44 protein-coding genes and 2 tRNA genes are annotated in these 52,442 nt (G+C 39.5%); 25 read left to right on the top strand and 21 right to left on the bottom strand.

The window, feature by feature from the left end:
* Together AC1M9A_RS09275 and AC1M9A_RS09270 are read right to left on the bottom strand one after the other, a co-directional pair.
* Positions 1 to 250, bottom strand: a 250-nt coding sequence (locus AC1M9A_RS09275) for a hypothetical protein (protein ID WP_481593411.1), incomplete at its 3' end; no start/stop codon positions are given.
* A gap of 371 nt (positions 251 to 621) precedes the next feature.
* Positions 622 to 1,746 (bottom strand): endonuclease/exonuclease/phosphatase family protein, encoded by a 1,125-nt coding sequence (locus tag AC1M9A_RS09270; RefSeq protein ID WP_035264120.1) that lies wholly within the window; start codon positions 1,744 to 1,746, stop codon positions 622 to 624.
* 186 nt (positions 1,747 to 1,932) lie between these two features.
* On the opposite strand from AC1M9A_RS09270, the gene asd reads away from it, so the two are divergent.
* From asd to truA, 4 genes are all read left to right on the top strand, one after another.
* Positions 1,933 to 3,051: an aspartate-semialdehyde dehydrogenase gene (gene asd, locus AC1M9A_RS09265; RefSeq protein WP_035264122.1), complete on the top strand. Its 1,119-nt coding sequence runs from the start codon at positions 1,933 to 1,935 to the stop codon at positions 3,049 to 3,051.
* Positions 3,052 to 3,335: 284 nt separating this feature from the next.
* Complete coding sequence (locus AC1M9A_RS09260; RefSeq protein ID WP_481594849.1) at positions 3,336 to 5,258, top strand: hypothetical protein; 1,923 nt, start codon at positions 3,336 to 3,338, stop codon at positions 5,256 to 5,258.
* A gap of 36 nt (positions 5,259 to 5,294) precedes the next feature.
* The gene (locus AC1M9A_RS09255) at positions 5,295 to 6,272 is read left to right on the top strand and encodes an asparaginase domain-containing protein (RefSeq protein ID WP_481588650.1); all 978 of its coding nucleotides are present in this window, start codon (positions 5,295 to 5,297) and stop codon (positions 6,270 to 6,272) included.
* Between the two features lie 8 nt (positions 6,273 to 6,280).
* Positions 6,281 to 7,078, top strand: a complete 798-nt coding sequence (gene truA / locus AC1M9A_RS09250; protein WP_092766713.1) for a tRNA pseudouridine(38-40) synthase TruA — start codon at positions 6,281 to 6,283, stop codon at positions 7,076 to 7,078.
* Positions 7,079 to 7,125: 47 nt separating this feature from the next.
* On the opposite strand, the gene AC1M9A_RS09245 is transcribed toward truA, so the two are convergent.
* On the bottom strand, positions 7,126 to 8,133 hold the full coding sequence (locus AC1M9A_RS09245) for an AraC family transcriptional regulator (protein ID WP_035264130.1): 1,008 nt from the start codon (positions 8,131 to 8,133) through the stop codon (positions 7,126 to 7,128).
* 228 nt (positions 8,134 to 8,361) lie between these two features.
* On the opposite strand from AC1M9A_RS09245, the gene infA reads away from it, so the two are divergent.
* Both infA and AC1M9A_RS09235 read left to right on the top strand, forming a co-directional pair.
* Positions 8,362 to 8,583: a translation initiation factor IF-1 gene (infA, locus tag AC1M9A_RS09240; protein WP_004692529.1), complete on the top strand. Its 222-nt coding sequence runs from the start codon at positions 8,362 to 8,364 to the stop codon at positions 8,581 to 8,583.
* Positions 8,584 to 8,914: 331 nt separating this feature from the next.
* Entirely contained in the window at positions 8,915 to 9,232 is a 318-nt protein-coding gene (locus tag AC1M9A_RS09235) for a hypothetical protein (protein ID WP_143047400.1), read from the top strand.
* Positions 9,233 to 9,259: 27 nt separating this feature from the next.
* Here the strand turns inward: AC1M9A_RS09235 and leuB are convergent, their stop codons facing one another.
* From leuB to leuC, 4 genes are all read right to left on the bottom strand, one after another.
* Positions 9,260 to 10,339, bottom strand: coding sequence for a 3-isopropylmalate dehydrogenase (leuB, locus tag AC1M9A_RS09230; RefSeq protein ID WP_481596213.1), 1,080 nt, complete (start codon positions 10,337 to 10,339; stop codon positions 9,260 to 9,262).
* Positions 10,340 to 10,369: 30 nt separating this feature from the next.
* The gene (locus tag AC1M9A_RS09225) at positions 10,370 to 10,948 is read right to left on the bottom strand and encodes a hypothetical protein (protein WP_179998722.1); all 579 of its coding nucleotides are present in this window, start codon (positions 10,946 to 10,948) and stop codon (positions 10,370 to 10,372) included.
* 97 nt (positions 10,949 to 11,045) lie between these two features.
* Positions 11,046 to 11,696 (bottom strand): 3-isopropylmalate dehydratase small subunit, encoded by a 651-nt coding sequence (gene leuD, locus AC1M9A_RS09220; protein WP_481592412.1) that lies wholly within the window; start codon positions 11,694 to 11,696, stop codon positions 11,046 to 11,048.
* Between the two features lie 14 nt (positions 11,697 to 11,710).
* The gene (gene leuC / locus AC1M9A_RS09215; RefSeq protein WP_481607306.1) at positions 11,711 to 13,159 is read right to left on the bottom strand and encodes a 3-isopropylmalate dehydratase large subunit; all 1,449 of its coding nucleotides are present in this window, start codon (positions 13,157 to 13,159) and stop codon (positions 11,711 to 11,713) included.
* Between the two features lie 234 nt (positions 13,160 to 13,393).
* On the opposite strand from leuC, the gene AC1M9A_RS09210 reads away from it, so the two are divergent.
* Together AC1M9A_RS09210 and AC1M9A_RS09205 are read left to right on the top strand one after the other, a co-directional pair.
* Entirely contained in the window at positions 13,394 to 13,630 is a 237-nt protein-coding gene (locus AC1M9A_RS09210) for a DUF2061 domain-containing protein (protein WP_035264169.1), read from the top strand.
* Between the two features lie 131 nt (positions 13,631 to 13,761).
* Positions 13,762 to 14,619, top strand: coding sequence for a LysR family transcriptional regulator (locus AC1M9A_RS09205; RefSeq protein WP_481610082.1), 858 nt, complete (start codon positions 13,762 to 13,764; stop codon positions 14,617 to 14,619).
* A 68-nt stretch (positions 14,620 to 14,687) separates the two neighbouring features.
* Here AC1M9A_RS09205 and AC1M9A_RS09200 read toward each other — a convergent pair whose 3' ends face one another.
* Together AC1M9A_RS09200 and AC1M9A_RS09195 are read right to left on the bottom strand one after the other, a co-directional pair.
* On the bottom strand, positions 14,688 to 14,939 hold the full coding sequence (locus AC1M9A_RS09200) for a DUF2789 family protein (RefSeq protein ID WP_481610081.1): 252 nt from the start codon (positions 14,937 to 14,939) through the stop codon (positions 14,688 to 14,690).
* A gap of 185 nt (positions 14,940 to 15,124) precedes the next feature.
* Complete coding sequence (locus AC1M9A_RS09195; protein WP_481592416.1) at positions 15,125 to 15,775, bottom strand: HAD family hydrolase; 651 nt, start codon at positions 15,773 to 15,775, stop codon at positions 15,125 to 15,127.
* Between the two features lie 183 nt (positions 15,776 to 15,958).
* Between AC1M9A_RS09195 and AC1M9A_RS09190 the strand changes: the two genes are divergently transcribed.
* The 3 genes from AC1M9A_RS09190 to AC1M9A_RS09180 all read left to right on the top strand — a co-directional run bounded on the left by AC1M9A_RS09190 (position 15,959) and on the right by AC1M9A_RS09180 (position 19,085).
* The gene (locus AC1M9A_RS09190; protein ID WP_035264177.1) at positions 15,959 to 16,429 is read left to right on the top strand and encodes an RNA pyrophosphohydrolase; all 471 of its coding nucleotides are present in this window, start codon (positions 15,959 to 15,961) and stop codon (positions 16,427 to 16,429) included.
* Between the two features lie 98 nt (positions 16,430 to 16,527).
* Positions 16,528 to 18,822 (top strand): phosphoenolpyruvate--protein phosphotransferase, encoded by a 2,295-nt coding sequence (gene ptsP / locus AC1M9A_RS09185; protein WP_481587333.1) that lies wholly within the window; start codon positions 16,528 to 16,530, stop codon positions 18,820 to 18,822.
* Between the two features lie 68 nt (positions 18,823 to 18,890).
* A complete protein-coding gene (locus AC1M9A_RS09180; protein WP_481610080.1) occupies positions 18,891 to 19,085 on the top strand; it encodes a hypothetical protein in 195 nt (64 codons plus the stop codon).
* Positions 19,086 to 19,088: 3 nt separating this feature from the next.
* Here AC1M9A_RS09180 and AC1M9A_RS09175 read toward each other — a convergent pair whose 3' ends face one another.
* From AC1M9A_RS09175 to AC1M9A_RS09150, 6 genes are all read right to left on the bottom strand, one after another.
* Entirely contained in the window at positions 19,089 to 19,274 is a 186-nt protein-coding gene (locus tag AC1M9A_RS09175) for a DUF7230 family protein (protein ID WP_481610079.1), read from the bottom strand.
* A 217-nt stretch (positions 19,275 to 19,491) separates the two neighbouring features.
* A complete protein-coding gene (locus AC1M9A_RS09170) occupies positions 19,492 to 21,051 on the bottom strand; it encodes a MoaF-related domain-containing protein (RefSeq protein ID WP_481610078.1) in 1,560 nt (519 codons plus the stop codon).
* Between the two features lie 321 nt (positions 21,052 to 21,372).
* Positions 21,373 to 23,286, bottom strand: coding sequence for an ABC transporter permease (locus tag AC1M9A_RS09165; RefSeq protein WP_481610077.1), 1,914 nt, complete (start codon positions 23,284 to 23,286; stop codon positions 21,373 to 21,375).
* Entirely contained in the window at positions 23,286 to 24,455 is a 1,170-nt protein-coding gene (locus AC1M9A_RS09160; RefSeq protein ID WP_481610076.1) for an efflux RND transporter periplasmic adaptor subunit, read from the bottom strand. Before AC1M9A_RS09160 ends, AC1M9A_RS09165 begins: the two co-directional genes overlap by 1 nt.
* A 207-nt stretch (positions 24,456 to 24,662) precedes the next feature.
* A complete protein-coding gene (locus AC1M9A_RS09155) occupies positions 24,663 to 26,312 on the bottom strand; it encodes an acyl-CoA dehydrogenase family protein (RefSeq protein ID WP_481610075.1) in 1,650 nt (549 codons plus the stop codon).
* A 151-nt stretch (positions 26,313 to 26,463) separates the two neighbouring features.
* Entirely contained in the window at positions 26,464 to 27,480 is a 1,017-nt protein-coding gene (locus tag AC1M9A_RS09150; protein ID WP_481587338.1) for an AraC family transcriptional regulator, read from the bottom strand.
* 110 nt (positions 27,481 to 27,590) lie between these two features.
* On the opposite strand from AC1M9A_RS09150, the gene AC1M9A_RS09145 reads away from it, so the two are divergent.
* Positions 27,591 to 29,828: a fatty acid desaturase gene (locus AC1M9A_RS09145; RefSeq protein WP_481610074.1), complete on the top strand. Its 2,238-nt coding sequence runs from the start codon at positions 27,591 to 27,593 to the stop codon at positions 29,826 to 29,828.
* A gap of 426 nt (positions 29,829 to 30,254) precedes the next feature.
* Entirely contained in the window at positions 30,255 to 31,775 is a 1,521-nt protein-coding gene (locus AC1M9A_RS09140; RefSeq protein ID WP_035264193.1) for a catalase, read from the top strand.
* Positions 31,776 to 31,822: 47 nt separating this feature from the next.
* On the opposite strand, the gene AC1M9A_RS09135 is transcribed toward AC1M9A_RS09140, so the two are convergent.
* The gene (locus tag AC1M9A_RS09135; RefSeq protein WP_092766704.1) at positions 31,823 to 32,944 is read right to left on the bottom strand and encodes an MBL fold metallo-hydrolase; all 1,122 of its coding nucleotides are present in this window, start codon (positions 32,942 to 32,944) and stop codon (positions 31,823 to 31,825) included.
* Between the two features lie 681 nt (positions 32,945 to 33,625).
* On the opposite strand from AC1M9A_RS09135, the gene hcaR reads away from it, so the two are divergent.
* Entirely contained in the window at positions 33,626 to 34,531 is a 906-nt protein-coding gene (hcaR, locus tag AC1M9A_RS09130; RefSeq protein WP_092766703.1) for a DNA-binding transcriptional regulator HcaR, read from the top strand.
* 43 nt (positions 34,532 to 34,574) lie between these two features.
* On the opposite strand, the gene AC1M9A_RS09125 is transcribed toward hcaR, so the two are convergent.
* The 3 genes from AC1M9A_RS09125 to AC1M9A_RS09115 all read right to left on the bottom strand — a co-directional run bounded on the left by AC1M9A_RS09125 (position 34,575) and on the right by AC1M9A_RS09115 (position 37,026).
* A complete protein-coding gene (locus tag AC1M9A_RS09125) occupies positions 34,575 to 35,243 on the bottom strand; it encodes an HAD family hydrolase (RefSeq protein ID WP_092766702.1) in 669 nt (222 codons plus the stop codon).
* Positions 35,244 to 35,369: 126 nt separating this feature from the next.
* Positions 35,370 to 36,335 carry an RluA family pseudouridine synthase gene (locus tag AC1M9A_RS09120; RefSeq protein ID WP_035264199.1) on the bottom strand — a complete coding sequence of 322 codons (966 nt, stop codon included), beginning with the start codon at positions 36,333 to 36,335 and terminating at the stop codon, positions 35,370 to 35,372.
* Between the two features lie 553 nt (positions 36,336 to 36,888).
* On the bottom strand, positions 36,889 to 37,026 hold the full coding sequence (locus AC1M9A_RS09115; protein WP_179998737.1) for a hypothetical protein: 138 nt from the start codon (positions 37,024 to 37,026) through the stop codon (positions 36,889 to 36,891).
* A gap of 67 nt (positions 37,027 to 37,093) precedes the next feature.
* Between AC1M9A_RS09115 and AC1M9A_RS09110 the strand changes: the two genes are divergently transcribed.
* The 4 genes from AC1M9A_RS09110 (at position 37,094) to AC1M9A_RS09095 (ending at position 42,816) form a co-directional block, all read left to right on the top strand.
* On the top strand, positions 37,094 to 40,468 hold the full coding sequence (locus AC1M9A_RS09110) for an Rne/Rng family ribonuclease (protein ID WP_481610084.1): 3,375 nt from the start codon (positions 37,094 to 37,096) through the stop codon (positions 40,466 to 40,468).
* A gap of 205 nt (positions 40,469 to 40,673) precedes the next feature.
* A complete protein-coding gene (locus AC1M9A_RS09105; protein WP_481610073.1) occupies positions 40,674 to 42,515 on the top strand; it encodes a long-chain-acyl-CoA synthetase in 1,842 nt (613 codons plus the stop codon).
* A gap of 130 nt (positions 42,516 to 42,645) precedes the next feature.
* Positions 42,646 to 42,721, top strand: a tRNA-Lys gene (locus AC1M9A_RS09100).
* Between the two features lie 19 nt (positions 42,722 to 42,740).
* Positions 42,741 to 42,816: transfer RNA gene (locus tag AC1M9A_RS09095), tRNA-Lys, on the top strand.
* 91 nt (positions 42,817 to 42,907) lie between these two features.
* Here the strand turns inward: AC1M9A_RS09095 and AC1M9A_RS09090 are convergent.
* Complete coding sequence (locus AC1M9A_RS09090; protein WP_481610072.1) at positions 42,908 to 43,519, bottom strand: hypothetical protein; 612 nt, start codon at positions 43,517 to 43,519, stop codon at positions 42,908 to 42,910.
* A gap of 270 nt (positions 43,520 to 43,789) precedes the next feature.
* Here AC1M9A_RS09090 and AC1M9A_RS09085 point away from each other — a divergent pair, with 270 nt between their 5' ends.
* The 3 genes from AC1M9A_RS09085 to AC1M9A_RS09075 all read left to right on the top strand — a co-directional run bounded on the left by AC1M9A_RS09085 (position 43,790) and on the right by AC1M9A_RS09075 (position 46,490).
* A complete protein-coding gene (locus AC1M9A_RS09085) occupies positions 43,790 to 44,053 on the top strand; it encodes a PspC domain-containing protein (protein ID WP_179998741.1) in 264 nt (87 codons plus the stop codon).
* 147 nt (positions 44,054 to 44,200) lie between these two features.
* Positions 44,201 to 44,983: a sulfite exporter TauE/SafE family protein gene (locus AC1M9A_RS09080; protein ID WP_481610071.1), complete on the top strand. Its 783-nt coding sequence runs from the start codon at positions 44,201 to 44,203 to the stop codon at positions 44,981 to 44,983.
* A gap of 97 nt (positions 44,984 to 45,080) precedes the next feature.
* Positions 45,081 to 46,490 carry an SLC13 family permease gene (locus AC1M9A_RS09075; protein ID WP_481610070.1) on the top strand — a complete coding sequence of 470 codons (1,410 nt, stop codon included), beginning with the start codon at positions 45,081 to 45,083 and terminating at the stop codon, positions 46,488 to 46,490.
* A 74-nt stretch (positions 46,491 to 46,564) separates the two neighbouring features.
* Here AC1M9A_RS09075 and AC1M9A_RS09070 read toward each other — a convergent pair whose 3' ends face one another.
* Entirely contained in the window at positions 46,565 to 47,791 is a 1,227-nt protein-coding gene (locus AC1M9A_RS09070; RefSeq protein ID WP_481596196.1) for a hypothetical protein, read from the bottom strand.
* Positions 47,792 to 48,139: 348 nt separating this feature from the next.
* On the opposite strand from AC1M9A_RS09070, the gene glyQ reads away from it, so the two are divergent.
* Genes glyQ through AC1M9A_RS09050 form a run of 4 tightly spaced genes read left to right on the top strand, consistent with a single transcriptional unit; the run spans position 48,140 to position 52,172 of the window.
* The gene (gene glyQ, locus AC1M9A_RS09065) at positions 48,140 to 49,117 is read left to right on the top strand and encodes a glycine--tRNA ligase subunit alpha (RefSeq protein WP_035264216.1); all 978 of its coding nucleotides are present in this window, start codon (positions 48,140 to 48,142) and stop codon (positions 49,115 to 49,117) included.
* Complete coding sequence (gene glyS / locus AC1M9A_RS09060; RefSeq protein ID WP_481610069.1) at positions 49,117 to 51,186, top strand: glycine--tRNA ligase subunit beta; 2,070 nt, start codon at positions 49,117 to 49,119, stop codon at positions 51,184 to 51,186. Before glyQ ends, glyS begins: the two co-directional genes overlap by 1 nt.
* A 1-nt stretch (position 51,187) precedes the next feature.
* A complete protein-coding gene (locus AC1M9A_RS09055) occupies positions 51,188 to 51,781 on the top strand; it encodes a DUF6036 family nucleotidyltransferase (RefSeq protein WP_481610068.1) in 594 nt (197 codons plus the stop codon).
* 4 nt (positions 51,782 to 51,785) lie between these two features.
* Positions 51,786 to 52,172 carry a hypothetical protein gene (locus tag AC1M9A_RS09050; protein WP_481610067.1) on the top strand — a complete coding sequence of 129 codons (387 nt, stop codon included), beginning with the start codon at positions 51,786 to 51,788 and terminating at the stop codon, positions 52,170 to 52,172.
* Positions 52,173 to 52,442: the final 270 nt, after the last annotated feature.

Genomic DNA, 52,442 nt, shown 5'->3' with positions numbered 1-52,442 from the left:
CTTTAGCTTCTTTAGCTTCTTTAGCTTCTTTAGCTTCTTTAGCTTCTTTAGCTTCTTTAGCTTCTTTAGCTTCTTTAGCTTCTTTAGCTTCAGTGTTCGCGACCTGTTCTTGAGATGGAACCGCATCCATCATTTTTTCATCAGCTTCTTGTGCAAAAACATTGGTACTCATTAGTACATTTAACACAACGATCGAAGCGAAGGATTTGCTTGTAGTTATGTCTTTCATATTTTTAAGAAACAAACTCATACCCCATCTGCTCAATATTTTCATTTTGGCAAATCATAGCATTAATAAAAGATTAGAGCTGAATAACGAGATTTAATTCATTCGACCTGTATGCATATAAACGTTTAAATCCACCATAAACTAAACCCGAGTTCTACATCCTGTAAAACTCGGGTCGATGAGGTTGTGCTTTTCAAAAATCATATTATTGTTTTATTGGCTTTCCTTTCCTACATCATCTCCATGATGATTTTCCGTCGGCGTCGTCTTCCATATTGGGATCATTCCATTCCCACTCCCTGTGCCGATAAGCTTAGATTACGCTTAAGCTCGCTTCGTGACTATGGGTCAACAGACACATTCATTGTAAGCAATTTCTTACACGCATCCATTCACACTTGTTTGCCATCTTTATAATCTTGCGCAATTTCATCTGTCACTTGTTTCTCTTCTTTCTCAGCTTTCGCAATACCTTCTTGAATCGCCTCCTGAGCCTCTTGCTCATCAGCATCCGTCTGTTCTAATTCTTGCTGTACTTGCTCAAATTGTCGTCCAGTTTGTAAAACAACGTACACAGGAAAGTGATCCGAACCAATATGCGGTAATCGCTCCATTTTCACCAAAGCAAAATCAGTGCTGTGGAATACATGATCGAGTGACCATCGTAATAGCGGATAGTCCGCATGGAAGGTATTGACATAATGACGTCCAACACGCGGGTCTAACAAACCACTGATACGTTGAAATAGTCGTGTGGTACGAGACCATGCCACATCGTTTAGATCTCCCATGACAATGCAACTTTCATCCAAGTCTTTAATTTGATCACCGACAATCAACAATTCAGCATCACGTAATGTAGAGTCTTTGGCTTCAGTTGGACTCGGCGGTTTGGGATGTAAACAATATAATTGAACTGGCTGTCCAGAACGTAATTTCACTGTGGTATGAATAGAAGGAATCTCATTACTCAGTATGAATTTGACTTCGGTATCACTCAATTCCAACTTACTGTAGAGATGCATTCCATAGAGATTATCTAAAGGTACTGGAACACGATAAGGATAATCCGCTTCGATGACTGAAAGTTCATTCTGCCAGGTTTGGTCTGTTTCAAGCGTCAATACGATATCGGGTTGATGCTGATGAATCTGTTCAATCAAACGATGATATTCTGTATTTGGTGTTAAAACATTCGACACAATTAAAGAGATTTGCTTTGATGGATCAAGTTGATCTGGTTGGACCTGTTTCACCTGTTTTTTCCAAATTAAGGTATAAGGCAAAACCATCTTCAATTGATATGCTAATGCAGCAATTAATCCAACAAATATGACTTGGCGTCTTAAATCCCATTCCCCATCCCAAATCAACAGGAGGATAAATGCGATAAAGCCTAGGGCTAAAATTTGTAGTCTTGGAAAATCGGCACCTCGAAACCACCACTCATCACGCGGAATCAAAGACCAAAAACTTAACCAAATCACAACAACAGCCAGTATCTCAATCCATAGCATAGCGCTTCTCTTTATATATTCTTAATTTTTCGATGATTCATAAATTTATATTAGTTTTGCATGTAACATAAACAAGATATATTGCACAATATATTTGCTGTTTTGATTGTGTACCACTTGCAGTTATACACTCTTTTGATACACTCGAACCCCCTTTTTTATTTTAACGCACCGAGGCAAAGTGACATGAAAGTAGGTCTGGTCGGTTGGCGCGGGATGGTTGGTTCCGTCCTTATGCAACGTATGGTTGAAGAGAATGATTTCGCTCATTTTGAGCCATTCTACTTCTCTACCAGTAATGCAGGTGGTGAAGCCCCTGCGTTTGGTGGTAAAACTGCCCCAGCACTTATGGATGCGACAGACATTAATAGTCTGAAGCAAATGGATGTCATTATTACCTGCCAAGGTGGTGATTATACCACTGAAGTTTTCCCTAAGTTGAAAGCTGATGGTTGGAATGGTTACTGGATTGACGCTGCATCTACATTGCGTATGGACGATGAAGCAATCATCGTATTAGATCCAGTCAACATGAATGTGATCAAAGACGGTTTGGTAAAAGGTACGAAAACATTTGTAGGCGGTAACTGTACTGTTTCATTGATGTTAATGGGTCTTGGTGGTCTGTTCCAAAACAATCTTGTTGAATGGGCGACTTCAATGACTTACCAAGCTGCTTCTGGTGCGGGTGCGCAAAACATGCGTGAACTCATCACAGGTATGGGCTATTTGTATAACAATACAAAAGATCTATTAGACGATCCACGTTCTCCAATTTTAGATATCGACTCTAAAATTGCTGAATTACAACGTGGTGAAGGATTCCCTTCAGCAAACTTCGGTGTACCTTTAGCAGGTTCTTTAATTCCTTATATCGACAAACAGCTTGAAAGCGGTCAATCGAAAGAGGAATGGAAAGGTCAAGTTGAAACCAATAAGATTCTTGGTAATTCACAAATTGTACCTATTGATGGTCACTGTGTACGTATTGGTGCAATGCGCTGTCACTCACAAGCATTGACTTTAAAACTTCGTAAAGATGTTCCTTTAAATGAAATTGAAGACATCATTGCAAGTGCAAATGACTGGTCTAAAGTTGTGCCGAACACACGTGAAGCATCAATGACTGATCTTACACCTGTTGCAGTAACAGGCACGCTTACTGTTCCAGTAGGTCGTTTACGTAAACTTAATATGGGTAAAGAGTATTTAGGCGCGTTCACTGTTGGTGACCAATTACTTTGGGGTGCTGCTGAACCTTTACGCCGTATGCTACGCATCTTGATTGACTATAAAAATGCTTAATTTTTAATAGTCACTTCAATAAAAAGCCGGTCTGATTAGATCGGCTTTTTTTATGCAATTTGAATTGATTAGAGCTTGGAGTGCTATTTGAAAGGAAATATTATGACATCTATACAAAAAACAGTTAAATTACAATCTCATCACTTCTTATTTCGAACATCTTGATCGATGCATAATGATGAACTGAGAATATAAAAAATCGAGATTAAAAACAGTCCAATATTTCGAGCACTCAGGTATTAGATTTGCAATAAATTCATTGAATTCAATGAAGGGGAAAAATTATGTTGTATGTCATTCCATTTGTCGTCTTGCTGTTAATCGCACTGGTGCTCAAAAAACGTGAGGATAAACAAAAAAATGGTGACACAGGATCAACAAAATCTAAAAAAAATGTGAGTGTAAAACGCGCTAAGAAAAGCCCTAAAACTCGCTCCACCCCACAACAAGCCTATTCACAGCACGGTCATGGCGCACCACAAGACTTAAGTGCCGAACCAGTGGCTGATGAACTTAAAGCCAGCATTGAATACTTAATTCAATCAGAAAGCTATATGTCAGCCGAAGCAAAAATCAATCAAGCATTGAATCGTGATCCTAGACAACATGAGCTTTACTCGTATTTGATTGATATTCACATCCTACAGAATGATGAATTTGCTTTAAAACAATTAAGTAATTATTTACGCTCCACTGGATTACATTACATTGCGGATGAAGCTGAAGACAAACTTAAAGCTGCAAAAGAAGCGGAACAGAATAAAGAAATTGCGAAAGAATCACGGGATATATCGAACACCGAGAATCAGCCTCGTCATGCTGCACAGTTTCATAGCACCAGTTTTATAACTGAAATCCCTGCAGTGCAATCAGAACAAGCCTTTGATCATCTCATCAAATCACAGGATGAACAACATAGCACTCAGGAAAGCACACCCACTGAAACAAATGAGACCACAGAGCAATCTTCTCTTCCTTCTCAAAGCTCAACATTTGTGTTTGAAACAGAACAATACCCACATCCCTTACAAGCCAAAGAGAAGAAAAGCACTCCTGAGGAAGAAACTGAGCATGTCTCTGCTGAACCTACTGCTCATTTTGTATTTAGCTCAGAACAGCTCGATTTAGCAGAAGAGTTTACGCTCAATAAAACCAATGAAGAAATCATTGACCAGCTCCCTTCTGATCAGGCTGAAAATCAGCAGGCAACTGAACAACAGACTCCATCGCAAAACGAGCATTTTGAACTCGATTTTTTTATGGAAGATACACCGCAACCAACCTCACAACACCCATTCGAGCAAGATGATGAGAAGACTCCTGCATCAAAAGAGCAAACACCTTTAGAATTTATAACGACAGATTTAACTTTCGAGCCAAATGCTCAAACACAGACTGAATCTGAAACAACCAATCAATCGACTGAAGATCGCGCACCCTTAGAGTTTGATTTAGATTTCTCCAGTTTTCAGTCTGAAAATAAATCACAAACAGCATCAGTGCACTCAACTGATGCTGAGAACCTTGCTTCAGAAAATGAGTCCATCCAAAATCTCGACTTCACACTTGATTTAAGTCAAGAATGGGTTGAAAAAACAGATCTCTCTCATTCAGCACTGAGCTCTTCTCCATTAGAAAAAAATCCACAAGAACTGAATATTGAAATAGATCCATTGGAATTTAGCTTTTCAGATCAGTCGGAACAGCCTCATTCTCAAACAACATCTAAGGATGAACTCACTTTTGATCTTTCAGATGATTTTAACTTTGATGCTGAAATATCTAGCTCAGCAAAAGTTCCAGAACAAAGCGTGAATGATCAAAATTTAGATTTTGTAACTTTCGACTTTGAGGAAAATCTTGATTCAAAATCTACAATAGAAAGCTCAATTGAACCGATAAACGAGTTTAATTTTGACCTCAATTCATCAGATGAAAATGTAGAAGTGCAACAGAATCATTCGCATGAAACATCTGCGATAAAAATGAATCCGAATCGTCCTGATGATCCTCTTGTACAACGTTTTCCTGAATTACTCAACGTTGATGAAATTCAACTTAACTTAGATTTAGCGGATCAATACATTAAATTTGGCGCGTTTGATGAAGCAGAAAAATTAATTACGGAATATGAATCGCATTACAATGATGAACAAAAAATGCGTGCAGCAAAACTCCGAGAGAGCATGGAATCTGATTCCAATTAATCTTAATATGAAGCAGTCTAATTAGGCTGCTTTTTTATGAGTTCAAAAATAGCTTTAATCTATATGGGTGGTACATTTGGTTGCGTTGGTGAACCTTTAGCGCCTATGCCTGCTGCCGATTTTTTTCCGCAATTAAAAGAAATTTTGCCCGTTCAAAATCAAATCGAGCTTGTCCAGGCTCATGAGATTAAAGACAGTAGTGCATGTATGGCGCGTGATTGGTTGCTGTTAATCCAACAAATTCAACAATTACAAGCTAAACAATTTCAAAATTTTATTGTCATTCATGGTACCGATACCATGAGTTATGCTGCGGCTATTCTTTCTCGATTTCTCCATGATACGTGTCGAGTCATTATCACAGGTAGCCAATTTCCTCTGCTCAATCATGCAGCGACATCTTTGCATCCATCGAGCGATGCTTTAGATAATCTGAATCATGCCATCCAATATATGGAAAATGTGTCTGATGGTGTTTACTTATGCTTTAACCATCAAATTTTTCATGCCAGAACTGCAGTCAAGACTCATCGCACGGCACTAAATGCATTTTGTGGTGAAGCATTTACAAATGTCATCAAGCCCATATCAAGTTCTTTTGTCGACATTACTGAGCAACATATTGAACGCTCGACACAACTCAATATTGCGAATCTGAGTCTTCGCCCCATTGAAATCAAATTATTCAATCAGCATTTAACGCGTTTTATCGACAACTCGCCTCATGTACTCATACTTCAAGCATATGGAACCGGTAATTTAGCAATTAATGCGGATACCACAGATATTTTGAAGCAGCTTCGTGCCTTAGGCTGCCATATTGTATTAAGTAGTCAGGTCATGTTTGGAGAATTAGATCAACGCTATGCAATTAGCAGTTGGATTAAAGCATCTGATATTTTGATCGACGATACACTCAGTGATGCCGATCTTTATGCCAAAATTCTAAAAATGTATTTACAATACCCCTCCACAGATCAATGGTTACAGCATTGGTATGATTCATCAAATTAGAGGTTCAAATGCCACGTTTTGCAATCGGAATTGAGTTTAGTGGCGTTCGTTATCGAGGTTGGCAAACACAGCAACCAGGCGTGCCGAGCGTACAAGAAACCATGGAAAAAGTGTTGAGCAAAATTGCTGATGAACCCATCATTTTGCATGGTGCGGGTCGAACAGATGCAGGTGTTCATGCCACAAATATGGTGGCTCACTTTGACACAAATGCAATACGTCCAATTCGTGGCTGGCTTATGGGAGCTAACAGTACACTCCCGAAAGATATTGCCATCCAGTGGATTCAAGAAATGGGCAGTGATTTTCATGCACGCTTTAAAGCGCAGGCTCGCCGTTATCGTTATGTCGTTTATAACAGACCCATGCGTCCTGCCTTACTCCACAAACAAGTAACGCATGCTTATTACCCACTTGATGTGGATAAAATGATTGCTGCAGCCTCAAAATTTGAGGGTACTCATAACTTTGAAAGCTTTAGAGCTGCTGCGTGTCAATCCAACCAGCCTGTACGCCATGTGAGCCATTGCAAACTCATCAAACACGGTGCTTACCTCGTTCTAGACATCCAAGCAGATGGTTTTTTACACCACATGGTTCGCAATATTATGGGCTGTTTACTAGAAATTGGTCAGGGGATGTACGACATTGACCATATCGATGAAATATTCGCAGCAGAAGACCGTAAAGCAGCAGGAATCACAGCACCACCTGACGGCCTTTACTTTATCCAAGCACACTATCCTGAAGAGTTTAACTTGCCTAAAGTGCCGCTAGGCCCTCATTGGTTAAACATGCCTGAATAATTTTTTATTTTGAATTGAAAAAAATCCCTTCATAAGAAGGGATTTTTTTAGCGCTGTTTACGCTTACGATATTCAACAGGTGTCTCATTGGTCCATCGTTTAAAGGCACGATAGAACGTACTTGGTTCTGAGAAACCCGTCAGATAGACAATTCTCTCTACGCTTTCATTGGTGTTTGCCAAAAGTTTTTTAGCTAAACGACAACGATAGTCAGATAAAATTTGCTGGAAGCTTGTATTGGCTTCACTGAGCTGTGTTCTCAAACGACGTGGGGTGATATTCAACTGAGCTGCCACAGTTTCTAGCGTTGTTTCTCCACTCTCAAGTGTAGAACCAATGGCACGGCGCACCTCACCCACTAAATCGTATCGAGCCAACTCCTGTAATTTTTCAATCGCCAACTGCTCATGCAGTTGAAGTAATTCTGGCTCGGCTTGCCAAAGCACATAATCTAAAATTGCAGGATCAAAATAAAGTCGCGTTTCTTTTTGGCCTAAACTTACCGGGCACTCATATACACGGAAATACTCATCGTCTGAAGCACCCTCGCTAAAGTTAAAATCGATATATATAGGTTGAAATCGACCTTCAGTAATAAATTTGAAGAATCTTAAAATGCCTGAAATCGCGCACTCAGAAAAATGACGATTGACTAGGTTTTCAGAGAAAGGTTGTTCACCATTGGTTAGGTAGCAACGATCATCTTCAATAACTAATTTGGCATGAAATGCATCACTGATTAGACGTTGATACGCTAAAGCCCTTTTCAGGCCTTCGCCAAAATTTTCAGATGAAATAAAAAGATGTTCAATCACTTGACCACGATAAAGTGGTAAATGCTCACCTAAATGTAGACCAATGTCTGGATCTTTACTGACTTCTTCGGCAGCAACCCAGAAAGCGTACTGCGCGCTTAAAGGCGTACGCGCATTTTGATCTACTTGATTTAAGGCTACACCCGCTTTTGTTAAAATTTCTTCTGTGGGCAATCCAGCACGACGAATTGCTTGATAACCTAATCGTAGAACAACCGAAGCATCAGTTAGCTGACTCACGCAGTGCCCTTCCTTGTATGTTATTAATATTTACTTAAAACTTATGAATTAGATTACAGTCGATTGACCAAACTGACAACATAGTTAAGCATTTTTTTGTTTAAAAATTTTATTTGTTTGTTCGACAAGTTTGACCATAGAAACGCCGACTGAACTTGGTTTAACCTTGTTTTTTTCTAAAATTTTGCCTATAATTTGCGCCTTTCCAATTTGATCATCAGGTAGGCTATGGCCAATAAAGAGGAACTTATCGAGTTCGAAGGCGTTGTCACCGAAACGCTTCCTAATACTATGTTCCGTGTACGTTTAGAAAACGGTCACGAAGTAATTGCACACATTTCTGGTAAAATGCGTAAACACTATATTCGTATTTTGACTGGTGACAGTGTTAAAGTTGAAATGACACCTTATGACTTATCTAAGGGTCGCATTACTTACCGTGCACGCTAAGTGTTAGTAAGCGAAAAGCCACATTGAGTGGCTTTTTTTGTTTTTGTACTTTTATTTTATGAATCGCATAGAAAGTTCATTCAGCTAAATCAATCGCCTGTCTTTGTGATAAGAGACAAATTCAGATATATAGAATAATTAAACTCACTATTTATTCATTTACTATCCAATCATATATACCAACAAAGCCCATTTGCACATTCAATCTAAAAAATCGTCGTACTGCCCCACTATTTCGTGCACTAAATAAATTGTGTTTTTTGCCCATCTGCATATTTACACTTTTCCTGTTTACGGCATGCCAAACAGCAAATTTTCAGAACAAAAAAATATGAATACTTATGTTTCACAATTTGTAGGACAAGATATCCAACATATCCGAGAAACTACCGAGTTGAATTCTTTTAACATTAAGCTGAAGCCCAATCTTGAGATTCGAGATGATCGATCCATTTTCACCTTTGAACGTATAGTCAACACCTCGATTCCAATGGGAAATTCGATGAGAGATGAAAATAGTTTTATGATTCCTGTATGGACAGCTTCAGCAAGTCAGTCATACGGTAACGTAATGACTTGCTCAAGTGTTTTTAGCTTAAAAAAACAATATCGCTTTCAAAAGCTCGGCAATAAAAAACGCAGCTCATAGGCTGCGTTTTGAATGAATCAACTGAAATTAGTTAAGCGCTGCAACAACTGCTTCACCCATTTCAACTGTCCCGACCTTCTTCATGCCTTCAGACATAATGTCAGCTGTACGTAAACCTTGGTCTAAAACATTCCCTACTGCATCTTCAATCGCTTTTGCTGCAGCTTCTTGACGGAACGTATATCGAAGCATCATTGCAACAGATAAAATTGTTGCCAATGGGTTTGCGATATTTTGACCTGCGATATCTGGTGCTGAACCATGACAAGGCTCATACATCCCTTTACCATTTTCATCTAAAGAAGCTGATGGCAACATACCGATTGAACCAGTCAACATCGCTGCTTCATCAGACAAGATATCACCGAACAAGTTACCTGTTACGATCACATCAAATTGTTTAGGTGCACGAACCAATTGCATTGCTGCATTATCGACATACATATGTGACAAGTTAATGTCAGCATACTGTTCAGCATGTAACTGAGTTACTGTTTGTTTCCAAAGCTCAGTGACTTCAAGAACATTCGCTTTATCAACTGAACACACTTTACCACCGCGTAGTTTCGCCATTTCAAACGCCACTTTAGCAATACGTTTGATTTCTGACTCTGCATATACGTCGGTATTAAAGCCTTGCTTCTCACCATTCTCTAATTCACGAATACCCCGTGGTTGACCAAAGTAAATACCACCAGTTAATTCACGGACAATTAAAATATCTAAGCCTGAAACAATTTCAGGTTTCAAACTTGAAGCATCTGCCAATTGAGGATACAAGATCGCTGGACGCAAGTTAGCGAAAAGGTTAAGTTCACTACGTAATTTTAATAAACCACGCTCAGGACGAATTGAGCGCTCAATTGTATCCCACTTCGGACCACCCACAGCACCTAACAAAATCGCATCTGCTTTTTTTGCTTGTTCAGAGGTAACTTCTGGATAAGGTGAACCATGCGCATCAATTGCAGCGCCACCCAATAAACCTTGTTCCCATGTTAAATCTAGATTAAATTTTTCATTGACACGGGTGAGGACCTGTTCAGCTGCTTTTACAATTTCAGGACCAATGCCGTCACCAGCTAAAATCAAGATTTGTTTAGACATGAGATTTTCCATTTGTAAAGTTAGTATGAACTAACGTGTTTTTAAATTTTTTTGTTCCACAAACTCACCTAGTCCATTGAGAACATTATAGGGTTTGCAGAAACGGCGAATAGTTTGTTGCTCTTGCAACAAGTCAACACATAATGGCTCTGGTGCAGAAGCATCAAGTAAACTTTTCTTCCCACTGCTTCGATCTCTAAACATTACAAATCGGTAATCTTTTTTTGCTTCGAAGCGATGGATGACATTAATAGTTTCTGCTTTTTCCTCTGAAATCGGATAAAAGCGAACCACCACTTCATGCAGTCCAGCAGGAACTGAAAGATATAAGGCTTGCGGATCTTTCAAAGAGCCAGCATTTAATCGCACAATACCTTGCTTGATCGCACGCTGATCTAATCTTCGAGATTGAGCATCAACAATGGGATGCTCATCAAATCTTTCAAACTCACAATTCAGCGTTCCTGAGCAATAAATCAAAGCATGATTTCTGGTTTCAGGCGTTTCTTTAATCTTTTTCAGTTGTAATCGGTCTACGGTCTGACAAGCGGATAAAACGGCGACAGACAATCCGAAAAACGCATAGCGTAATAAAACTTTTGCCTTCATTTGTGCCCAACCTCACCAAACGGCGCAAAACTAAAAGAATAATTTTGCACCGATATTAGCAAGACTTGAATCAGAGCACTATAGCTTTAAGTATCAGTTACGCTTTGATTTCTTGGAATACCCATGGGCGAACAGCTTTAGTTCTTTCCTCATAAGCACGAATATCTTCTGCCGCTTGTAACGTTAAACCAATATCATCTAAACCATTCAACAAACAGTGCTTTCTGAATGGATCAACTTCAAATTTAAATGCTTCACCAGATGGTGTACGCACTTCTTGTGCTTCAAGATCAATCGTTAACTGATAACCTTCTTGAGCTGCACACTCTTTGAATAATTGATCCACAATCTCTTCAGACAAGATCACTGGTAACATGCCATTTTTAAAGCTGTTGTTGTAGAAAATGTCTGCATAGCTTGGTGCGATTACGGTACGGAAACCATATTCTTCTAAAGCCCATGGCGCGTGTTCACGGCTTGAACCACAACCAAAGTTGGCACGTGAAATCAAGATTGAAGCACCTTGATAACGTGGTTTGTTCAATTCGAAATCTGGATTCAAAGGACGCTTTGAGTTGTCTTGACCCAAGTAGCCTTCATCTAAATAACGTAACTCATCAAACAAATTCGCGCCGAAACCTGTACGCTTAATTGATTTCAAGAACTGTTTTGGAATAATTAAATCTGTATCGACATTGGCACGGTCTAAAGGTGCAACGATACCTTGTTCAACGGTATATTTTTTCATGTTGTTTGCTCCTCTTAGAATGAACGTACATCAACAAAGTGACCTGCAATTGCCGCTGCTGCTGCCATCGCTGGGCTCACTAAATGCGTACGACCACCATTACCTTGACGACCTTCGAAGTTACGGTTTGATGTTGATGCACAGTGCTCACCCGGTTGTAATTTGTCTGCATTCATTGCTAAACACATTGAGCAACCTGGCTCACGCCATTCAAAACCAGCTTCTATTAAGATTTTATCCAAACCTTCAGCTTCTGCTTGTGCTTTGACTAAGCCAGAACCCGGAACAACCATCGCTTGCTTAATCGTGCTTGCAACTTTTTTGCCTTTTGCAACTTCAGCTGCCGCACGGATATCTTCAATACGAGAGTTGGTGCAAGAACCGATAAATACGCGATCCAATTTAATATCAGACAATGCTTGACCCGCGGTTAAGCCCATATATTGATAAGCACGTGTCCAGTCGTTACGTTGCACGTCATCTTTGGCTTGTTCTAAAGTCGGTACTGCTTGAGAAACAGGAATCACCATCTCAGGAGATGTACCCCAAGACACTTGTGGTTCAATCTCTTCACCTTGTAATACAACCACTGTATCAAAGTGTGCACCCTCATCAGAATGTAAAGTATTCCAATAAGCTACAGCTTGATCCCACTGCTCGCCTTTCGGTGCATATGGACGACCTTTTACGTATTCAATGGTTTTTTCATCAACAGCCACCATACCGACACGGGCACCGCCTTCAATCGCCATGTTACATACCGTCATACGACCTTCGATCGACATATCACGGAAAACTTGACCACCAAATTCGATGGCATGACCTGTACCACCAGCTGTACCGATTTTACCAATAATCGCTAAAACCACATCTTTTGGTGTTACGCCTTGACCTAATTTGCCGTCAACACGTACCAACATGTTTTTCATTTTCTTTTGAACTAAACATTGCGTTGCCAATACATGTTCAACTTCTGATGTCCCAATACCGTGTGCCAAGCAACCAAACGCACCATGCGTCGCTGTATGAGAGTCACCACAAACAACCGTCATACCCGGTAAAGTTAAACCTTGCTCAGGTCCAACAACGTGTGCGATCCCTTGACGGACATCGTTGATATCAAACTGTGCAACATTAAATGTTTTACAGTTATCATCTAAAGTTTGCACTTGGATACGTGAAGTATCATCTTCGATCCCCGCAATCCCTTCAGAACGCTCTTTCGTAGACGTTGGTACGTTATGGTCAGGAGTTGCCACGTTTGCACTTAAACGCCAAGGTTTACGTCCTGCAAGTTGTAAGCCTTCAAAAGCTTGTGGAGAAGTCACTTCATGCAACAAGTGACGGTCGATATAAAGTAAAGAAGAACCATCATCGCGTTGTTTAACTAAATGATCGTCCCACAATTTATCGTACAACGTTTTTTTTGTTTGAGTTTCTGCTTTTTGGGTTTCGCCTGCCATGTCGATTTGCTCCACTGGACTGGGTAATTCTGTCATTAATTACGATTATAACGGCCTATTCACATAAATCTAATTTATCATTTTTATTAGTTTAAAAACTTTTTAGAATCAATTTAAACACAAAAACCATCTATAAAAACGATTAATTTAAAAATAATATTCGCTTTTACAGATTAAATAAGAATACTTATCATTTAAACATCTCCAAGATCACCACCAACTGAGGATGTTCACATGGCACATATTCAAAAATTTGTTGAAGATAATCAACGCATGTTCAAAAAAACATTAAGCTACTACATTATGCACATTACGGTAGCCATGATTGTAGGCTACCTTGTCACAGGCAGCATTTGGATGGCAATTACTTTGAGTTTACTTGAGCCTACTGTACAAGCCGTGGCTTATTTCATTCACGAACGCGTGTGGGAGAAAAAAACGATACAACAGGAAGAAAATATCGTCGCATAGTTTCACCTGTGATCCTCCTCATCTAAGCCGCACTATGCGGCTTTTTTTGCAACAGTTTATGAAGAATTACTTCGCAATAGATATAAATTTATTTTATAATTAAATAATATTTTCATAACCGAGTTTAAATTATGAATCTTGCTGCCTTTGAAGCTTTTATAAAAGTCATGGAAACGGGTTCGATTTCTATGGCAGCTGATCAACTATTTATCACTCAGCCCGCTGTTACCAAACGTATTCATAGTTTAGAAGATTATTTTGGTGTCAAATTATTTGAATCTGCTGGCCGAGGTGTACAAGCCACCCATGCGGCTCATTCCCTGCTTCCAAAAGTTAAAAATTGGTTAAATGAACTAGGTGATATTCATCACACCTTAAGCCACGACCAAAATCAGATTAAAGGAAAGCTTAAAGTTGGTACCAGCCATCACATTGGATTACATCATTTACCGCAACATTTAAAAAGGTATGTTCAGCAATATCCTGATGTGACATTAGATGTGCATTTTGTAGATTCAGAACAAGCTCATGAAAAAGTGTTAGCTGGTGATCTTGAACTGGCATTCTTAACCTTACCCCCTGTCCTAGATGAACGTTTAAAATATGTTCCTTTATGGAGTGATCCTTTGGTTTTCGTTGCTGCAGTTTTTCATCCATTGGCAAATATGAAAAATTTAAGCCTTGAAGATCTCATGCAGTATCCAAGTTTATTACCTGCAGCTCAAACATATACAGCGCAGATCACCCTTGCAGAATTTGAAAAAAATGGATTAAAACCTAAAGTGTCCATGAGCAATAATCCGCTTGAATCCATTCGCATGTTGGCTTCTATTGGGTTAGGTTGGTCTGTCTTGCCAAGTACTTTAGTCAATCAAGACCTGGTCAGACTGGATATTAATTTAGAAATGCAGCGTCAATTGGGTATGGTTTGGCATCCGGGACGCACCCAATCTAAGGCAGCCAAAGCATTGGTTGATTTAATGAAATAATTTCAGCACTCGATATTTAAAAGTCATCTAATCAGATGACTTTTTACTTTTTAAGACAAGTGAGCTACTTAAGCTTTTTTCTTCAATGAATCTTCATGTAAAGACTCATTGAGCTGATCGATAATTAATGCCCATGAACCATCTGAACATAATTTTTCTTTCAAAAATTGACGTTGACCTACAGACCAAAAACTTGCTTCAGTCAAAAAGGTTTCAGCTTCTAACTGATGTGTTTCAATAAATTCTGCAATAGCTTCCTCGCTAGAATCCAATCCTAATTGCTCAAATAAGTTGGTCATTCTTGGCTCTGCATTTATCATCGTATATTCCTTATGATTTTGATTAATTTTAAGTTAGTTGTTTGCGCATAAGGTATCACTAAGGGATGAAAGCGTCTGTAAATTTATGCTGAATTTCATCTCAAGTTATTTCAATGCTGATCAATGAAAAAAAGCCATTGATACAATGGCTTTAGCAATGATTTAATTTTGAGAATAAAACTGTCTTAAATGGACCAGTCTTGGATATCCCAACCCTGCTCTTTAGCCAATCCTTCAAGACGATCATCTGGATTGACTGCAATCGCATGATCCGCATATTCCAATAAGAATCGATCGTTAATGGAGTCTGAATATGCCCATGATTCAGTAACGTCTCGTCCCTCGAGCCATTGATCTAATCGTGCCAATTTACCTTTTTGATAACACGGAATATTAATGACTTTACCCGTATATTTACCATCAACCACTTCTGCATTGGTTGCAATAATTTCTGTAATACCAAATTCACGAAAAATAGGTGCAGTAATAAAATCTGATGTTGCGGTAATTCCTACTAATTGATGCCCAGCATCTTGATGACGTTGAATCGCTTTATAACCTTCAGGACGCATTTGAGGTCGAATCACTTTTTGCATAAAAAGCTGATGTAAGTCGGTCAAATACTCATTGTCATGTTGCGTTAAAAATTCAAATACAAATTCGTTGTAGGCAATTGGATCAAGTTGTCCTGCTTTGTAGTCTTCATAAAATTTGTCATTCATGGCGCGATGTCGAACTGGATCAACCAAGCCTTCATTGACTAAAAACTCGCCCCAAGAATGGTCAGAGTCGGTATTTAACAAGGTGTGATCTAAATCAAACAACGCCAATTTCATGAAATTACTCGTTCAAACTGAAATTTAAGAAAAAAAATGTAAATCTATCTCCGCTAGTCGATAGAAATTCGTTAAGATCATAGCAATTTTAAAACATTATTACTTTGAACTTTTCGAGTTGGGCATAGAGAGTGGATGCCCCCGAACCCAAAGTCAACGAATTTAATAAATTTTAGGTGCCAAATGATCGACTCAGAAGGTTTCCGACCGAATGTCGGGATCATTTTGGCAAATGATATTGGACAAGTTTTATGGGCAAAACGCATTGGTCACAATGCTTGGCAATTTCCTCAAGGAGGCATCCAATTTGGTGAAACTCCAGAACAGGCACTTTTCAGGGAACTCCGTGAAGAAGTCGGGTTATTGCCGGAGCACGTCCAAATAATTGCTCAGACCGAAGGTTGGTTACATTATCGTTTGCCACTTCGCTACATCAGATCAGATTCTGATCCTGTGTGTATCGGACAAAAGCAAAAATGGTTTTTATTGAAATTAGTCGCGTCAACGAATCATATTCAGTTGAACTTAAATGATCCGCCAGAGTTTGATCAATGGCAATGGGTCAGCTATTGGTATCCACTAGGCCAAGTGGTGAACTTCAAAAAAGATGTTTACCGTCGTGCCATGTTGGAATTGTGTATGCATCTGCCATAGCATGATTTATATTAAACATTGAATTTAAATGTTTGATTTTTATTTCGACTATTTGAATAATCACCATAATTACATCCCTTTAAGAGGAGCACCGCTACATGTCGAACATGCAATTAGACTCTTTACGGCGCATTGTCCAAGAAATCAATGCGTCTGTCAGTTTGCATGATTCGTTAGAAATTATGGTCAACCAAATTTCTGAAGCAATGCATGTAGATGTGTGCTCTATTTATTTACTTGATGAACGTAACCAACGTTACGTTCTGATGGCTTCCAAAGGCTTAAATGCTGAATCTATTGGCAATGTCTCACTGCAGCTGGGTGAGGGTTTGGTCGGACTCGTTGGGCAACGCGAGGAAATCGTCAATATCGAGAATGCGTTTAAGCATGAGCGTTTCGCGTATTTCCCAGAAACGGGTGAAGAGATTTATAACTCTTTCCTTGGCGTTCCTGTCATGTATCGTCGAAAAGTCATGGGTGTTCTCGTGGTTCAAAATACTGAACCACAAGACTTTAGCGAAGCTGCTGAATCGTTTTTAGTCACACTTTGTGCGCAACTTTCTGGCGTTATCGCGCATGCGCATGCAGTTGGAAATATTGATGTTTTCCGTAAGCCAAATAATTCTCCAACCTATAAAACATTTCAAGGATCATCAGGTGCAGGTGGTATTGCATTAGGTCGTGCACTTATTCTTTATCCACCCGCAGATTTAGGTTCAGTACCTGACCGCGAAGCTGAAGATATTAGTGAAGAGCTTGAATTACTTGATCATGCGGTTGATTCAGTTCGCCAAGAAATTCAATCACTTGATGAAAAAATGCAAGATTCTTTGATGTCTGAGGAACGTGCATTATTTAGCGTATTCTTGAGAATGTTGGATGAGAATGCCCTGCCTGCTGAAATCAAAGAGTTAATCCGTGATGGTCACTGGGCTCAAGGTGCAGTTAAACACGTTATAGATCGTCATGTGGCAATCTTTGCACAAATGGAAGACGATTATTTACGAGAACGTGTTGCAGACCTAAAAGACCTTGGGCGACGTATTTTAGCAGCACTTCAAGAAGATGATTTAAGTCACCGAGAACTGAGTAATGACAGTATCATCGTGGGTGAGGAAATCAGTACGGCAGCATTGGTTGAACTACCTGTCGATAAGATTGCAGCGATTGTGACGTCTGAAGGGGCTGCCAATTCACATATGGTGATTGTGGCACGTGCTTTGGGTATCCCGACAGTCGTTGGGGTCACCGAGCTTCCAGTAACCACACTTGATGATGTGGAAATGATTGTTGATGCCTATCAAGGACGTGTATTTATCAATCCACCACGCCGTTTACGTCAACGTTATCGTGACATCCAAAAAGAAGAAGAACAAATTGCCAAAGATCTTAAACAGTATGAAACCAAAGATGCCATCACTCCTGATGGTGTTGCAGTACGCTTATTTGTGAATACAGGTTTAATGATTGATGTCGTGCGTGGTGTACAACGTGGTGCCAAAGGTGTCGGACTCTATCGTTCAGAAATTCCATTTATGTTGCGTGATCGTTTCCCGGGTGAAGAAGAGCAACGGGCGATTTACCGTCAACAACTTAGTCACTTTGCCAATAAACCAGTCGTGATGCGTACTTTGGATATTGGTGCAGATAAAGATTTACCTTATTTCGAAATAGAAGAAGAAAACTCAGCATTAGGATGGAGAGGGATTCGTTTTACCTTGGATCATCCTGAGATTTTCTCTTCACAAATTCGTGCGATGTTAAAAGCCAGTGTTGGTTTGAATAATTTGCATATTTTGCTGCCAATGATCACCAGCGTCAGTGAAGTAGAAGAAGCGCTTTATATTATTGAGCGTGACTTAGCTGCGGTTCAGGAAGAAGAACAAGTTAAAATTAATCGTCCTAAAATTGGCATCATGGTGGAAGTACCTAGTGTTTTACTTCAAATTGGTGAGTTTGCAGAATTAGTTGATTTCTTCTCTGTGGGTTCGAATGATTTAATCCAATATTTGTTGGCAGTCGACCGTAATAACCCACGTGTATCGAGTGTTTATTCTCACTTCCATCCCTCAGTGCTTCGAGCATTGCAACGCTTAGTTCAAGAGTGTCATAAATATGACAAACCTGTCAGTATTTGTGGTGAAATGGCTGGCGATCCACTCTCAGCAATTTTACTGATGGCAATGGGCTTTAATACGCTTTCAATGAGTTCGAGCAATATTCTCAGAGTCCGTAAAGCAATTTGTCATGTTCCAATGGTAGATGCGCAAACACTTTTGGATGAAGTGGTGAAAATGAGTAATCCACTCATTGTGAAAAGTTGGATGGAGTATTATTTCCGTCATCATGGTTTAGCGGATATGGTGAAATCGAATCGTATTGTAAATGCCTAATATGAATCCCCGTTTAAGCAGAGATACAGCTGAGTAACAAACATGATCAATTGGCTTTTTTTATCTTCATGTCGATCGTAGCGATCTCGGTAATTCTATTTCATTTATATATTAGTAAATTAAAAAGTAGTTCAACACCTAACAAACCTATTTCAAATCATACGCTAGGTCATGGCTCAACGATGAATTCTGAACACCAAATGAGCGAATTATCATCACATGTTGATATAGATTGCGGTGGAAGTATCGGTGGAGCAGACTAACCTTCACGTGTTTAGGCATATAAAAAAAGGGAGATAATCATTCGAATATCTCCCTTTTTTATGCTTGCTGTAGCCACGTTTTGCATCTTTCTTTCGATCGACAAACACTCGGCTTTTGTTGACTTCATGCATATGTTTTGCCACAAAGTTGTGAATCACAACCTCTGGCAACGCTTTTTTCTTTGCCATTTTTTAATCGCCTTCAGTTTACCCATCCTTCAGATGGGAAAGCGATATTACGCTTTTTTGTATATTTTACAAGCAAATTGATAATGGTTTTTTCAATGACCTACATCGAAGGTATACAATGTTTCAAATTAGCTCTGCCATTTTTCTATGTTAAATTGATCAATAACTCGAGCACCCGAAGGTGCTCTTACACAGCATAGAAAGGACTAAATCATCATTATTCCGGTAGAAGACTAAATGTACCTCGATGATGATTAAATTTTCCATCTGGCATTGCGATATTTTGGTAAACGATCTTTTGCTTTTGATCGATGACTAATACAACATTTTCTTTAGTCCCATCATCTGTCCAATACACCATAAACTGCTCAGGTCCAACCTGTGTGGCTACATATTCAATATTGGCAGATGTATTTTGTCCTGATGCGATATTTAAAAGACCTTGGTCTTTGAATTCAAGATGCCGCGTTTGACCATTGATGTTTAACACCAAAGTCTGTCCAATAGCGAAGAATGGTTTGTTCAATGCTTGTTGTAAACCGATGTCCTTGATTACACCTTTGACGCCCTGTATTTTGCCTTTAAGATGAATTGTTCCATCATTCCCAGCAATGTTGGTGTAAACGACATCTCGATTATAATCTTGAATATGAACGACATTATCTCCTGATTTATCCTCATGCCAATAAACCATAAAAATATTTTTAGCAATTTCAACAGGTGTGTATTTTACCGCTTCAGAAAGATCTGGCCCAACTGCGCCACCGGCACCTGTAAAAGTTAGGTTCTGATGGTCTTTGACATCAAGATCAAATTTCAAACTCGTAAAATCGACTTGTATTTTTTGTCCTATTGGCGGATAAGGAGATGCGACTTTCCAATCGGTTTCTTTGGCAAATACTTGTGCAGACATTTTTAGCACTTCTTCACTCGACTCAAGATCTGGATACTTTGCTTTCATATATCCAAAAATCCCCTCCGAGCTTTGATTTTCAGTAACTGCTGTTTTAAAGTTCGTTAAATACCCTTTAATCCAATCCAATGGCTTAGGTGAAAAGTCACTTTTTACATAATGACCTGGGATCACTTTTTTAGGATTTAAACTCAGTATTTTATCAATTTGCTTCTTCCAAAGATCGATCCCTTGCACACCATTGGTATCGGCCATCCACAAATGCTCACCATAAGCGACCGAAATACCACCCAATGCCGTTTTTAAACTTGGAATCCATAAGAAACCATGTGCGGAATCTTCTGGATCAAGTTGGACTTGAATCTTTTGCCCATCTAATTCCATATATCCTGAATTTAAGGCTTCAGGAATAATAATCTTTTCAGGAGCATCGCCTTTTGCTAATTGTGGCTGCCAAACTGATAACTTATCTTCTTTAGAGGCTTGTATCAAATAAGCTGTCTGCGCGGTTGAAACAACCTTAGCATTTGGAAATGCTTTTAAAATTTCATTGGTTCCAAAATAATAGTCAGGATCACTATGGGAAATATAAATATATTTTAAATTTTTACCTGATTTCTTAATCAGATTTACTACGTCTTTAGCGTATTGATTCTGAAATTGAGCATCGACCAAAATAGCATCTTTTTTTCCTGAAATTAAAGTTGATGCAACGGCAAAAACAGCATCCTCTCCAGGAGTATAAGTCTGCAAAGTGAGTGGAGATGGATTTGATGAATCTTTTGGACTTTTATCATTAGAATCATTACAGCCACTTAAAGCAATGGTGGTCACAAATAAACTAGTGATTAGGAGTTTTGTCATATCAGCCTCATGAGATAAATTTATCTATGGTTCTTATTGATCTTTATTTTTTAAATAAGCTTTAAAGCAAAAGTGCCATATTCCCCCTCGTCATACTGCGGATGTGGCAGTGTAACAAGGCGAATTAACAGCTTATTGAGGCAGAAGAAGGATGAGAAGTACTTACGGTTTAGTAAGTAAAAAAATCGAATTTCCAGTTAAAATATTAGACTGATTTGCAACAATAAATTCCACGATAAAAAATGTTAACTTTAGTATCTTGAACTTTGAATACCTGTTAATACAGACAATACTCACTGAACAGCCATCTCTAATTTTTTCTTATTCATGGGCTAAAGCTTCAATTGGTTTTAAGTTTGCAGCACGTTTAGCGGGCATATAACCAAAGATCAAACCAACCAGCGTTGAAAATAGCAGTGCGATAATAGCAACTGACCATGAAAATACCATCTTATAATCTGAGCTAATCGCATTAAAAATAAAACTGGCGATCAAGGCGATCGCAACACCAATTACGCCACCAATTAAACATAAAACTGCAGATTCAATCAAAAACTGAGCCTGCACATCACTTTGGCGAGCACCAACTGCTATTCGTAAGCCAATTTCCTTAATTCGCTCGGTCACAGAAACGAGCATGATATTCATCACACCAACGCCACCTACGACCAATGAAATAAAGGCTACTGCAGAAATAAAGAAAGTCATCGTTCCTAAATATTTTTCAAAGGACTTCATAGACTCATCACTGTTATATATATCAAAATCCTCCACACCATGACGAGCAATCAATAGTTGCCTCACTTTCTTTTCGGCTTTCACTGAGTCAGTATTTTGATGTAGTACCGCAGTCAGCAGATTGACATTATCACTACTTGAAATTTGTGACATCAATACATTATAAGGCATCCAAATTTGTGAAGAACCTGAGCTATATTGAGGTTCAGCGATTCCAACAACTTCATAAGAACGCTTATTAAATAACACTGTTTTACCTAAAGCTAATTTTTGCTGTCCAAATAACTTTTCAGCAGCTTGCTTATCAATCACTACGATTTGGGAACGCTGTTCAACATCGCTCTGTGTAAAAAAGCGACCATATTGAACTTTCATGTTTCTAATTTTTAAATAAAAACCATCTGCACCTGTTGCACTCACATCAATATTACGATTTTGATAAATCATGTTCCCACTTAAACTGACATGTGGAGAAACATGGATAATTTCTTTCATCTCATTGAGTGCATTTAAATCATCCATATTTAAACGGCTGGCAGATGCAGCTAAAGCTGTTCCACCTGGATAAATCTCAAGTGTTGCTGTTTTCAATCCCCCCCAATCATTCAAAAATTTTTCTTTTGCTCCATTACCAATCGCAATGACAATGGTGACTGAGCAAATGCCAATAATAATCCCTAGCATGGTCAAAAATGACCTTAAACGATTGGCGAAAATTGAGTGCAAAGACATTTTCATCGCTTCATACACTTGGGAAACAAAGCTGAATTTCATGTCCGCATGAAAAACTTTTGATGGAGAAACTTGCCCTAAAGATTTACGCTGCGTATCCGAAAGAATGCGTCCATCTTTAATTTCAATGACACGATCTGCACGTTCTGCAATACTTTTATCATGAGTAACTAAAATAATCGTATGCCCTTGACGGTGTAGATCTTCCAAAATTTGCAAGACCATTTCACCACTTTCAGAATCCAAAGCGCCTGTGGGTTCATCGGCTAAAATAACCTCACCACCATTCATAAGCGCGCGGGCAATACTGACTCGTTGCTGCTGTCCACCCGACATTTCATTGGGTTTATTGTCACTCTTATCAGCTAAACCGAGCTGAGCTAAAAGTTGCAGTGCTCGATCTGCACGGTTTTCTGCATTCAAATTTGAATAAATCGCGGGCAAGGCGACATTCTCTAAAGCAGATAAAGCATTCAATAAATTATAGCGTTGGAACACAAACCCAAAACTTTTTAAACGTAACGATGAAAGCTCATCATTACTCAATAAGGAAATATCTTGTCCACGAAACAGAAACTGTCCTGAAGAGGCTTGATCCAAACATCCAAGTAAATTCATTAAAGTAGACTTACCTGAACCTGATTGCCCAATAATCGAAATAAACTCACCCTGTTCAATACTGAGACTGACATCTTTTAGGATGTGTTGTTGATTATTTTCTGGACCTACAAATTTATTTATTTTTTTTAGTTCAATCAAACTCATTAAGTATCGCCTGATGTATTCGCACTATCGTCAGGTGCCTCTGCCAAAATTTTTTCACCCAACTTTAAACCAGACTTGATTTCAATATCATTTGAGTCAGAAATTCCAGTCACGATTTTTCTTGGTTGAGGTTTTGTATCAGGTTGATAGAGGTAAACAATGGCATCTGATCCATATCCAATCACCGTTGTTTTCGGAATTTTCAGCACATTCTTTTTTTGATTTACAATAATGTCATTTTGGGTTGTCATACCGATACTGAGTTTACGCTCAGGGTTGTCCACCAACATTCTTGCATAGTAGAACACTGCTGCATTCGCATTTTCATTTTTATCGTCGTAAGTTCCTTTGGTCAGGGTCGTTAAAGCAGGATCAATACTTTGAATCACACCATCTAATTTCACATTGGGGTCTGCCAAGGTGCTAAATTTAACTGGCATGTTTTCTTTTAATTTAGTGTAGTCACCTTCTGCGACCTGCATTCGGATTTCCATCTTATTCAAGTTGGCGATCGTCGCGATCAAAGGTGTCGTTTGTGCAAAGTTAATGGTTTGACCAGCTTCAACAGGCATGGAAACCACGGTACCCGTCAATGGAGAGCGAATCTGTGTGTAGCCCAATTCAGTTTGTGCTGTATTCACATTAATCTGTAATTGTTTCAGCCGATATTCATTTGACTCAACATCTGCAATCGCTTGTTTAAGCTGATTATTCGCCTGTTCGAGCTCTTCACGAGAGCCTGCTTCAGCTTTGTATAAGGTTAATTTACGCTGATAGTTTTGTTTTAAAGTTTGTAAAGCGACACGTTTCGCTGCCAAGTCTGCCTTCGCAGCTTCAAGTTCGGCTTTACTGGTATTGAGCTTGTCCAACTGTGTTGTCGAGTCAATTTCAGCGATTAATTGGCCTTTTTTTACATCCTGTCCTAACTTGATATACAGCTTTTGAATTTGACCTGAGACTTGCGCACCCACGGAGACAATATCAGATGCATAAATTTCACCTGTGGCTTTAACAATCTGCGTTAGATCACCTTGAGTGACTTCAACGGTCTGCGGTTCTGGCTGCTTTTTTTGTGACTGAATATAGAAATAAACAGAAAGAGCTAAAGCAACCAATACCACTAAGACCAAAAAATACTTTAATTTTTTTGATTTTTTTTGCATGTGCATAATGACGAATAATCTTTATTGAGGAGATAACTTTTGATCAACATGTTTTATTCACTTTAATATGATCAAAATTTAAAAATTTTTAATGACACGATTCTAGTGAATTCTATTTTTTCACACTGTCGTACTTATTTATTTTTATGTATCGATAACAGCCAACCGCATCTATGTGTTGGCTGTCTATCAGAAAAGGGTTTTGGAAAATAATTAAGCGGCAAATGCTCGATTTAAAATTGAGGTCACATCTACTTGTTTAGGATCAAGCATCCCCACCACCTGACCATGAAATTTTTGATACCGCGTCGCAATAAAAGCATTGGCAATAAAATCTGGCGCATAACGTTTCAGCAATACTGCTTGAGAGAGCACAACCAAACGACTGACTAAGCTTCTCCCCATAAATTGTAAATCATCAGGTTCCTGATGAAATAATCTAAACAGTCCCTGCAACTCTTCATTAAGTATTTTGTCTTGACTTGCAGTAGATACTAAATCTTTAAATAAATGCTCGATTGATTCAGGATCACGTGAAATAGCACGAAGCACATCGAGACACATGACATTACCTGACCCTTCCCAAATAGTGTTCACAGGTGCTTCTTTAAAGAGACGAGCCATGATGCCATGTTCAACGTAGCCATTGCCACCGAAAACTTCCATCATTTCACCAGTCATCTCTACTGCTCTTTTACAGATCCAAAATTTTGCTGCTGGTGTCATGATACGTTTCCATGCCAAACAAAGTTCGCTGTCATGTTCATAACAATGAGCCAAATGAAAACTCAACTGCACTGCCGCTTCAGTTTCTAAAGCAAGATCTGTGAGCACAGACCGCATTAATGGCTGCTCAATGAGTCTCTTACCAAATGCTTGACGTTGACGAGTATAGGCAATGCTTTGTACTAGGGCCTGACGCATAATGCCACTTGAACCTACCGCACACGTTAATCGGGTATAATTCGCCATTTCAATAATCGTTGGAATGCCGCGTCCAGCCTCCCCCATCATAATGCCCCAAGCTTCTTTAAATTCGACCTCAGAGCTGGAATTGCTGCGATTTCCAACCTTCTCTTTGAGCCGTTGAATATGAATCGCATTTTTTGTGCCATCTTCCAACCAACGCGGAACAAAGAAACACGCCAATCCATCATGCTCAGTTTTAGCAACAACCAAATGTGCATCGCACATAGGTGCTGAAAAAAACCATTTATGCCCAGTTAGTAAATAAGCTTGTCCTCTTCCAGACTGCCCAACTGGAACAGCTGTCGTTTCATTAGCACGCACATCAGAACCACCCTGCTTTTCAGTCATGCCCATTCCAATCCAAATCGATTTTTTCTGAGCAATTGGTAAATCACGTTCATCATATTCAGTGGATAAAAGTTTATCTCCTAGCTTTTTCCACAGCTCAGGTTCTTTTTGAATCAATGGAATGCTGCCCAAGGTCATTGAATTTGGACATAAGTTTCCACACTCCACTTGACCACTGAGGAAGAATTTTGCTGCCCAATCCACCCAACCAGATTCTTGAGTAAAATTTAGAAAAGGATGTGCATGAACCGCATATTTACGATTTAACGCCATCCATTTGTGCCATGAAGGATGAAATTCAACAAAATCTGCCCGCCTGCCTCGAGCATCAAAACTATGTAAAATAGGAGGATGTTTATTGGAAAGATCAGCATGGTGATAAAAGCTTTCACAACCTACGACTGCGCCAAACTCACTTAAATGGACTGAGTTTCTACTGCCATAACGCTGTAAGATTTCTTGTAAGATTGGATCTGTTGTATATAGATTGTAATCTTGAAGCTCATCAAATTGATTATGTATTTGATGTGTCATCCATGCCGACATAAACGCACCCTCTTTGGAATTTTTATCTATAACTTCATTATTTATATTATCGAGTATAGCTTTTGAAAGTAGATTATCTAGTGCAAATGATGACCTAAATTGTCATTAAATTTTTATTAACGTCTTAATATGATCTCAGTATTGTGTTCTGCTATTGTTGCATCATCTTTCTATATTTTGCTGGTGGCATACCCTTACAGCGCTTGAATGCTCTAGAAAAAACAGATACTTCTGCATAACCCAACCGTTCAGAAATTTGATCTATTGTGAGATCAGTACCCAGCAATAAATCATCTGCCAAATCCTCACGTAAATTTTTAACCAATTGGTGAAACGTAATCCCTTCATTGGCTAAATTGCGCTGAATGGTACGAATATTGACAGCTAAAGCTTTCGATATATCTTCAATCGTCGGCATTTGGGATGCATTTTTTAATAAAAACTCACGTATTTTTTTACTATAGTCCCCTAAGCTTTTTCGGCGTCGAAATACATGCTCACACTCTTTTTGATAACGCATAAAAGTGAAGTCATCAGCTTGACGCAATGGGGTAAGCAACAATTCAGATTGAATCGTGATTCGACTTTGTGGTTTATCATAAAAAATAGGATAGCCTGTTAAGCCTTCTATCTGGTTTGCATAGCAAGGCTTGGTCATCGCTAAATCTATCTGAAAGGGTAATTGAGCACCAAGAATATCATTTTGAAGTGTGATGATCGTGGCAATATCTCTTTCTAAAATAAATAATTGCATATCAACACTTAGATCATGATGGAATAAATTCAAATGAGTAAATTCACCATCTTCTTGCAAGGCCACATCAGAAAAAATTGCGCCTAATTTCAGATAACGTATCGCAATCAACAACGCTTCTCTGACATTGGCACTACTTAAAATTGCAAATCCCCAAGCCCCTAATGTGGTGGTGTGATGTCGAAGCCCAGCTTCCAGCGCAATGGGATGTTCATCAGAGATTAGATTCAGAATATTTCTAATGATCTGTAATTCATTTCGCTCTTGGATTTCAAAATTTTCTCGATAAAGATCCTGTTTCGTCAGTTGTGTATTTTCTAGGCATTGCTCAAAAGTAATACCGTAGTTTTCAGCAACATGACATAGTACCCGAGCTGTATTCGCTTCCCTTAAAAACTTCCATGAATTAAGCATCATTATTCGCGTTTTTATTTGTCATCTAATGTCAAATTTAACTGTTTAATTATCATTCTACAAGTGAATTCAATCTCTTATATTCATAAAAAAAGAAAATGGAATTTTTTATGAACATGTATACCAATCTTGCTGAGGAACAGCAAAGCCTGGTCAATGAACTCACGGCGTTATATCAAAAAACCAAAGCCGAGATGAACGACCAAGATATTGATCATATTCGAAATGTTGCTGCATATTCAAAGGCTATAAAATTACGCAGTGATCAACTTATTCGTGAATGTGTAAGTTTAGAGTCTTGGGGACGGGGCATTATTCTGGGTTGTTTACACACCCTACTCGAATTTTCAGAGCTCGGTCATAACATCATGCACGGAAGTTATGATCACCTCCCCCAAGCAACCGAGTTTCACTCAGAACGCTGGGTATGGGACTTTGTGACTGATCCTCGTGAATGGCGCGTCATGCATCATCAAAATCATCATCCATTTACCAACATCGTTGGCAAAGATCATGATTTAGGGTATTCCTTTTTAAGAAGCTTGGCAGGTCAAAGCTGGTATGGGCATCACAGTGTTCAATTGCTGATTTACAGTGCGCTGATGATCACTCCATCCTACTATTTCACACTCTATACAGCCACATCAGCAGCACGTACAGAAGGTCGAAAAATCCTTTCCAAAGAAACCTTTACTCAATCACTTCGTCTCATAAAAGCTCATGCTCAAAAACAGTTTATTGAAGCACCAGTCGCTGCAAAATGGTCAAAAAAATTACCTGTTTTTATCGGAAATTATCTTACAACAACGATAGGCTATGGTTTTTTACTTCATATCCTCTTCTTAGAACATCACGCTGAAAATTTGGAGCTTTATTCAGATCCTGGACCTGATGAGACGCAAGAAGAATATTTCATACGACAGATTAAAAGTACCACCAATTTTATCCCATATGCACCGCTGGATCAGTTTCTCAAAAAAATCCTTGATGATGAGGTCCCGTATCCAAATCCACCTCCATTTGAAATCTTTTATGGCGGATTAGATACACATCTTGAGCATCATTTATTTCCAGATTTAGCATGTAATCGTCAAAGACAAATCAAAGCTGTAGTACGTAGTATTTGTGAAAAATATCATTTGCCTTATCACAATTCACCCATGGAAAAGCTGATTCCAGCGATACCGCTCAGCCTCATTAAAAGAACTCTACCTTTTGGTAATCAAGAAAAAAATAACCCTTTCAAATTACTCATTCGACCAAAAGAATTATTAAAACGTATCAAACGAGGAATTCAATATCAGCCACCCTCAACCATGACATATTTACACAAGCCACAGTTCTATAATGCGTCGACAAAAGTTATACAAGTCGAAATACAGCTTAATGGTCAAGTCAAAACACTCAAAATGAGCAAGCCTCAAGGCTGGGAACATTTAAAATGGCAGGCAGGTGCATTTATTTCATTAAGCTTTGAAATAAATGGGCAAACTTATATTCGTCAATACAGCTTATTGCATGAAAGCCAAAGCGCAGATGGCTATTTTGAAATAGCAGTGAAACGTACACCTGCGGGCATCGTTTCTCACTATATTCATGATCATGTTCCTGTAAATACAGAGGTGACGATTGTAAGTCCACCACAATCTACACCTGATTTTGTTTTAGACGCCCTCCCGCCGAAGTTAATCTTTATCGCAGCAGGAGTCGGTATTACACCAATTTTAAGTATGTTAAGAAAATATCAGCGTATCGAAAGTAAAGCTGAAGCTCATTTGTTTTACTTTAACCACGATGAAAACTCTATTTTGTTTGAAAATGAGATTCGTCAAATCGCGGGGCATTCGAATTTGAATGTTCACTTCATCTGCTCCAAAGTTCAGAACGAGTCGACATCTGATTTACGACAAGGACGTTTTAGTCTTGAAATTTTCCAACCTTATATTCGAGATTTTAAATGCCAACACGTATATGCCTGCGCCCCTCAAGCATTAATCGATTCTGCTCGCCAACAACTTATTCAAGCAGGCGTTAAAGCAGCAGCATTTCACACAGAAAATTTTAAACCTGCTCCTCTCAGTTTTGAGTCTGATGGTGTTACACGTCGAGTGATTTTCAAAAAAAGTAATAAAAGTATCGATATTGAAGGGAATGTCACTTTACTTGAAGCCGCGCGTTGGGCTGGACTAAAACTGCCAAGCGGTTGTCGACAAGGTTTATGCAAAGCCTGTGTATGCACTAAATTGGAAGGTCAAACTCAATTAGAAGTTAATTCATCCACTATTCAACATCGCATTACCCTATGCAACACTGTGGCTCGCTCACCAATCATTGTGCTTGATGTTTAACAAAGATTCTTAAGTTAATCGCCGTCATGAAGTAATCATGCAATGCTTCATGACAGTAAGATTCAAACACTTAAACAACCAAACTTATGATTCATATCCAAAAATTACACAACCAAAACCTTACTGTAAATCATCGTTAAATCCTTTTAACTTGAACCAAATATTCTATTGGTGAATATTCAAATAAACCCTTAATTTATATGAGGGTAATTGGAATTTTATTTACAAATTAAACACTCCAATTGAACGCATCATGATTTATGATGAATTTGTAAACTCAATAAAACACACATTCTTGTCACAATGTTGCTTTAGAATGATCGAACAAAACGGTTCATGTCTCTGATATTGGAGGCGCTAGAACTTATAAAAGTGAATGCTCAGCCAACCATCAAGAAAGGCATATATTATAAATGGAGAATGAATATGAGCGATGACTCAAAAAAATGTCCTGTCACCCACTTAACAACTGATGCTGGTGCTCCTGTAGTAGACAACCAAAACAGTATGACAGCAGGTGCACGTGGTCCTTTACTTGCACAAGATTTATGGCTGAATGAAAAATTAGGCAACTTCGTTCGTGAAGTGATTCCTGAGCGTCGTATGCACGCGAAAGGTTCTGGGGCATTTGGTACCTTCACTGTTACCCATGATATTACGCAATATACTCGCGCTAAATTATTCTCTGAAATCGGTAAAAAAACCGATATTTTTGTGCGCTTCTCTACAGTTGCTGGCGAACGTGGTGCAGCAGATGCTGAACGTGATATCCGCGGTTTCGCAATGAAATTCTACACTGAAGAAGGTAACTGGGATTTAGTAGGTAATAACACTCCAGTTTTCTTCTTACGTGATGCGCGTAAGTTCCCTGACTTAAACAAAGCAGTTAAACGCGATCCTAAAACCAACAAACGTAGTGCAACCAACAACTGGGATTTCTGGACTTTACTTCCAGAAGCATTACATCAAGTGACGATTGTCATGTCAGACCGCGGTATCCCAGATGGTTACCGTCACATGCATGGTTTTGGTAGCCATACCTTCAGTTTTATCAATGCCAACAACGAACGCTTCTGGGTTAAATTCCATATGCGCACGCAACAAGGCATTAAGAATTTAACTGATGCAGAAGCTGAAGCGATTATTGCGAAAGATCGCGAAAGCTCTCAAACTGACTTATTTGATGCGATTGAACGTGGTGATTTCCCGAAATGGAAAATGTACGTCCAAATCATGCCTGAGCTAGATGCAGAGAAAGTTCCATATCACCCATTTGACTTAACCAAAGTATGGCCTAAAGGGGACTATCCTTTGATCGAAGTCGGTGAATTCGAACTTAATCGTAACCCTGAAAACTACTTCCAAGACGTAGAACAAGCTGCCTTTGCCCCAAGTAACTTAGTGCCAGGCATCAGCTTCTCACCTGACCGTATGCTTCAAGCACGTCTGTTCAACTATGCAGATGCTGCACGCTACCGTGTTGGTGTTAACCATTATCAAATTCCAGTGAATGCACCACGTTGCCCTGTTCACTCAAACCGTCGCGATGGTCAAGGTCGTACTGATGGTAACTATGGTGCTTTGCCACACTATGAACCAAATAGTTTCAGCCAATGGCAGGAACAGCCACAATATAAAGAGCCACCATTAAAAATTTCTGGTGCGGCAGATTTCTGGGATTACCGCGAAGATGACAATGACTATTTCAGTCAACCACGCGCATTATTCAATCTCATGAATGATCAGCAAAAACAGGCTTTATTTGACAATACAGCCGCAGCAATGGGCGATGCATTAGATTTCATTAAGTATCGTCATATTCGTAACTGCTATGCTTGTGACCCAGCATATGGCGAGGGTGTTGCAAAAGCATTAGGCATGACCGTAGCTGATGCACAGGCTGCACGTGCAACTGACCCAGCACAAGGAAATCCTGGCTTACTTTAATTAATATCTCCATAAAAAAACCGCTGTTATCAGCGGTTTTTTTTTATTCAAACAATTAGTTTTTTACCTTCCCGAATACAATAAAACGGACTGATAAATTTAGATGCATTTTTCATCGCTTGGTGCAGATCCAACTCAGGTTGATTCCGATCTTCATCTGTTAACTGAAAAGTACGATAGTGAATCGCTAGTGAACGTTTTGCGTGTAAATCTTTATGTGCTTGGAATGCATCAGCAGGATTCATATGTAGATATTGCATCAATACTCTTGGTTCATATGCACCGATTGGCAGTAAAGCAATCCTTGGTGCACCTAAGCGCTGGTGAATCTCTTTAAAATGTTGTGCATAGCCTGTATCACCAGCAAAGTAACAATGACCATGCTCAGATAAAATTGAAAAACCACCCCATAATGCAAGGTTTTGATCACGAAGCCCTCGACCAGAACCATGTTGGGCAGGCGTGTAGACAATTTTAAAATCTTTGAATAAGGCAGACTGCCACCAATCCATCTCAATCACATGAAATGCTTTCGGCAAATAGGCTGCATTTCCTAGACCTGTATAGATCGGCATAGCAAATTTTTGATGTAGCCAATTCAAACTCGCTAAATCCATATGATCATAGTGATTATGACTGAGTAATACTGCGTGAATCTGTGGTAAATCTTCAAGTGCAATCCCTGCAGGGATAACACGTTTCGGTCCACTCCCGTGCTTTGGGCTTACATAATCCGCCCATACAGGGTCGGTTAAGAAGTTATATGGACCAATTTGAATTAAAACCGTAGCATGACCAACAAACCATACTTGCCAATCTTCTAAATCTGCATGCGGACGAGCCTCAGGCTTAGCACGTTTGGTTTGAATAAAGTCCTGTTGCTCTTTCGCGAAATCACCTTGCCAGGTAAAGCTTTTACGAGCCATCAACCATTTATATAAATTCCATTGGTTGAGCTGTGCAGGACGTGGTTCCTGATTAACGAATCTTTGCCCATTATGGTGATCCAGTGAAACCAATTTAAGTTTTGGTTTAAACCACACATGCCGAATACAATCTTCAGTCTTTAGTTGATAGTGCAGATTAGAATCTTGCGGCTTCCGTCCAACAACAAGTGTAGACTCTGGATTACTCGAAGTCGTCGTTGGAATATCAGTCAAATTAGACATAATAAATGTAAGCACCTTAAACCGAAGCGATTTTGAAATAGTTGATTATTCAGTTATATAAATAGATTATGTTCATCATCTATTCGCATTTTTAAATTATGTTTTTAAAAGATACACTGTTCGTGTTTCATTTAAGACAACATCAATCTCAATTCCCATGAAGTGGTTATAATTTCATCAATAAATTGTGAAATAGAACACCAATCATCCCTCTATTATTCATCATATACAACTCAGACTTTCTTTTTGTTTATGATTTTGTTGTTTTTTTCTGATTTTTGATGTTTTTTTAATCACCCACAGAAATCTTAAATAGAGGAAGTTAAATTTTGTTTAGGATGTGACTTAACGCTGAACAACTGATCTCCCAAAGCTTCAACGTACTTTTCTCTACATTATTATTTTTCATAGACTTAAAGCCGAAACAATTGGTTTCAACTTTAATAGATACAATCTTTTCTAAACCTATACAAATCAGTCACTCATTCACGATGAGAGTTCGATCTTGAAATCTAAAATTTCTATCTAAGTAAGAAATTAAATGCATGTAAATTTTAGAATACAAAAAAATGCTTCATTCACTAACTAAATACCAAAATACATCTACTTATTGATCAATTTCACTTATACTCATCTTTAGCAACATTAAGACATTTTTTAGATTATTCTCTGGAAGGCTATATGGAATTACGGCATTTGCGCTATTTTATTACAGTTGCAGAAGAGCTTAATTTTAGCAAAGCTGCACTTAAGCTCTACACAGCACAGCCTTCACTCAGCCAACAAATCAAAGATTTAGAAGAAGATGTTGGTGTGCGTTTACTAAATCGAACCAAACGAAAAGTTGAATTGACCGAAGAAGGCGCTGTGTTTCTGGAACAGGCGAGACTCACCATTGCTCAAGCAGAAAAAGCAATTAATATGGCGCGCCAAGTGTCTAAAGCAAAACAAAAAATGCTACGCATTGGTTTTGTGCCAGTTGCAGAAATGAAAATCTTTCCTTATGTATTACCTAACTTACGTGTTCAAAATCCCGAATTAAAAATTGAATTACAAAGCTTAAATAATATTGAGCAATTCAAAGGCATAAAGAAAGGTGAATTGGACATTACTTTTACTCGTCAACGTTTAGATTCTGAAGAGATCGAGAGTCGCTTTGTACTCCGTGAGCCTTTAGTTTTTATTCTGCCTAAAGATCACCCTTTGGCAAAGTACGATCGTATTCCTGTAAAAGCGCTTGATGGCATTGATTTTGTGATCCCTTCAGATGAGCAATCTAAGACCCTGCATGACACCATTTTAGGCTTTGCTGAACAAAATGGCGTTTCTTTTAAAATTGTTCAAAAAGCTGACAATATCTTGTTTAACATTAACTCTATTGGTATTGGCTTAGGGTGTACGATTCTTCCTGGCTATATTATGCCACTTCTCTTGGAAAATAGTGTGACTCGTCCACTCGATGTAGAGCTACCTTCGCTTGATCTCTTTGTAAGTTATCGCAAGAATGCTACTGGTATTGCTGTGCAAAAATTTATGGAGTTACTTTCAAAAGTCTTTTATTTAGACTTTAATCAAAGTTCAACGTGAATAAAAAACCCGCTGAATTGAGCGGGTTTTTTATCGATGTGATTTAGCAAGCAACTGACTGATTAATCAAATTTTTTAAAAGTTGATGTAATTCATCAATGGAATCCACGACCGCAAGTGGATGATATTGCTGTAGTACCTCAGGTACATGAACGCCATACGTCACCCCTACACTTGGCATACGAATATTCAATGCCATTTCAAGATCGTATGAAGTATCTCCTACCATTATCGCTTGATCTGCATTAAAACCAGTTTCGGCTAAAATTTCAGCCAACATCAACGGATCTGGTTTTGATTTTGTTTCACTGGCTGCACGTGTCGCTGAAAACAAACTCACACTCTGAGTTTGCCCCAGTACTCGATCTAGCCCCTTACGACTTTTTCCTGTCGCAACAGCCAAATGAATACCTGACTCTTTGAGATCATGCAACATTTCAGCCACACCATCAAACCAACGATCATGTTTCGAGTGCTCAACATAATGCGCTGAATAAGACTGTAAAATTGCCTCGTGTAAATCAGGAACCTGAGGAAATAAAACCTGCGCTACTTCAGGTAATCCTAAGCCAATAATGCTTTTAGCATCCTCATCAGTCAAAGGTTGATTAAATTGTTTGGCGGCAAATTTTAAACTTTCAACAATTTGACCCACTGAATCAAATAAGGTGCCATCCCAATCAAAAATAATGAGTTTTACCGCTGATGTCATATTTTGTATCCTAATTTTGATCGGGTAGATGCCATTTAAATATCATATTGACATATTAAGATCTCATCGTTGCATGACCTCGTCATGACACAATGATTCAATCCTTACACAACCACTGAGACGCAATCAGTCTTGTTGAGACTGCACTACAGGTTTATCCGCTTTTTGTGCGCGAAGTTGTGCAACCAGGCTTTGCATATCCTCAGGCAATGGTGCTTCAATTACTGGATATCCAGGAATCTCTAAGCGCATTGCGTGTAAACATAAACGACGTGGTTTAGGTCCACGATATTCCGTCTCATGCCCGTACTTTTCATCACCCACCAAGGGATGACCAATACTGAGTCCATGTACGCGAATTTGATGTGTACGACCAGAAAGCGGTGATGCATACACGAGTGATGCATGCATAAAGCGTTCTGCTACCTTCCATTGGGTTTTTGAAGGCTTTCCTTCTTTAGATACACGCACTCGACGTTCACCATTGGCTAGCTCATAGCGATGTAATGGTGCATCGATTAATTGGGAATCTAGTGTTACTTGGCCTTTCACCACAGCAGCATAAGTTTTTTGAATCTTGTGTTCACGAAGCATATCTTGAAGTGTTTTTAATACGCTACGCTTTTTAGAAATCATCACCAAGCCTGAAGTATCTCGGTCAATACGATGGATCAGTTCTAAATATTTTTTCCCTGTCGCTGCGCGTAAGCCTTCAATTAAGCCATACGCCACACCACTTCCACCGTGCACCGCAATCCCAGAAGGTTTGTTCACCACTAAAAGACCTTCATCTTCATAAACCACACGGCTTAACAAGCCCTGCGCGACTTTGTCTGATACTGGAGCTTGAGATTCATCTTTTTGTTCATAACGAATCGGTGCAACACGGATTTGATCACCAATATTTAATTTGGTTTCCGCTTTCACACGCTTTTTGTTGACCCGCACCTGACCTTCACGAATTAAACGATAGATTCGACTTTTCGGTACTCCTTTAAGACGAGCGAATAGAAAATTGTCGATGCGTTGCCCCAATTGGTGCTCATCCACTTCAAACCAAGTGACGCTTTGCCATTCTTGCGTAGAATTCATACAGTTACGTTGACCTAAAAAAATACTAAATTCGATTAAAAACTGATCATTTAGACTACCCAATTGACTAGAAATGTCTGTGTAGCCCATAGGCAGATGATCTAAGGTTTGCTATAGTCAGCGCACGGATACCGCCGTAAGTGAACATTTGTTTAGAGATTTCAAAATTTTGAAATTCAAACTAAATTTTTGTTTAGCATAAACTCGGAATGGTCCCAAAAGAATATGCCAACGCCGAAGGCTTATTATATCGGCAAAAAGACAAACTGTTGCGTTTAATTGTGCTTTTGCACATAAATCAGTTTGTTTAAAAAAATATGTCGCCAACAATTATGTTGGTTTTTAAACGTTAACTGATACACATCAGAATAGTCGCAACCTGATTTCTCATTCAGGCTATAACGTTAGATGCATTGGATCTGCACAATTTGTAAAGATACGACGATAATTCCGTATCAAGACACTCTATCAAAAAATTGAAGAGATGATCTTCGAGCAATGTGACAGTGAAAGTAACGAACATCCAATGCACCGTTAGTCCGCCAGTGAATGTTCAGGCTTCTTTAATCAGTGACAGGATTAAAGCCGTATTGCCATCATCAATACGTGAATCAAAATACCGAAGCCCATCAATAAAGGCCGGTAATACACTTAGATCAAACTGATTATGGTGATCTAGGAATTGATCCATGCGGGTTGATGTTCGCTACGTAAATCGCGATGTTTTTGCTTGTGTATCACTATTAGGTGTTACACCCATGAAACGTATGTTGATCAATGCAACACATGCCGAAGAAGTTCGCGTTGCACTCATCACTGGTCACCGTCTTTACGATTTCGATTTAGAAAATCGTACTCGTGAACAAAAGAAAGCCAATATCTACAAAGGTCATGTGACTCGCGTTGAGCCATCTCTTGAAGCTGTTTTTGTAGAATATGGTGCAGGCCGTCAAGGCTTTCTTTCAATGCGTGAAATCGCAAACTCATATTACAAAGCTGACCCTCGTCAAACTTCAAACATTCGTGAGTTAATCACTGAAGGTACTGAGCTTTTAGTTCAAGTTGAAAAAGAGGAACGTGGCAACAAAGGCGCTGCTCTCTCAACTTTTATTTCCCTTGCGGGTCGTTACTTGGTCTTAATGCCAAACAACCCGAAAGGTGGTGGTATTAGTCGTCAAATTTCTGGTTCAGTTCGTGAAGAATTGAAAGAAATGTTGGCGTCTTTAAATGTACCTCGTGGTATGAGCGTGATTGTACGTACTGCAGGGATTGGTCGCTCACAAGAAGAGCTGCAACTTGATCTTCAGCACCTTCTCGATCTTTGGGCACGCATCCAAAGTACAGCAAATTCTGGCCCTTCTCCAATGTTGGTTCACCAGGAAGCTGGTGTAGTTACTCGTGCAATTCGCGACTATTTACGTGATGATGTTGCAGAAATTTTAATTGATTCTGAACAAGCATATAACGAAGCATATAATTTCGTTAAAGCTGTTATGCCTAATCAATTAGACAAGTTAAAAACATATACTTTGAATGAGCCTTTATTTGCTCATTTTGGTATCGAAAGTCAAATTCAAACAGCTTACGAGCGTGAAGTTAAACTTCCTTCTGGTGGTTCAATTGTCATTGACCAAACAGAAGCATTGGTTTCGATCGATATTAACTCTGCAAAATCTACTCGTGGTCACGATGTAGAGGAAACTGCGCTTAGTACTAACTTAGAAGCAGCAGAAGAGATCGCTCGCCAACTTCGCTTACGTGATATCGGTGGTCTGGTCGTGATTGACTTCATTGATATGACCAAAGAACGCAATCAACGTATGGTTGAAGCGAAACTGCGTGAATCAACTCAAAGTGATCGTGCACGTATCCAGTTCGGTCAATTGTCTCGTTTCGGCTTAATGGAAATGAGTCGCCAACGTTTACGCCCTTCTTTAGAAGAAGCGACTGGCTATGTATGTCCACGTTGTCATGGCACAGGTATGGTTCGTGACTTGCGTTCTCTTTCACTTTCAATCATGCGTAAAGTTGAAGAAATTGCACTTCGTGAGCGTCAAGGTGAAGTTCAAGTAGAAGTTCCTGTTGAAATTGCAGCATTCCTTCTCAATGAAAAACGTCATAGCCTCGTATATTTGGAGCAAACTTCAAATGTACGTGTGACTGTACTCCCTCACCCGCATTTAGAAACGCCACATTACGAAATCTCGTATAATCCTGAAGGCTTTGCACCAACCAGCTATGAACGTACTGAAGCGACTCGTTCTAGTGAAAAAGAGTTGGGTTATGAGTCTTCAGAATGGCACTTAGAAGAAGAGCATACAGCTCCATCTACGCATGCCCCTGTAACGCAGGAAAAAGGCAATAAGCGTCATAAAAACAATCAAAATGCTACACAACCTGCGGTAGCGCAAAAAACTGCGCCAGCAGCTGCTCCAGCAACTAGCCCATGCGCATGGTTAGAAAATCTGTTTGTTCAAAAACAAGCGAGTACGATTGACCAATCGCGTACGGCTAACTCTGCAGCGGCTGCAATTGAACAAATGGTGAACGGTGGTGCAGTAAGTCGCGGTCAATTCGGTCAAATTGCACCTGTGACACCTGTGGCAATTGAAGCATCTACACCTGTTGAGACAAATGCGTATATTTCACATACGCCTGTTGCGAAAAATGATACACGCGACCAAGAACGTCAAGCTGAAAAAGACGAGCGTCCACAACGTCATAACAAGAAAAATCGCAATAAGCAACGTGACACACGCGAAGTTAACGCAGATCAACATGTGATTGAAGAAGTTGTACAGGCACCTCGCCATGAACAACGTCAAGACAATCGTCATGAGTCACGCAATGAAAACCGTCATGAGCAACGCCAAGAACAGCGTGATCAGAAACGTCATCAAAAGCGCCCTCAACAAAACGAGACAGCTTTCGAAGCACAAACTGAACAAGCTGTGCCACGTCGTGACCGTAATGCACAACGTCCACAACGTCCAAATCGTCACCGCGATCAAAGTGTATTAAATCAAGAGCAATCTTCAGCACCTGTTGCTCCAGAAGCTCAAGTTAAAGTTGATTTAATTGATGTACCTCGTAATGATGAGCTTAAAACAGCGTTAGTGGTTAATGTTGATCAAGCACAAAGTGAGATTGTTGCATTAACGCCTGAAGTAGCAGCACCTGTAGCAACTGCTCCAGCACCTGTTGTGACAGACGCTGAAGTGTCAGCACCTCAAGTGGAAATTACGGTTGATGAACCTGTCATTGAAGCTGAGGTTAAACCTCAACAAGCACCACAACGTGCAAGTAACGACCCACGTCAACGTCGTCGTAACAAGCATCAACATGACCAGAAAGCAAAATCAGATGCGCCGAAGCTTCGCCCTTCACAAGTGCCAGCTTTAGCACAACATACGGTTTTAAGTTTAATTCAACATGTTTATGGTGCGGATTGCTCTGTATTGATTGAGCAATTTGGATTAATTCCAACCTTCAATCGCGCATTGCAAAAGTTCACTGAACAGTATGCAGCGAGTTTAAATACTCAATCTGCTGAACCTGCTACTGAGAAAAAACCAGTAACACGTGATGTCGCTGTTCAACAAGCTCCAGCTGAAAAAGAGCCTGCACCTGTGTTGGACTTAACACCTCCAAAACCAGTGTCTGATAAGCGTGTTGCAAACGATCCACGTGAGCGTCGTCGTCTTGCAAAACTTGCAGCAGAGCAAGCAAAACAAGCGCGCCTTGAAGAAGTTGCAGCACAAGAAGCCGTGAAAGTTGAAGCACCTGTTACGGATGCTCCACAAGCAGCTGATGCAACATCTGAAGTTGCACATCAAGAAACAGCAACACAGACAGCTGAAGTGACTCAATCTGAAGTGAAGACTGAAGAAAAAGTTCAAACTTCTTCACAACAGCAACCTGAAGAAAAATCTTCAGAATCAACTGAAGTTGCGTCTACAGAAGCAGAAACTGCGAAAGTAGAAGTGGCGGAAGTTGCCGTAAGTGCTGAAGATAAATCTGCACAAGCTGAAGCAGATAAGGATGATGCAGAACAGCAGGAAGAAGATAAACCTGTTCGTCCGCGTCGCCCTCGTGGTCGCCCACCAAAAAAAGCAACACCATCAGCTGAGTAATTTGCTTAAACTACATTAGCTTTTGACAAACCTAGTCATTACGGTGGCTAGGTTTTTTTGTTATGGTCTTTAAAGTTTTGACTGAAAAATCCTGTTCAGAATTGATCATTTTTTCAAAATGGATAAGATATTCAGTGACAAAACCAAGTAAAAAACTTGCGAAAAATTAAAGACTAAACGGAATATCACAAAAAATAGGACCAGTATGAGCCAGACTTATCAAAACGATCTCATTGGAATCAAAGACGTAGCAGCACGACTCCCACATTTGGTCACGAAGTTGCCAAATATTCTTGTCGGGCTCAAACAGGCTTATTTACGTACCCCTAAAACGCCAGCAGGTCTTGCCCTCGCTTTTGAGCGTGCAGCGCAAAAAAATCCTCAAGGTATTGCGCTGTTATGTGAAGATCAGAAATATACCTACCAACAACTAAATGATTGGGCAAACCAAATTGCACACTACTACATCGCTAAGGGTGCAAAAAAAGGTGATGTGATTGCGGTGATTGTTGAAAACCGTAGTGAACTTATTGCCACCGTCATTGGTCTTGCAAAAATTGGGGTTGTTTCAGCGCTCGTCAATACGTCTCAAACAGGTAAGGTACTTACCCATAGTATTAATTTGGTTAAACCAATCGGCGTAATTGTCGGTGAAGAATGCCGTGAAGCTGTAGATGAAGTACGCGAACAATTGACTGTCGCAAAAGATAAGCTCTATTGGTTTGCTGATCAAAATACACGCCAAAATGCTGGTCAAGCACCTGAAGGCTATCATAATCTTGCACAAGAAATTTTATCTGAATCTAAAGATAATCTAGCTGAAACACATAAGGTGACTGGTGCTGACGGATTATTCTACATCTATACGTCTGGCACAACAGGTTTACCAAAAGCCGTAGTCTTTACCAATAGTCGTTGGATGTTAGCGTATGGCACATATGGTCATGTCCTCAATCTAAATAAAGATGACGTTATGTATGTCACTTTACCGCTTTATCATGCTACAGGCATGGTAGTGTGCTGGTGTGGTGTAATTGCTGGTAGTTCGACACTAGCGATTCGTCGTAAGTTCTCAACCTCTTCTTTTTGGAAAGATGTTCAAAAATTTAATGCATCAGCAATTGGTTATGTTGGTGAGCTATGTCGCTATCTTCTAGATGCACCTGAATCACACCAAGATCGCAATCATCGCGTCACCAAGATGATTGGTAACGGCATGCGTCCAAATATTTGGGATAAATTTAAAACTCGCTTTGGCATTGAAGAAGTACTCGAACTTTATGCTTCAAGTGAAGGCAATGTCGGCTTTTCCAATATTTTAAACTTCGACAACACCGTAGGTTTCTCTCCTATTCCTTATGCCATTATCCAATATGACAAGGAAAAAGAAGCTCCTATTCGTGATGCAAAAGGTCATTGTATTAAAGTCAAAAAAGGTGAAACAGGCTTATTGATTGGTAAAATTACCAATCGCTCGCCATTTGATGGTTATACCGATCCAGAAAAGAATAAATCCTCGATCATGCATGATGTTTTTACCAAAGGAGATTCTTATTTCATCACAGGTGACCTCGTGCGAGATATCGGGTGCCGCCATGCTCAATTTGTTGACCGTCTCGGTGATACCTTCCGCTGGAAAGGTGAGAATGTCTCTACAACTGAAGTTGAAAATATTTGTAGTGATTATGAAAAGATCACAGAAGCAGTGGTATACGGCGTTGAGATTCCAAATACTAACGGTCGTGCAGGTATGGCAGCCATCACTTTAGCAGAAGGTGCTGAACTAAATGAGCAAGATTTATCCGATATGGCTCAGTTCTTTAAGAAGTCTTTGCCAAGCTATGCGGTTCCAGTGTTCTTACGTGTACAGAAAACACTCGAAACCACAGGAACATTTAAATATCAAAAGAGTAAGTTAAAGGAAGAAGCTTATTTTCCAGACAAAACTTCAGATCGTATTTTGGTTTTATTACCAAATGAAGATGCATATTGCGATTTAAATGAAGAGATTCTGAAAAATATTGAACAGTATAAATATCGCTTTTAAGCTAAAATCGATTGTTTTTTGGCTATAAAACACGAAATTGTGTCATTTCTAGCCAAACGTAACAAAGTTTTATATTTTTTACTTGCGCTACTCAAATAACTTGCTAAAATACGCAACATCAAAACGAGATGGGTCGTTAGCTCAGTTGGTAGAGCAGCGGACTTTTAATCCGTTGGTCCCGCGTTCGAGTCGCGGACGACCCACCACTTATTTTGAAACCCCTATGGGTCGTTAGCTCAGTTGGTAGAGCAGCGGACTTTTAATCCGTTGGTCCCGCGTTCGAGTCGCGGACGACCCACCAGATTCTTAAAAAAGCCTTTCATCTTGAAAGGCTTTTTTATTGCCTGCAATTTAATACAAGCTACCCTCATAGAGGATCAATTCTTATATCTTCAAAGCTTTTGACGTTGCAAAGTATATGCACGTGACGGTAGCGGATTGTCTTTAAAGAAAGTTTGGTTCACTTCCGTTGCATTGGCAATTTTATCAAGATCCATGACCATATTACCCTGCTCATCCAAATCGTAAAAAAACTGAACCCCACTCTCTCTCAAAATAATGATTTGATGGTGATGCGGATCATACAACCAACGATCTTGGCGATATTGACGTTGCGTTGTAAATTCAACCTTACCACGATGCATAAAAATACGATGAGCTGTGCCATCAGCCAATAAATTGATAATAAACTCAGCTTCACCCTTATCACAACGAGCAAAGCCATCATCACATTGCATGGTGGTTTGGTAACGACCTACAAATTGCTGCCATTCTTTAGCAACAGACTGCGGTGTTGTATCCGCATTCTCTTGAACTGGAGGCCGTGCCTTACCTGCGACATTCGTTAATGAGTTAGAAGACTCAGGCGTATGCGACTCATGAATTTGGCTGATGTGTTCAATATGTGGCGATTCATTCTGGCTACATGCCGCAAGTGCAATATTCATGATGGCGATAATGCTGAACATTGAGATTGAATGAACTTTAAAATTTAAATTCATCATTTTATATCTTGAGCCATTTCATAAATTGCGATGTATAAAAATATTATCCTTATAAAATAGGGATATACAAGTATTAGACTGATCTGACTATTTATGCAGAACCTATACCACATCAAGGTTTTATCTTTTTCATTACATAAAATTACGATATTTTTTGAATAATCTCCTTTAAAACTAAAAATTATTCTCCATATAAAATGTATAGACAAACGTTAAAGAAAAATTGCGAAGTCTATTTCATGACTATTTTAGGTTCTAAAGGAGAACTCAATGGCCAATGTTGGTTTATATCGCTCAAACCGCTCTAACATGATTGCTGGTGTGATGGGCGGTATTGCTGAACGTTTTGGTTGGAATGCGAATTTATTACGAATTATTTTTGTTCTAGTGTCAGTGATGAGCGCTGCATTTCCAGGAATTTTAGTGTACTTAGTGCTTTGGTTAGTGATGCCAAAAAATAAAGTTCAGCACGAACATTCAAATACTTATGATCGTCCAATGCGCACTGTACATCAGGACAGATCTCCGCTTTAACTTGAGTTTACCCTCAATCACCCACACAACCTCGGGTGAGTTTTTTAACACGATAATTTCCCCCAATTATCGTGTTTTTTTTATTCTCATTTTGCATCTTTCTCAAAATAGCGCTAACTTGAACAAAACAATAAATATGGACAATCAATGGCACAGTCGGAATGGATGGTATTGTGGCTATGCGCACTGGCCGCATTATTACATGGCCTGAGCGGTTTCGGCTTTCCCATGATGAGTACCGCCGTACTCTCTACTCAACTCCCGCTCAGCCTCGCTGTCACTTTGGTCATTCTTCCCTGTCTCATTTTAAATTTAATTCTGCTAACTGCTCACCCTCAGTATTCAATATGGCAGAGCATTCAACACTACAGCATAAGATTTTTTCCCCTTATTCTAAGTAGCTTAGTTGGCAGTCTGCTTGGGGTGAAACTTTTATTGTGGCTCAATGAAGGTTATTTAAAGCTTTTACTTGGCATGGTGATGGTACTGTATGTGATTGATCAATTACGACAACATTCATTCACCGTCAGCCCGTCAGTGCTCAATATGCTGATATTCGGTCTGTTAGCAGGCATTATCGGTGGTTCTACCAATGCAATGGCACCATTTCTAATGATGTATTTACTCAGCTGTCAGCTGAGTAAAACCGATATTGTGATCGTGAGTAATTTAAGCTTTATCGCCAGCAAATTGATACAACTCCTTCTACTTTACCCAATTTTGGTCAATATTGATAAGCATCAACAACTTTTAGTCATGTTGATCTGTGTTTTTGCAATATTTGGGGTATGGATCGGAGGACGGATCAGGCAACACATCTCTCAACAGTTTTTTAAAAATACAGTATTGATCCTAGTACTTTTGCTCGGTATTCAAGCCCTGTGGCAAAGCTATAATTTATTAGAACAATCGATTTCATTGTTTAAATAGTATATTTTGAAAAGTGATAAGGATATTCATTCTTCAGAATTAAGAAGTTTAATACATGCAACTATAAAACCTATAGCGACATTCAAAAGGAGCGAATATGACGGAACAACTCGCGACCCCAACCAACATGATGCCAAAAGGGCTCATCAAAGGTTGGGTGTTGATACTGATCGCCGCTTTTATTTCTTATGGACTCTATCAAGTCTTACCCTATGATGAAAACGCCAATAAAGGGTTGGCATTACTTTGCTTTATCGGCATTTTATGGCTGACTGAGGCCATCCATATCACGATTACCGCCCTATTGGTACCCGTACTCGCGGTTCTTCTCGCGATGCCTATGGCTAAAGGCGATGAGCTTATACCAATCACAACACAAGCGGCATTAGCTACATTTGCAGATCCTGTGATTTTTTTATTTTTTGGTGGCTTCGCATTAGCGACCGCGCTGCATATTCAAAAGCTCGATAAAAAAATTGCGATGTGGATCATCTCTATGTCTGGTGGTCATCTCGGCATCTCTGTAATAGCGATTTTTGCTGTAACAGCACTTTTATCTATGTGGATTTCAAATACGGCGACTGCAGCAATGATGCTTCCACTTGCCCTTGGTTTACTTTCACATTTAGATGTCAGTCGAGATCGAAAAACATTTGTTTTTATCCTGTTAGGTATTGCCTATTCTGCAAGTATTGGTGGCTTAGGGACCATGGTTGGCTCTCCACCAAATGCAATCGCGGCTAAGGCTTTAGACTATGATTTTGCAGATTGGATGAAAATCGGTTTACCGATGATGATGCTCATTTTACCTGCCATGCTCTTGAGTCTCTATCTGGTACTTAGACCTAAGCTCAACCATAAAGTCCAATTTGTGACTGAGGATATCCCTTGGACAGGAACTCGAATTGCAACAATGATATTGTTTGTCTGCACAGCTATCGCTTGGATCTTCAGTAAAAAGCTCACCGATACTTTTGGTATCACTCAACCTGATACCTGGATTGCTGTGTTAGCAGCATGCTTGGTCGTGATTATCGGTACTGCAACATGGAAACAAGTCGCTGAAAATACGGATTGGGGCGTTTTATTTTTATTTGGCGGTGGTTTAACCCTCAGTGCAATTTTAAAAGATTCAGGCAGTTCATTGGTGCTTGGTCAAACCCTAGCCAATGCCTTTGGTGATGCCTCCCCACTCCTCATTATTTTCGTCGTTGCTACGTTCATTATCTTCTTGACTGAATTCACCAGTAACACTGCATCTGCTGCACTGTTAGTACCAGTCTTTGCAGCGATTGCCGATCAAATGGGTATGCCCAAGGAAATTTTAGTTATTGTGATCGGCATTGGTGCTTCTTGTGCATTTATGCTTCCTGTTGCGACACCACCAAATGCCATCGTATTTGGTACCGGACATATTCAACAGTCTGAAATGATGAAAGTCGGATTCGTCCTGAATATAATGTGTATTTTCATTGTGTCACTATTTATCTATTGGTTCTTTAGCTAATTTAAAAAATGTTCAAAAAAGAAAAAAGCACGATATCGTGCTTTTTTCTTGTCGATTCAAAGCCAGTCTTTTATTTATTTTGCAACACCCAACCAAGTGAATTTTTGTGGTACGGCATCTAGCTTGATACTGCGTTCAATCTTGGCCGATTTCAAATCAATCTCATGAATCTGTTTCGTCACCACATTATTGATGAAAACACGATCTTGCTGACCATGCGCAATCAGCGCTGCCTTCTCTATCGCTTCTGAACCTTGCTCAATCACTTGAATACGATGTTTCACTGTCCAAGACTCAGTATCTAAAATCACCAATTGCCCCAATGAATCGAGTATCACGAAATAATCGCCAGATTGGCTATACGTCTGCTGAAGACGTTTCACATTGGTATCTTTCTCAGTCCATGGAATTTGTTGAACCAACTTATTTGCACCATTGATAATGAATAAATCAGGTGTAGCGGATGCCAATCCAACTAGCTCTTGCGCATTGGCTTGACCAACGACTGTACCAATACGAACGTCCAACTTAATCTTCGAGTCTTTAAAAAGACCTGCAACACCATGCTCGACAAGCAATACGCCGTCTTCACAGCCAAATGCACTATAACCTTTAACCGATGAAGCCCCGTGCAAACCTGGACACGTATTTTCTAAATTATTTTGACCATGGAAATGATCACCATGCAGTTCGTAATTTCTCACCACACTTGCTAATGTTTCGCCTGATCCTGAATATGAACTCAATACATACTCACCCAACGGTTCAGCTACACCATGATGTTTAAATGGCAGCTTTTGCGATGCCACATTTTTTGAAGCGATTCCTGCATCTGTAAATACATCAAATTTTGATGTTTCAGTCTCGCTACCATCATAAAAAATAGCAGCCTGACCATTAAAATTCCGATAATGCGTAGGTGCAGCACCATTGAGTTGGAAGTTCAATAACTGAGGTGAAGCAGTTCCCTTATCACTTAAACCGCTGTCATAAAAATTAACAGTGCCACCAACTCGATCCATCAAGATGCCATAACGTGAACTGGGACTGCTATGTAACGCAAATGGCATCGTCTTCAGTTGTTTAACATCGATGACTTTTTGCTGTTCTAAATCGAATAAACTCAATTCTGGTCGATCGACTTGATCATTGATGATCAAAAGTCTCCCCTCTTGATTTACCACAGTTGTTGGTTTTTCAGGCGGATTATTCTGATTTGATTTGTTGTTATCACTACCACCACAAGCTGTCAGTAAAATAGCTGAAAGCAAAATGCTGATCTTTGGTAATTGGTTTTTCATGGAGATCATCTCTTATTATGACAATACATTACACTTGAAATGTTATAACATAACATTTATAGCATAGTGATACAGAGATTCAAAGATTTATTCATTATCTCCGATGGAATATTCCCAATGAGATGCCAAAAATTAAAGTAAAAATGAAATCAACTGAGGTTTATTTCATGCCATCTGATTAAAAACTTCGACATCTAGGAAAGAACACTACAAATGTCGTTCTGCTCCAAGTATGCAAACTTTTTAGCAATTGAGTTGGCCGCACAAATTTATGGACTAACCTTTGCCACTCCCTGCTAAAGTCCTTATAATTGAGCGCAATTTTTCTCTAATTTTAAGTGGAAGACCATGAGTCGCGCCATATCGCATATTGATACTTTCCAAGGCTTAATTCTTGCCTTACAAAACTACTGGGCGGAGCAAGGCTGCGTCGTGTTACAGCCTTACGACATGGAAATGGGTGCAGGTACATTCCACACTGCAACTTTCCTACGCGCATTAGGGCCTGAAACTTGGAATGCTGCATACGTTCAACCATCACGTCGTCCGAAAGACGGTCGTTATGGTGAAAACCCAAACCGTTTGCAACACTACTACCAATTCCAAGTGGTACTTAAGCCAAACCCAGACAACATCCAACAGTTGTATCTTGACTCGCTTAAAGCGATCGGAATTGATCCCTTGGTACACGATATTCGTTTCGTAGAAGACAACTGGGAATCTCCAACGCTTGGCGCGTGGGGCTTAGGTTGGGAAGTATGGTTAAACGGCATGGAAGTGACTCAGTTCACTTACTTCCAACAAGTCGGTGGTGTTGAGTGCTACCCTGTTACTGGAGAAATCACTTACGGCTTAGAGCGTCTTGCAATGTACTTGCAAGGTGTAGACTCAGTTTACGATTTGGTTTGGACTAAAGGTCAGTTTGGTACAGTGACTTATGGTGATGTATTCCATCAAAATGAAGTTGAACAATCCACTTATAATTTTGAATACGCACCTGTTGATAAACTGTTTGAACTCTTCGACTTCTATGAAACTGAAGCAACACGTTTAATCGAAGCAAAACTTCCACTTCCTGCGTATGAGCAAGTGGTTAAAGCGTCGCATAGCTTTAACTTACTCGATGCGCGTGGTGCGATTTCTGTGACAGAACGTCAGCGTTATATCTTACGTGTACGCACATTAGCGCGTTCAATTGCAAATGCTTATGTGGCTGCACGTGCGGAACTTGGTTTCCCAATGGCAGAACCAGCATTACGTGATGAAGTATTGGCACAGTTAAAGGCACAAGTTGAAGCAGAAGCAAAATCTGAGGAGAGCAAATAATGTCTAAACATACCGTTTTGTTCGAATTAGGTTGTGAAGAACTTCCACCAAAAAGCTTAAAAAAATTACGTGATGCACTGCAAGCTGAAACTGTAAAAGGCTTAAAAGATGCAGGTCTTGCATTCGACTCGATCGAAGCCTATGCAGCACCACGTCGTCTTGCCCTTAAAATCGTAAACGTTGATGGCGCGCAAGCGGACACGCAAAAACGTTTTGATGGCCCTGCGAAACAAGCAGCGTTTGATGCTGAAGGTAACCCAACTAAAGCGCTTGAAGGCTTTATGCGTGGTCAAGGCATTACGGTTGATCAAATCTCGACTTTCCAAGCAGGTAAAGTTGAAAAAGTTTGCTACTTAAAAGACGTGAAAGGTCAAAGCCTTGATGCTTTACTTCCACAAATTTTACAAAATGCATTGGACAATCTTCCAATTGCGAAACGTATGCGTTCTGCGGCAAGCCGTACTGAGTTCGTACGTCCTGTAAAATGGGTGGTATTGCTTAAAGACAACGATGTGGTTGATGCAACAATTCAAGATCACAAAGCAGGCAACGTCACTTTCGGTCATCGTTTCCATGCACCTGAAGCAATTACTTTAACGCATGCTGATGAATACTTAGCGAAGTTAAAAGCGGCTTACGTTGTGGCAAACTTTGAAGAGCGTCAAGCAATCATTGACGGTCAAGTCAAAGCTTTAGCTGATGAAGTAAATGCGATTGCGATTGTACCTAGCGACTTACGTGACGAAGTGACTGCACTGGTTGAATGGCCTGTTGCGCTTCGTGCAAGCTTCGAAGAACGCTTCCTTGCTGTTCCTCAAGAAGCACTCATCACAACAATGCAGGACAACCAAAAGTACTTCTGCTTAGTAAATAGCGACAATAAACTACAACCGTACTTCATTACTGTGTCAAATATTGAGTCGAAAGACCCGACACAAATTATTGAAGGTAACGAAAAAGTAGTTCGTCCACGTTTGTCAGATGCTGAATTCTTCTTCTTACAAGACCAAAAACAACCGCTTGCTTCTCGTAAAGAGAAACTTGCGAACATGGTCTTCCAAGCAGAATTGGGTACGCTTTGGAATAAGTCTGAACGTATTGCAAAACTCGCTGTAGCACTCGCGCCTATCACTGGTGCAAAAGCGGAAGATGCTGAAAAAGCTGCGCTTCTTGCAAAATGTGACCTAACGTCTGAATTAGTGGGTGAATTTCCTGAACTTCAAGGGATTGCGGGAACTTACTACGCACGTCTTGAAGGTGAAAATGACGAAGTGGCTGAGTCTTTAGGTGAGCAATACTTACCGAAGTTTGCTGGTGACGTTTTACCAAAAACTAAAACAGGTACAACGATTGCCCTTGCTGACCGTTTAGATACCTTGACGGGTATTTTCGGTATTGGTCAAGCGCCGACAGGTTCTAAAGACCCGTTTGCGCTTCGTCGTTCTGCAATTGGTATTTTACGTTTAGTGACTGAAAACGAGCTTGATGTCTCGATTGAAGATTTGATCAAACTTGCACTTGCTGCTTATGGCGATGTATTGAAAGATCATGATAAGACACTAAATGATGCTGTTGCATTCCTTGAAGGTCGTTACCGTGCCAAATACGAAGACCAAGGCGTAGCTGTAGATGTGATTCAAGCGGTTCAAGCGTTGTCACCAAAATCACCACTTGATTTTGATAAGCGTGTAAATGCGGTAAATCACTTCCGTGCATTGCCTGAAGCGGCTGCGCTTGCTGCTGCCAACAAGCGTGTTGCTAACATTCTTGCGAAAGAAGCTGCACCTGAAGGCGCTGTGGTTGAAGCAAACTTGGTTGAAGATGCTGAGAAAGCATTGTTCGCTGAACTTGCTAAAGTTACACCAGTCGTTGAGCCATTATTTGCTGCGAAAGACTATACTGCAGCGTTATCTGCTCTTGCTGCACTTCGTGCGCCTGTAGATGCGTTCTTTGATGGTGTAATGGTCATGGCAGACGATGAGAAGTTGAAAGCTAATCGTCTACGCTTGCTTGCTCAACTACGTGACTTGTTTACGAAAGTAGCAGATATTTCAGTGTTACAGCACTAACATGACCATTTATAGTGATTCTCCAATTGCTCTAGCAATTTTCGAGCTCTTCTCAGAGCTCGAAAATTGGATAGTAGAAAACTACTCTGATTTACCTAATGGTGCAGTTAAAGCATTTATTTTTGGTGGGTGTGCTTTTCACATTCATACAAATGCTCGTGGTAGTAATGATATAGATGCAGAAATTCAAGCTATTAAGCAGTTACGTAAGGAGGATATATTATTATTTTTAAAAAGTAATGATGTTGAATATGTAGATAACGATAACCTTGAAACTAATCTAGAATTTGATCCCGGATTCAATACTAGTTTAGCATCCATTGATCCTGACTATGATAAACGTATAATTCCGCTCGTGACAGGAAAGGTAGTTGAGGTTTATTTAGTGTCAGGCCTAGACCTAGCTGTCTCGAAGTTAGCTCGCCTATCTGATCGAGATATCGAGGATATTAAAGAGCTCTTTCTTCGAAATAAGTTCACACTTGAAGAATTTGAAAAATCAGCGAATAATGCTATGGATTACTATGCAACTCCGCAACAGTTAGAATCTAACATCAACTACATGATTTCAATATTGTCAGAACTCAGAGATTAATTGTATGGATCAAGCAGACTTTGAAAATGCTTTGAAAAAACTATTAAAACGTCCATTAACATCTGCAACATTTGCAGAGGTTCGACCTGTGGCTGAAGCATTACTCTATTCAGAGTTTCTACCTTCCGTCACCGCAAATCTTAATCCTCTAGAAAAGCGTCGTCTTGTTTTTTTACTCGAAAAATTTAGAAGATACTCCTGCTCTAGTGTATACAGAAGGCAACAGCTTAAATCTTTTTCACAAGCATTGAATGTTCAATATTCTTCTAGTGTTGAAGACACAAAAAAATTAGTCGATCCTTTAGCTAAAAAATTTGGCTTGAATGAAGATTTAAATCACTTAAAACCTCAATTACTCACATTACAAACTAGACACTATTCTCACGTTTAGGTAAATCCACTCCGTTTTTTTAAATAAAGATCACTCAATCAATCTGCCAAAAAACCAAAATAAAGTATTAAAAGTAATATGCAAAAAATGAATTCAGGATGAAAATAAGAACCTTACTCTCCCCTAATTATTGAGACTCTTCCACCAGTCATCACCGAAATTTTGGTATTTTCAGGCGTTCAACGTCGCTTTTGGCTAGATTTTTCCAGTTCTATCACGATTATTATTTTGGTGCTTTTATACAACCACATACTGAAAAAAATCAAACCA

This window comes from Acinetobacter sp. ANC_7634, assembly GCF_056779875.1.
The sequence above is the reverse complement of the archived record's forward strand: the minus strand, read 5'-3'. Positions and strand labels throughout refer to the sequence as shown.

What these genes read in the sequence shown, in the direction of transcription:
- AC1M9A_RS09270 (WP_035264120.1), bottom strand. Translation starts at nt 1,746, where the DNA reads ATGCTATGGATTGAGATACTGGCTGTTGTTGTGATTTGGTTAAGTTTT.
- asd (WP_035264122.1), top strand. Translation starts at nt 1,933, where the DNA reads ATGAAAGTAGGTCTGGTCGGTTGGCGCGGGATGGTTGGTTCCGTCCTT.
- AC1M9A_RS09260 (WP_481594849.1), top strand. Translation starts at nt 3,336, where the DNA reads ATGTTGTATGTCATTCCATTTGTCGTCTTGCTGTTAATCGCACTGGTG.
- AC1M9A_RS09255 (WP_481588650.1), top strand. Translation starts at nt 5,295, where the DNA reads ATGAGTTCAAAAATAGCTTTAATCTATATGGGTGGTACATTTGGTTGC.
- truA (WP_092766713.1), top strand. Translation starts at nt 6,281, where the DNA reads ATGCCACGTTTTGCAATCGGAATTGAGTTTAGTGGCGTTCGTTATCGA.
- infA (WP_004692529.1), top strand. Translation starts at nt 8,362, where the DNA reads ATGGCCAATAAAGAGGAACTTATCGAGTTCGAAGGCGTTGTCACCGAA.
- AC1M9A_RS09235 (WP_143047400.1), top strand. Translation starts at nt 8,915, where the DNA reads ATGAATACTTATGTTTCACAATTTGTAGGACAAGATATCCAACATATC.
- leuB (WP_481596213.1), bottom strand. Translation starts at nt 10,339, where the DNA reads ATGTCTAAACAAATCTTGATTTTAGCTGGTGACGGCATTGGTCCTGAA.
- AC1M9A_RS09225 (WP_179998722.1), bottom strand. Translation starts at nt 10,948, where the DNA reads ATGAAGGCAAAAGTTTTATTACGCTATGCGTTTTTCGGATTGTCTGTC.
- leuD (WP_481592412.1), bottom strand. Translation starts at nt 11,696, where the DNA reads ATGAAAAAATATACCGTTGAACAAGGTATCGTTGCACCTTTAGACCGT.
- leuC (WP_481607306.1), bottom strand. Translation starts at nt 13,159, where the DNA reads ATGGCAGGCGAAACCCAAAAAGCAGAAACTCAAACAAAAAAAACGTTG.
- AC1M9A_RS09210 (WP_035264169.1), top strand. Translation starts at nt 13,394, where the DNA reads ATGGCACATATTCAAAAATTTGTTGAAGATAATCAACGCATGTTCAAA.
- AC1M9A_RS09205 (WP_481610082.1), top strand. Translation starts at nt 13,762, where the DNA reads ATGAATCTTGCTGCCTTTGAAGCTTTTATAAAAGTCATGGAAACGGGT.
- AC1M9A_RS09200 (WP_481610081.1), bottom strand. Translation starts at nt 14,939, where the DNA reads ATGATAAATGCAGAGCCAAGAATGACCAACTTATTTGAGCAATTAGGA.
- AC1M9A_RS09195 (WP_481592416.1), bottom strand. Translation starts at nt 15,775, where the DNA reads ATGAAATTGGCGTTGTTTGATTTAGATCACACCTTGTTAAATACCGAC.
- AC1M9A_RS09190 (WP_035264177.1), top strand. Translation starts at nt 15,959, where the DNA reads ATGATCGACTCAGAAGGTTTCCGACCGAATGTCGGGATCATTTTGGCA.
- ptsP (WP_481587333.1), top strand. Translation starts at nt 16,528, where the DNA reads ATGTCGAACATGCAATTAGACTCTTTACGGCGCATTGTCCAAGAAATC.
- AC1M9A_RS09180 (WP_481610080.1), top strand. Translation starts at nt 18,891, where the DNA reads ATGTCGATCGTAGCGATCTCGGTAATTCTATTTCATTTATATATTAGT.
- AC1M9A_RS09175 (WP_481610079.1), bottom strand. Translation starts at nt 19,274, where the DNA reads ATGGCAAAGAAAAAAGCGTTGCCAGAGGTTGTGATTCACAACTTTGTG.
- AC1M9A_RS09170 (WP_481610078.1), bottom strand. Translation starts at nt 21,051, where the DNA reads ATGACAAAACTCCTAATCACTAGTTTATTTGTGACCACCATTGCTTTA.
- AC1M9A_RS09165 (WP_481610077.1), bottom strand. Translation starts at nt 23,286, where the DNA reads ATGAGTTTGATTGAACTAAAAAAAATAAATAAATTTGTAGGTCCAGAA.
- AC1M9A_RS09160 (WP_481610076.1), bottom strand. Translation starts at nt 24,455, where the DNA reads ATGCACATGCAAAAAAAATCAAAAAAATTAAAGTATTTTTTGGTCTTA.
- AC1M9A_RS09155 (WP_481610075.1), bottom strand. Translation starts at nt 26,312, where the DNA reads ATGTCGGCATGGATGACACATCAAATACATAATCAATTTGATGAGCTT.
- AC1M9A_RS09150 (WP_481587338.1), bottom strand. Translation starts at nt 27,480, where the DNA reads ATGCTTAATTCATGGAAGTTTTTAAGGGAAGCGAATACAGCTCGGGTA.
- AC1M9A_RS09145 (WP_481610074.1), top strand. Translation starts at nt 27,591, where the DNA reads ATGAACATGTATACCAATCTTGCTGAGGAACAGCAAAGCCTGGTCAAT.
- AC1M9A_RS09140 (WP_035264193.1), top strand. Translation starts at nt 30,255, where the DNA reads ATGAGCGATGACTCAAAAAAATGTCCTGTCACCCACTTAACAACTGAT.
- AC1M9A_RS09135 (WP_092766704.1), bottom strand. Translation starts at nt 32,944, where the DNA reads ATGTCTAATTTGACTGATATTCCAACGACGACTTCGAGTAATCCAGAG.
- hcaR (WP_092766703.1), top strand. Translation starts at nt 33,626, where the DNA reads ATGGAATTACGGCATTTGCGCTATTTTATTACAGTTGCAGAAGAGCTT.
- AC1M9A_RS09125 (WP_092766702.1), bottom strand. Translation starts at nt 35,243, where the DNA reads ATGACATCAGCGGTAAAACTCATTATTTTTGATTGGGATGGCACCTTA.
- AC1M9A_RS09120 (WP_035264199.1), bottom strand. Translation starts at nt 36,335, where the DNA reads ATGAATTCTACGCAAGAATGGCAAAGCGTCACTTGGTTTGAAGTGGAT.
- AC1M9A_RS09115 (WP_179998737.1), bottom strand. Translation starts at nt 37,026, where the DNA reads ATGGATCAATTCCTAGATCACCATAATCAGTTTGATCTAAGTGTATTA.
- AC1M9A_RS09110 (WP_481610084.1), top strand. Translation starts at nt 37,094, where the DNA reads ATGAAACGTATGTTGATCAATGCAACACATGCCGAAGAAGTTCGCGTT.
- AC1M9A_RS09105 (WP_481610073.1), top strand. Translation starts at nt 40,674, where the DNA reads ATGAGCCAGACTTATCAAAACGATCTCATTGGAATCAAAGACGTAGCA.
- AC1M9A_RS09090 (WP_481610072.1), bottom strand. Translation starts at nt 43,519, where the DNA reads ATGATGAATTTAAATTTTAAAGTTCATTCAATCTCAATGTTCAGCATT.
- AC1M9A_RS09085 (WP_179998741.1), top strand. Translation starts at nt 43,790, where the DNA reads ATGGCCAATGTTGGTTTATATCGCTCAAACCGCTCTAACATGATTGCT.
- AC1M9A_RS09080 (WP_481610071.1), top strand. Translation starts at nt 44,201, where the DNA reads ATGGCACAGTCGGAATGGATGGTATTGTGGCTATGCGCACTGGCCGCA.
- AC1M9A_RS09075 (WP_481610070.1), top strand. Translation starts at nt 45,081, where the DNA reads ATGACGGAACAACTCGCGACCCCAACCAACATGATGCCAAAAGGGCTC.
- AC1M9A_RS09070 (WP_481596196.1), bottom strand. Translation starts at nt 47,791, where the DNA reads ATGAAAAACCAATTACCAAAGATCAGCATTTTGCTTTCAGCTATTTTA.
- glyQ (WP_035264216.1), top strand. Translation starts at nt 48,140, where the DNA reads ATGAGTCGCGCCATATCGCATATTGATACTTTCCAAGGCTTAATTCTT.
- glyS (WP_481610069.1), top strand. Translation starts at nt 49,117, where the DNA reads ATGTCTAAACATACCGTTTTGTTCGAATTAGGTTGTGAAGAACTTCCA.
- AC1M9A_RS09055 (WP_481610068.1), top strand. Translation starts at nt 51,188, where the DNA reads ATGACCATTTATAGTGATTCTCCAATTGCTCTAGCAATTTTCGAGCTC.
- AC1M9A_RS09050 (WP_481610067.1), top strand. Translation starts at nt 51,786, where the DNA reads ATGGATCAAGCAGACTTTGAAAATGCTTTGAAAAAACTATTAAAACGT.